A 55,995-nucleotide genomic window follows, 5' to 3' on the forward strand; every position below is an offset into this window, starting at 1 on the left:
GCCGGTCACCGCTTCCAGGGAGCTCGATGGTGGCCGTGGCGAAGCCGTCCGCCGCGGAGTGCCGAGCTCGGGCCACCAGCCGGGGGTACGCCTTGCGCAGTCCGAGCGGAGGGGGGCTGAGCAGGATCAGCGGCGCCGGCGCGGACGCGGAAGCGGATTCAGGCGTCCACAGGATGCCGGGGATCTCGCCGAGGGTGAATTCGCGCTCAAGGACAGCGTCGTCGAGGCGCTGTTCAGAAGTGAAGTGCATGGTCGTGCCTTTCGGGAGTGCACAGAACGGCGCTCCCGGACGACGACCTATCGCCCGACCGTGACCCCGGAGGAGAGCACCCACGTCGATACGTTCACGGGTACCACCTCCTTGTTCTCTCGCACGGCCTCCGGAAGATTAGCAGACGTTCGGTGGCACCGGACACGAACTGGTAGCCGGGCCACAGACCTGCCCGTGATCAGCACCGAACGACCGGAACAGCCCGCCGGGGAATCCAACGGGCCGTCACGAAGGGTCGAGGCTGGGGGGCCTCGTGCCTCAGCGGATGAGACCGATCGCCTCGATCTCGATCATCCACTCGGGATCGGCGAGTGAGGAGACCTCGACGAACGACTCCGCGGGATGCGGCTTGTCCGGGAAGTACTCCGCGCGCAGTCTGGCGAAGACGTCCTGCTGCGTGATGTCAGTGACGAACACCGTCGCCTTGACGGTGTCGGCGAGGCTGGAGCCCGCGTTGGTCAGCACCGTGGACAGGTTCGCGAGCGCCTGACGGGCCTGGGCCTCGAAGTCCCCCACGCCGACCGTGGCCCCTTGGGCGTCGATCGGAGCCTGTCCCGATGTGAAGACCAGGTTCCCGACCTGGATGCCAAGCGAGATGCCAGCCGACTCGTACCAGTCGGACTCCGCGGAAACACGCACACGTTCGACGGCAGGCTGTGTAACGGACATGGTGATGACACTCCCTCAAATGCTTGTCGGCGAAGCCGAGTGCCGCGATCGGCACCCGACATGACCCACACTCGACAGCCACGGGAGGGCGTGATCCATTCCTGGCGGGCCGACGCGGTCCCGCAGGGAAACGGTCGGTCGGACAGGACAGCCTGGCGGCGGTGCGCCGGCTTCACCTGCTGGGGCTCCCACCGCACCCTGCCGTGATCCCCGGGCCACCTCCCCCGCGGCCACGACGTCGGGGGCGCCTCAGCGGGGCTCCAGCACCTCCAGGGCGCCGGTCTGGGTGTCGTAGCTGCGAAGGGTCGTGAGCCGGGCCGACAGCGGTGGCGACGGCAGCAGCTCAAGGATCCGCCGGTCGGCGAAGGCACCGGCCCGCTGAGTCCGGCCGAGGGTGATGTGCGGGCTCCAGTTCCCAGGGTGGTGAAAGGGGTTGAGGGTCCGGGGCCGGCTGTCCGAGGCCACCGCCTCCCATACCCGTCGGTGCAAGCCGGCCAGGGCGGGGTCGAGTTCCAGCCCCCAGGCCAGCACCGAGGTGGGCCGCTCGAAGCGGACCACGCCGGTGAACCGAACCGGCATGGGCAGGGCGGCAGCCGCCTCGGCGAGCTCCCAGCGAATCGGGGCGGTCAGCTCCGGACAGGAGGCCAGCGTGAGATGCGGGCAGTTGGTCGGTGAGCGGAGGCGTGCCTGACTGGGCAGCCCCGCTTCCGCGAGCCGCCGCCAGGCCTCCCGGACCGCCAGGTCTGCCTCCTCGTCCAACAGGAGCTCGACCGTACGCACCGCCACAGCCTAGCGGCGATCACCTGGTGCTTCGGAGCCTGGTGATCTTCCACCCGTCCGTGCCGACCAGGGAAGGTTGGTGATCGGCGTCGATCACGTCACCAAGCGGGTGCTCGTGCCGGTGGCGGCCATGCTCCTGCCGGAGCGTGACCGCCACCCTCGTCGTTTCGATGATGTGCCTCGACGGGTGTGCGCCTGTCAGACCGTGGCGAGGCGGGCCAGCAGCGCCTGGCCGTCGGGGACACCGAGGCCGGTGCAGGCGTCCCAGCCGGACGTGGCCGCGAAGTCGCCGATGTCGCCCTGCGTGATGTCACGGAAGCCGGCCGGGCTCACCCCGGGTGTCGCGCCGTCGTACAGCACGGGCTGGAGCATGCCGAGCGGGCGGCCGAGTGCCTCGGCGAGACGGACGGTCAGCGCGGCCCAGAGGGGGGCCACGGCGCTGGTGCCGCCGATGACCTCGTCCTGACCGTGGATGAGTACCTGGTATCCGCTCCTCGGGGAGGCGTCGCCCGCCACGTCGGGCACGCCGCGCCGGCGGACCTGGCCGTCACCGTTGGGCACGCCGACGTTCGCCTGCCAGCTGGGCTGCTTGAACGCGCGGCTGACGCCGCCGCCGGAGGCGGACCCGTCGCCGTCGTTCCACACGATCTCGGAGGTGATGGTGCCGCTGACCGGGTCGGCGTCCAGGCGCGTACCGCCGCAGGCGAGGGCGCGAGGGCTCGAAGCGGGGAAGTCGGTGTGCGGCTTGCCCGTCGGGTCGCCGTCGCTGCTGCCGTTGTCACCGGCAGCCACACAGACGGTGACGCCCATGGCGGCGGCGTCGGCCAGCGTGGCGTCGAGGATCGCGCGGCCCTGGGCCGTCCACCGGTCCTCGCGCTGACCCCAGCTGATGCTCACTGCCGTGGGCGTGGGGTCGGCGAACACCGCGGTGCTGATGGCGTCGGCGAAGCCCTGGGCGCTGTTCTCCGCGAAGTACACGACTTGGCGGGCACCGGGCGCCAGCGCGCCGATCACCTCGATGTCGAGCATCACTTCGCCGTCGGCGGGGTCGCCCGGTGCGTTACTGCCGTTGCCCACCTCGACGACCTCCACCTGTGGCGTGGGGATGCCCAGCTTGGTGAAGTACGCGTCCAGGTCGCCTTCCGGGATCCCTCCGCCGAGTTCGATGACGCCGATCGTGTGACCGCTGCCGTCCGTACCGGGAGGGAAGCGGTAGATCTTGCCGAGGTCGACGGGCGAGTACGACGTGTGCGCGGCATGGGGCTGCATGCGCTGCATGTGCGGGCGGGCCTGCGGTCTGTTGTCCAGGCCTGTCACGCCGATCACCACGCCGTCCCACTCGGGCAGGATGCGCAGGTCGCCGGTCCGCTGCCGGTGCTCCACCATGCGCCCCTGGTCCGCCGGGTCGGGGGTCATGACGTTGGTCAGCGAGTCGGCCTGCACCACGGACCGCAGCTCACCGAGGGTTCCGGATATCTTGATCCGGCGTGAGGCAGGATCGATGTGCGTCACCGTCAGTCCGTGCTGCTCGGCTGTCCGCTTCACCATGTCGATGTCGGCCGGGTCGGCGCCGTAACGGGCGGCCAGTTCGTCCCGTGTGATGGTGTTCGGTCCTTCGACCAGGTCATCGGGGATCTCGCTGCGACGGCGCAGCACCAGCATGATCTCGATGCGTTCCGAATCGTTCACCGCTCCGGCCGGGCGCGCATCCGCGTGGGCGCTGCGCTCACTGCCCCGGAGGGGGACCATCTGCGTGTTGTCCATGGCGTCGAGCGTTACACCGGTGTGGGTGATTCGCACGCCGTGCGATTACCGAGCGTAGCGATGACCAGGACAGCGACCGCACTCTCCCTGCAGCGCGTCAGCCCGCGACTGCGGCCGTTCCACCAGGCCTCTTGAGCCGCTGTGCCCAATCTGCTCCGTGAGGATCTCTTCGGTACGCACGCGTCCGGCGGGCGACGCCACCGGCACACTGGGGGTGCCGCCCTCGCGACGTTCCAGCACGTCAACGCCCTACTCGATGCGCACCTCGCGATCACGGCAGATGCCCGATGAGCGCAACGCCGCTGCCACCCCGCTGCCCACGAGCAAGCTCGGCGGGCGCGGGACGCGGAGTAGATTTAAGAGCAGCGACTGACAGGAACGCGTGTGACACCGAAGATCGACTACCCGGGGGTGTTCGCCGCCCTTCCGAGCCCGTGCCTGGTGCTCGGCACGGACCTGGTGGTCGCTGACGCCAATCCGGCCTTCTGCGAGGTGACTGGACGGAGCCAGGCCGAGCTGCTCGGGCAGTACCTCTTCGACACCTTCCCGGACAACCCCGCCGACCCGGAGGCCGACGGGGTGGAGACGCTGAAAGCCTCACTGCACCGTGTCCTGTCCTCCGGCCAGACCGATCACATGGCTTTGCAGAAGTACGACATCCCGGTCCCCGGCAGCCCAGAGGTGTTCAAGGAGCGCTGGTGGACCGCGATCAACGTGCCCGTCCTCGGCCCGGACGGAAAGGTCGCCTGGATCATCCACCGGTCCGAGGACATGACGGACGTCGTCCGCTCCCGCCGCACGGCGCACCTGCCGTCGGTCAGGCCCGGCCGGGAAGCGGCCATGGAAGCCGAGCTGTACGCCCGGGCGCGACAACTGCAGCAGCTCAACGAGGAGCTGCGACAAGCCCACGCCCGTGAACGGCGCGTCGCCGTCGCCTTGCAAGAAGCCATGCTCCACTCCCCCGACCTGGCCCGGCACCCGAACATCGCCGTGCGCTACCTGCCCGCCACCGGATCACTGAACGTGTGCGGCGACTGGTACGACGCCGTCGACCTGCCCGCGGACCGCTTCACCGTCACGGTCGGCGACGTGGTCGGCCACGGGCTGATGGCCGCCACCGTCATGGGCAGGCTCCGCAGTGCGCTGAGCGCCGCCACCCGCACCGTCCACGGACCCGCCCAGGCACTGGAGGTCCTTGGGCTCTACGCCCGCTCGGTCGAAGGAGCACTGGCCGCCACCGCCGTCCAGGTCCTCGTCGACTGCCACAGCCAACTGCTCATCTACAGCAGCGCCGGCCACCCCCCGCCCGTACTGCTGCACCCGGACGGCACCTGCGAGCTGCTCGACCAGGCCACCGACCCACCGCTGGGCGCCCGCCCCGAACACGTCCCCCGCCCCCAGGCCACGGCGACCTACACTCCCGGCGACATCCTCATCCTCTACACCGACGGCCTGATCGAACGCCGCGATGAGGACATCGACGCCGGCCTGGCCCGCCTGACCACCACGCTCGCCACCTGCACCGAGTTCAGCGCGGAACACCTCGCCGACGCCCTCCTCGCCCGACTGGGCCTCGCCAGCGGCGCCAACGACGACATCGCCATCGTCGTCGTCCGCCTCGACGGAACGACCCGGCCGTACTGATACGCCGTTGCCATTCGGTGGTGTTCCAGTCGTAAGACGGTCGCCTCAGCCCGAGGCCAGCGAGCCTCGACGGCCTGTTCCGGTGGCTGTCGCGGTGCGCGGCCTCGGGGCCAGAGCTGCGCGCAGTGCGGGGGTGAGGATGCGGCGGGTCTCGGACGGGGTGAGGGCGGCGGGCGTGGGGAGGGGGTTGAGGTAGCGGGTGTAGATCAGGCCACCGAGGATCGTCACGACGGCCGTGGCGCGGGCAGTCGCGTCCCGGCCACCGAGAAATTCAACAAGCCGGACCAGCAGCTCGCGTTCCAGGTACTCGCGGATCACCTCGGCGGCCTCGTCGCCCTGGGCGGTGAGCTGCCGGAAGTCGGCGTCCTCCCACAGGCCCGTCACCGCGTCGATCAGGCGGTCGGGGAGGGTGGCCGGGTCGCCGCCGAGGACGTCGTCCACCGCCAGCGCGTTGGCGCACTGGAACTGCATCACGTCCGCGAACAGGCCCTTCTTCGAACCGAAGTGGTAGGCGATCAGCGCCGGATCGACGCCGGCGGCCCCGGCCACCGCGCGCATCGTGGTGCGCCGGTATCCGCGCTCCAGGAACAGCGCACGGGCCGCCGCGACGATCGACTCGCGGGTCGGCGGGTTGCCACGGGGGCGGCCTCGGGTGCGGGCGGGGGCAGGGGCGGCGTTATTCATCAGCGTTGAGCCTGCGTTTCGTGATCGGCACAGTCAAGGGCGTTCCGGGAACGACACGAAGGGATGACCTGACACCATGCGTATCGCAGTCTTCGGCGCCAACGGACCGACCGGCCGCCACCTCACCGACCAGGCCCTCGCCGCCGGCCACGAGGTCGTCGCCGTGACCCGCCGTCCCGGCTCCGTGCCCACCGAGCGGCCCGGCCTCGCCGTGGCCGTCGCCGACGCCACCGATCCGGCGGCCGTCGACGCCGCGATCGCCGGGACGGACGCCGTCCTGTCCGCGCTGGGTGCGCGCTTCAGCAAGGAGACCATCACGACGTACTCGGCGAGCGCCACGGCCATCACCGGGGCCATGACCCGCCACGGCATCAAGCGGCTCCTCGCCATCAGCTCCAGCATCGCCGACCCGAACTGGCGTCCCACCGGCGCTCACTTCTTCAACCATGTCCTCGACCCGCTGGTGAACCGACGCCTCGGCCGTACCCTCCACGAGGACATGCGCCGCATGGAGGCCGTGATCCGTCGGACGGACCTCGATTGGACCCTCGTGCGTCCCTCGGGCCTCTTCGAGCACCCGGTCGTCACGGACTACCACACCGCTGGGAGCAGCGCCGACGGTGTCTTCACCGCCCGCGCCGACCTCGCCGCGAGCATGCTGCGCGAGCTGGAGGAACGGCGGTACGTCCGTACGGCCATGGGCGTCATCACCACGGCTGTGAAGCCGAACATCGCCAAGCTGATCTGGAACGAGGGCGTGAAGAAGAAGTGAGCCGGGCGGCCCTCGAACTCCCGGCTGCTGCAAGGGCGTTCCTCAACAGCCCCCGCACGGCCACCTTCACCACCCTGCGTCCCGACGGCACCCCGCACGTCACCCCGGTCCGCTTCACCTTCGACGCGGACACCGGCCTGGCACGGGTGACCACCCGGGCGGGAGCCCGCAAGGCCCGCAACGTGGTCGCGGGCGGCCCGGCAGCCCGTACCGCGCTCTGTCAGGCGGACGGCTTGCGCTGGGTCACCCTCGAAGGCCGGGCCATTGTCACCGACGATCCCGCGCGCCTGGCTGAGGCGGTCCGCCGCTACACCGACCGCTACCGCGCGGCCCCGCCGGCCCGGTCGGACATCGTCGTCATCGAAATCACCGTCGACCGCCTCATGAGCCTCAACCTCTGATGAACTCCACCGCCATGAAAGTGAAGTGACACCGATGCCCACCCTCCCCGTCCTCGACTCCACCCTCCACTACCGCGAGTTGGGCGATCCCGACGGGCTGCCGTTCGTCTTCCTCCACGGCAATCCCACCTCCTCCCATCTGTGGCGGAACGTCCTGCCGGGGGTGACCGCGCCCGGCCGTCGCCTTCTGGCCCCCGACCTCATCGGCATGGGCGCCTCCGGCAAGCCCGACATCGCCTACTCCTTCGACGACCACGCCCGCTACCTCGACGCCTGGTTCGACGCCCTGGGCCTTGCCGAGGCCGTCCTCGTCGGCCACGACTGGGGCGGCGCGCTCGCCTTCGACCGAGCCGCCCGTCTACCGGGCCGTGTTCGCGGTCTCGCTTTCACCGAGACGATCATCAAGCCGCTGGTCGGCGACGAGTTCCCGGCGGCCGGGCGGGAGTTGTTCACCCTCCTGCGCACCCCCGGAGTGGGCGAGGAAATGGTCCTGGAGAAGTCGCTGTTCATCGAAGGACTACCGGACACGCTCGCCACCCCGCTCGACCCTGCCGACCTGGAGATCTACCGCCGTCCCTTCCCGACCCCGCACAGCCGCCGCGTGGTGCTGGCGTGGACGCGGATGATGCCGCTGGACGACGTGCCCGCTGACGTCGTGGCCCGCATCGAGCACTACGACGCTTGGCTGGCCGCCAGCCCCGAAGTCCCCAAGCTGCTCGTCGCGTTCGAGCCGGGCCCGGGCGCGATGACCGACCCAGGCGCCGTGGCCTGGTGCGAGGCGAACATCGCGGGCCTGGAGGTCTCCCGCCACGGCCTGGCCGGCCATCACTCCCCGGAGGACCGCCCCGAAGAACTGGCCGCGTCCATTCACGCCTGGGCCGACCGCCACGGGTTGGCACGCCAGTAGGCGTCCTCGACCAGAACGGTACCCGACCGTCCCGGGGTCGGCCGAGCCGTCGCCGACGGATGAACGCGCCGAGGTCAGGTGATGTCGGACTGCAGATTCCGCGAGCGGATCCGACATCCGCCCATTGCTGCAGCAATGGGCAAGGCGCCGCCTAGGCAATCCAGTCCTCAGTGCGCCGATGGCGATCCAGTCTCACGGTTGCGAACTCGTCCGTGGCCGCCGCTTCCACCACCACACCCAGCCTCCGGAGAGCCTGTGAGATCGGACTGCCGGCGGATCCGAAGGGCTGACCGTCCGGCGCATGAAGTGGTCCCAGTACCACAGCTCCATAAGCCCAGACGGCAGCGTGTTGCTCGCCGACGCCGCCGAAATACTCGGCTTCCACGTAGGCCACCGGTCCGGCCGCTGACCAGTCCGCAAGCCGCTTGTCGAACCCTCCTGGAAGCCGCCAGAACCCCAGAGGGCCCTCAGTGCCGTCCATTGCTGCGTCATATAGCTGGTCCGTCATCGGTATCAGTGACAGGCCCTGGCCCAGAGAGGCCAGACGAGCGGCAGGCAAGTCCCGCGAGACGCCACGGAGCAGCTCGTCTTTGGCGATGACTGCCTGCAGTTCATAACCCACCCCAACGCCCCCTCCATCGGCCGGAGGCCCCATCTTGCCGCACGAACGGACGTCGAACTGGCACGCATCAACCATGCCGGACGCCAGATACCGCACTACCGCCATGCCATGACTGCGAGGGGCCCGGCGCACCGTCGACAGGAGGGCCGCCTGCGCCCGCCGGGGACCGGGGACGGCGCCGCCGACGCATCCGGGTCGTGGGGGCGGCTTGCCGGCGGGAGCCGACGCATGGGCACCCGCCAGGGCCACTGAGGCCCCCGGACTGCCGTCAGCGTCCAGGGCCGCCGTCGGCACTGGAACCGCCGCTGCCGGTCTGCACCTTGCCACACCTATCGAAATTCGATAGATTCCCATCGCAACTCGATGGAAGGCTGGGTCATGGGAAAACTGGCAGTGGGTGCGCTGCGCGCCGTGCTCGTGGTGGTGCTCGCCGGCACCGTGTTCGTACAGGCATCGATGGTCTGGGCGCTGGCCACCGACCCGGAGGACGGGGCGCTCCCGCTGACCCCGCTGCGCGTGATCACCTTCCTCGGCATGGTGGCGGCGCAGGTCGCCTTCGTCTGCGTATGGCGGCTGGTGTCGATGGTGCGACGCGGAACCGTGTTCTCCCACGCCGCCTTCCGGTACGTGGACGGTGTGATCGGAGCGATCGTGGCGGCTGCCCTGCTGTGGTTCGCGGTGACGGGCATCAACGCGCCGGGCCAGCGGGACGACCCGGGCGTCACCGTCATCATGGGCGGAATTGGCGTGGCCATCCTCGGGGTCGCGCTCATCGTCCTCGTGCTGCGGATGCTCCTCGCCCAGGCCGTCGCACGCGACGTCGAAGCGTCGCGGATGCAGGCCGAGTTGGACGAGGTGATCTGATGCCGATCGTCGTCGACATCGACGTGATGCTGGCCAGGCGGAAGATGTCCGTGGGTGAGCTGGCGGAGCGCGTGGGGATCACGCCCGCCAACCTGGCCGTCCTGAAGAACGGCCGCGCCAAGGCGGTGCGCTTCACGACCCTCGCCGCGCTCTGCGAGGTGCTCAAGTGCCAGCCGGGCGACCTGCTGCGCTGGGAGGCCGAGGACGCCGCGGGCGGCTGAAGTCGCCGGGCGGGCGGCCCGCCTACCAGGGCAAAGGACCCGCCACGTCGAAGTACCCACCGGTGGGGCCGTCCGGGCCCAGCTGTGCCATGCGGACGATGATCTCGGCGCCCTCCTCGACCGTCTGGGTGCCTGTGTTCCCGTTCAGGTCCGTCGCGGTGAAGCCGGGCTCCACCGCGTTGATCCGCATCTGCGGGAAGGCCTTCGCGTACTGGACGGTGATCATGTTGACCGCCGTCTTCGACGCCGGATAGGCGACCCCCGGGTAGGCGGCTGCCGGGTGGGCCGGATCCGAGACGTGCGTGAGCGAGGCGAGGCCGCTGCTGACGTTGACCACCACCGGCGACGCGGATTTCCGCAGGAGCGGCAGGAACGCGTGGGTGACCCGCACCGTGCCGAAGACGTTGGTGGCGAAGACCTCCCGCATGGCGTCGGCGGTGAGGTCCGCCGCACCGGTCACCTCGTTGTTCGGGCCGCGCGCCTCGATGCCGGCGTTGTTGACCAGCACGTCGAGACCGCCTTCGGCCTCGATGGTCTTCACCGCGGCCGCGACGGACGCGTCGTCGGTGACGTCGAGCTGTACGGCCCTGGCTCCGACCCCCAGCCGCGCTGCGGCGTGGCGGCCGCGCTCCGGGTCCCGGCTGCCGACGTAGACCGTGTGACCCGCGGCGATGAGGCGGCGGGCCGTCTCGTAGCCGAGGCCCTTGTTCGCTCCGGTGATCAGTGTGTTCGTCATGCCTCCACCGTCCTTCCCGCCCGCTCGCGCAGCCAGGGGACCCGTCTTCCTGGGACCAGCGGTACCAGGCAGGCACCCGATGGGCGGGGCACACTGGGGGCATGGCGACGGCAGAGTTCGGCAAGGCGGTACGTCGCTGGCGCGACCGGATCACGCCCGAGGCCGCGGGGGTGCCGGCCGGGGGCCAGCGGCGTGCCGCCGGGCTGCGCCGCGAGGAGCTGGCCATGCTGGCCGGGATCTCCGTCGACTACGTCACCCGGCTTGAGCAGGGGCGGGCCACCAACCCCTCGGACCAGGTCGTGGAGGCCCTGTCCCGGGCGCTGCGGCTGTCGCAGGAGGAGCGCGCGCATCTCTTCCGGCTCGCCGGGCTCGCCACGCCGGGCCCCGAGACCGTGCCCGCGTACATCACGCCGAGCGTGCAGCGGCTGCTGGACCGGCTGACGGGGACGCCGGTGGCCGTCTTCGACGCCTGCTGGACCCTGATCGTGGCCAATGAGGCCTACTCGGCCCTGATGGGCGACCCGTCCGTCCGGCGCGGCAACGAGCGCAACGGGGTGTGGCGCCACTTCCTCGGTCCCGGGACCGGGGCCCATCGCCCACCGCAGGAGCAGCGCGACCATGAGGCCGCGCTCGTCGCCGATCTGCGTGCGGCCGCCGAACGCTACCCGGCCGACCGGCGGCTGCAGCGGCTGATAGCTGAACTGCGCGATGGAAGCGAGCGGTTCGCCGAGCTGTGGAACTCGGGCGCCGTGGGCCGCCACCGGGCCTCACGGAAGACGATCGACCATCCGCAGGTGGGGCCCGTCGTGCTGGACTGCGATGTCCTCACCGTGGAGGGCGGCGACCTGCGCATCATGGTGTACACGGCCGAACCGGGCACCGAGGACGCCGAGCGCCTCGCTCTGCTCACCGTCCTGGGGACCCAGGACTTCGTCGGTCCCGCGACCTGAACCCGGTCGGAGCGCACCGTCTCACCCCGGCCACCGGCCGGCCTTCGGCGCCGAGGACCCTGCGCGGGCAGGGCTGCTACGGGTCCTCCCCCATCCCGCCCGGGCCGGCGGTGAGCATCTGTGTCGTGGCCAGGTGGCGATAGAGGGGGTCCGTGGCGAGCAGTTCGGTGTGGGTGCCCACGGCCTGCACGCGGCCCGCCTTCAGGACGACGATGCGGTCGGCGGTGGTGACGGTCGACAGCCGGTGCGCCACCACCAGCACGGTGGTGTTGCGGGCGGCTTCCGCGACGGTCTCCCGCAGCGCCGCCTCGTTGTCGGCGTCCAGCTGCGATGTCGCCTCGTCCAGGAGGAGCAGCCGGGGGCGGCGCAGGAGGGCGCGGGCGATGGCCACGCGCTGGCGTTCACCTCCCGAGAGCCGGCTGCCCCGGTGGCCGACCAGGGTGTCCAGGCCCTGCGGAAGGCGGGCGACGACCGCTTCCAGCCGGGTCCGGCGCAGGACGTCGTGCAACTCGTCGTCCGGGGAGTCCGCGACGCCGAGGGTGAGGTTGTGGCGCAGGGAGCCGGACAGGACGGGTGCGTCCTGCTCGACGTAGCCGATCGCGGCACGCAGCTCGGCCAGTGGCCATCGCTGGACGTCGCGGCCGTCCAGGAGGATGCGCCCGGTGTCCGGGGTGTGGAAGCGTTCGAGCAGGGAGAAGAGGGTGGTCTTGCCCGCGCCCGAGGGACCGACGAGGGCGGTCACCCCTCCGGCGGGCACGGTGAAGGACACGTGCTGATGCACGGCCGGCAGTCGGGGCTGGTAGCGGAAGCCCACGTCCTCGAAACGCACTTCCGCCGGGGGTTGCCGAGGCGGCTTGCCGGTCCTCGCGGTACCTGTCCGCGACGGGGTGTCGACGGCCTCCACGTCCATGTGCTGGACCGCCACGATCCGCAGGGCCGCGGCACCGCCGATCTGGAACTGCCCCACTGCGTCGACGAGTTGGCTGATCCGCGGCGCCAGCGCGAACAGGTACAGCAGGAAGGCGACCAGGGTGGACACGTCGATCGCCCCGGAGGCGACCCGGGCTCCGCCCACGCCGAGCACCGCCAGGAAGGCTGCCTGCCCGGCCACGGCCGAAGCCGCCCCCGACACTGCCTGCCAGCCGGCGGCGCGCACGCCGGTGCGACGAGCGCTGCGCGCCATGTCCTCCAGAACCTCTGTCTCCTGCTGTTCGGCCCCGGCGGCCTTGACCGCGCGCACCGCCCCGAGGGTGCGCTCCAGAGCCGCGCCGATCTCACCGACCGACTCCTGTGCCTGGCGGGTGGCACGGCCGATGGCGGGCGCGGCGGCCGCCACGACCGCCCCCAGGAGCGCGACGACGAGGAGCGTGACGGCCAGCAGGACCAGGTCCAGCAGACCCATCAGCACCACCGTCATGACCAGGACGACAGCCCCGGTGACGGCGGGCGCCGTGGACTGGGTGGCGGCTTGGCGCAGCAGCATGGTGTCGGAGGTGGCGCGGGTGATCAGGTCGCCCGGTTCGTGCCGGTCCAGTTCGGGCACGGTCAACCGGAGCAGCCGCCTGGTGATCCGCCGCCGGGCCGAACACACGACATCCTCGGCGGTGCGGTACAGGACGTACTGGCCCAGCGCCGAGAGAGCGGCGGCGCCGAGGAGGAGCGCGGCCAGGACGAGGACCGGGACGATGGTGGTACGTCCGGTCTCAAGGGTGTCGATCAACCGCTTGGCGGCCAGGGGCTGGGCCAGCCCGAGTGCGCTGCCGGCCAGTCCGAGCAGCGCCCCGGCCAGGCAGGCCCGGCGGTGGGGCCGTAGCGAGGCCGCCAGGGCCCGGTAGCCGGAGGAGGGTGTGCGGGCGTCCCTGGGGTGGTCTGCGGGTGCGTCCGCGACGACGACGGTCGGTGAGCTGCCCGCTGACTCCGCCGCGACGGCCGAGGCGGTCCGGCGTGGCGGCCCGGCGCCAGGCCGGGTGGTGACGGGTGGGCGTCCGGCCATGGTCAGTCGACCGCGAAGAAACGCTGGAAGTAGTCCGCGGGGCAGTCCTCGCCGACAGGTTCGGACTCGGCCTCCACCCAGGCGTGTGCGGCGAACGGTGGCTGCTTGCGCACACCCACGCACCAGGTCGGCCACTGACCGCGCATCCGGCACAGCAGGACGGTCGCCAGCGACCTGGGCAGGCACCCCTTGCGCCCGCCGGCGGTCAGGCTGACCGCCAGGACGGTGTTCAGAGCGGCGGCGGTCTGCGCCGCGCTGGCGGGCCGTGCGCCGCGGCGCACCTGGCGCAGCACCGCGCGGATCCGGGCGGGCGGCAAGGTGGCCAGCAGGTGGGCGCACCCCACGGCGAGGCGGGCCGCCCACCGGGTGGCCAGCGGTACGGAACGAGGCCGGTAAGGAACCGCTTCGGGCGTCGACATGGCGTCAGTCGCCGTTGACGAGCCCGGCCGATCGCAGCTCCGTGAGGATGCGGTCGACGTCCTGCTGGGCGAGGTCGGCGCCGACGTCGTACCGCTCGGTCAGCGCCTGCACCGCCTCGTCCGGGCCCCGGCCCGCCAGCAGGATCTCCAGGACCAGGGCGGCGGTGGGGTTGAGGGTCCAGTAATCGCCGCTCTTCTCGTCCAGCAGGGCGAGGCCGTACTCGGTCTCGGCCATCAGGACTCCGCCGCGCAGTTTCACGTTCATCATCGCACTACCTTCCTGGCGGGAGACTTCGAGGGGGTCGTCGGGGCCTGAACGTGTCAGCCGTCTCGGTGGTGGGGCAGGGTCTCGCGCGAACGCAGCCACACCTCACAGCCGACGGTCGGGTGGAGGAGTACGTTCTCCAGCTCGGCCGACATCGGTCCGGAGCACCAGGTGCGCCACACGTCCGCGTCGATCAGGCCGAACTCGGCCAGCCGGGAGTCCTCGCACAGGGCCAGCAGCGCCTTGCGGTTGCGCCGCAGCCCGACCTCCTCCTCCATCGTGGCGTTGGCCTTGGTGGCGCGGGTGCGGCCGGCCTCGGGGACGACGCCCCGCATGGCCTCCACGATCAGCGGCTTGTACTGCCACGGAGTCACGCGTTCCGCCGGCCGTACCGCCAGTCCGGTTTCGATGACACGGTCGTCGTAGAAGGGGGAGGCGAAGAGGAGACCGCTCGGATTCGTCATCTGGTTCAGGTGTCTGGCGAACCGGGACACCGCCTGCATGGTGGCGAGTTCTCGGTGCTCCCCGTGGCCGGGGCCGAGGGGCTGCGCCACTGCGGCCTCCTGCCGGATGAGGGTGCGTACGGCGTCGACGGCGTCGGGGGTGGCCCAGGGCGGCATCCTGGCGGGCGAACACCACTGGAACAGCGGTTCCTCCAGGGGCGGCAACGGGCTGGTGAGGTCGGTGGCGATCTGTTCCAGCCACGCCCCGTAGGGGCGCCGGTCCAGCAGTTGCCGCAGGGCACGCCGCCGTGACCAGCGGTACTTGGCCAGGTATCCACGGGCGTGGCGCACGGCCGTGCGCGGGTGGCGCAGCAGCAGGTCGTGCACGCGTGCGGAGGCGCCGGCGAGCAGTTCGTCACCTCCGAAACCGCTCAGGTGGAGGGTGGAACCCCGCTCCGCCGCGACGGTGAGCAGAGTCATCCGCCGGTTGCGGTCCACCGCGTACAGCGAGGGGGCGTCCAGTACGTCGGTGAGGGCGTCGATGCCGTCGTAGGTGAGCGGGAACTCCTCGGCGGGCACGACGTGGTGCTCGATGCGCCCTGGTCCGCCGGTGGCCGACGACAGCTCTTCGACCGTACGGCGAGCCCAGTGGACGTCATCGCCGCGAGCGTCGTGGGTCGCCGCGGTGTAGGCGACGACGTCGGCGCCGGCGCGCACCGCGGTGCACACCACGGCCGTCGAGTCCAGGCCGCCCAGGTCGGCCGTGACGAGGTCCCGGCCGCGGACGCGAATGTCGACGGCGCTGCGCAGTGCGTCGCGCAGCATCGGCGCTGCCTCGGCCAACGGAACGTCGCGGCGCGGCAGCCTCCACCAGCGCTTCTGGCGGGCCCGGCCGTCGCGCTCCAGCACGAGGTAGTCGGTTCCGGGCAGGGCCTCCACTCCACGCCACACAGGTCGTGCGGACAGTGGGTGCAGCACGCCCAGACTGAGCATCTGGAGGGCGAGCCGCCCCTCGTCGAGGGAAGCCCCGATGAGGTCGGCCAGGACGTCGGCGCGGTCGGCCGCCAGATGGGCTGCGTGTGCCGTGCCGTGGAACAGGCTGCGGACGCCGGTCACCGTGCCCTGAGCGCGCACCCGGCCGTGCACGCTGGCCAGGAGGTGGTAACTGCCGTGCCAGGAGCGGGCGAAGTGGTCGAGGGAGGCGAGATCGGTGACGGTGGCCGCCGCCTTGGCCGCTTCCTCGCGGGTGACGGCGTGCTCGCCCCACACCGCCAGGCGCACCCCGCCGCACTCACCGACCGTGAGCTCACCTGGGCGCCAGCGGCCTATCAGCCACGGCCGGCCGGAGACATGCGTGTGGCTTCCGGTGGCGTGGGGAAGCGCCCTGGCCGCCGCAGCCGATGCCGCGTCGGTGTCGGGCAGCACCACGAGCCAGGTCGGGACCACGGCGAGCGACACAGGGCTGTTCATGGACGCGCGTACCTCCGGTCGTTGGCGTGCCCACCGGTCCACCGGTGCGGGAGGGTGGCGCGGCGGAGGACGGCCGGTGACCGCCTTCCGCCGCCGATCGGATCGGGTCAGATGAGCTGGTGACCGCCGAGGAGGTCCTTGGCGGTGCCGCCGGCCAGGCCCGTCGTCTTGCGGAAGCCGCCGTTCTTGGTGAGGGTCGGGCGCTCGTACGTCATGGCCACACTCCTTTCGTCCACGACGACATGAGTTGCCGTCGTTTCTGTCGTCTACAGAGGAACTCCGGCACAGGCGCCTGTTCGAATCGAGCCGCTTTCACCATGGTTCCGGAGCCACGGGCGGCTGATTCGACAAGTCACCCTATGAGCGTCGATCAGATCATCACAACAGTGCGCGGCGGGTGCATCAGAGCTCGGAAGAAGCGAATTATGCGTCTTCACGCGACCCCTTGCACCAGAAGGTGCCCCGACGAGGGCCATGCATCCGGGACTTGGGGGTAGACGAAGGGGTTCTCGCGCCACTGCGACCGGTTTCCGCAGGTCAGAGGTCATCGCTTGCGTGCATTCCCCCGAGGAGAACACCGGGCCGCGCCAGCATGAAATCGCACACCGGGACGAATTTCCCTGGAATTCAACTGTAGAAGAATCAATGACCGCCTGCTGTTTGCGCAGCACCGCGCGATTAGCGGCGACGGGTTCGAACAATCGACGCCGGGTCCGCCGTGGTGAGGGTGCAGACGCCGTCCGCACAATTGCGCTCCAGACGCCCCCGGGAGATGGTCTGCGCCAGGCCGACCATCCAACAGGTGGGGCAGCCGCGGAAGGCGATCAGCGCGAGCGGGGCCGCCAGCAGGGTGGCCGGGCCGGCGACGGGCACCAGGGCGATCGAGCCGATGATCAGCCCGAAGCCGATGACGCCGCGCGCCAGGTGGCGCGGGACGGACTTGCCGGCGAAGCCCGTCCCGGGCGCCGCGGGTTCTGCCGCGGCCTGGACCTTCGTACTCCGCGTGGACTTCACGCGCGTGACTCCCCTCCGGCTGATGGATCGGCTGCTCGGTCGGTCAGTGCCAGCGCATGGCGCAGTGCCGCGCGGGCTCTGTGCAGCCGCGACTTCATCGCCGCGTTGCTCAGACCGAGTGACCGGGCGACGGCACTGCCCGGCAGGCCCTGGACGTCCCTCATGATCAGGACCTGCCGCTGGTCACGGGGAAGGGCGCCGACCGCGGCCGCGATCCGCTCCACCTCCAACCTGCGCAGCACCGCTTCCTCGGCGGACTGCTCGGCGCACGCCTCCGGTTCGGCCGCCACCTCGTCGCTCCGGGAGAAGAGCAACCGCACCTGCCGCAGGCATTCGTTGCGCACGATCCGGAACATCCATGAGCCGAGCGCGCCGGTGGCCCGCAGGGTGCCGATCTTCCGGTACAGGATGATCAACGCCTCCTGCGCCGCGTCCTCCGCGTCCTGCGGCGATGCGCACAGCGACAGCGCGAACTTGCGCACATGCGGCTGCGATTCCAAGACGACAGTGGTGAGCGAGGCGACGTCGCCGTCCTGGGCGGCCTTGATCAGCCGCTCGTCGGGCCAGCGGAAGCGTCGTGTCATGTGTCCTACTCCTCCTCGCAAGGCGCCCGGCGCCAAGGCACTCGTCAGCCACGGCTCTTCTTCCAGCGCCTCACGAGGTGCGCGCTGCACACGGACACCAGCAGCACGCCGATCACTACGACGCCAACGACCACGATGTTCCTCCTGCCATCCGCCGGCCCACGCGGCCGGTACACGGATAAGAGGCGGGCCGGCCCGAAAAGGATTCACCTGGAGCAGCGGCGACGGGAGCTCGCGGAAACGGGGGTACCCCCGGCGTATCGGTGTCCTGTGCCGATACTCCGGGGGTACTCGATGGGGACGGGCGCCGCCCCCACTCGGTCAGTCGGTGAGCGACAGCAGCGGGAAGGCGTCCAGACCGGGACGGTGCCGGGTCAGCAGGTCGCGGACGTGTTCGGTCAGGCGCCAGTCGTAGCCCAGGGACTCGACGGCGCAGCGGACGCTCACGTACCGGGCACCGGGGTTGCCGGCGCTCTGGGCCTGGAGCCAGCCGTCCAGTTCGCCGACGAGGGTCTCGTCGTCGATGACGTCGCGCGCGCTGGGCCGGTGGACGGCCCGGCCGCGTTCGCGTTCGTACTCGCTGAACCCGTGCAGCTTCAGACTGACGTCTTCCGCGCCGGCCAGGGTGTCCGGGCGGGTGTCCAGCAGGCCCTGGGCGAGCCGGTTGTGGTCCAGGGCCTGTGCGAGTGGCAGGTCCCAGACGCGGCCGCTGCGGTCGGTGAGCGGGATCGGGCCCGCGTCCTGCCTGGTGAGGCAGGGGCCGCGCAGCCCGGCGGCGGCTGCGGCGAGCAGGGCGCTGGCCTCGGAGGGGTGCCAGCGCAGGATGTCCGCGGCCCACCCCGGGATGGCGGGGTCGAGCGCGGTGCCGTCGCCGGTGACGCGGGTCAGCAGGGTCGCTTCGGGGATCTCCCCGTCGAGACCGGGACCGGCGACGTGGACGGTGGTGTGGATGCCCGCCAGGTGGCAGGCCGCGAGCGCGAGCGCGTCGAGCAGGGGGCTGGCGAGGGTGGGTTCGTCGCCGTGGGCGAGGATGTCGCCGCCCATGTCCACGACGCTGATGTGGTCGGCGCCCATTGCTCGGGCGGTCCGCCCGATCTGGTCGGCGAGGCCTTCGACCCCGGTGTAGGGGTCGAGGAGCGCCAGCTTCGTCGGCAGGCGGCCCGCGAGGCGCGGCAGGGTGGATCCGCGCGGCTCGACCGGCTCGGCGGCCGGGGTCACCAGCGGCACCGGCAGGGTGTCGTGGTCGAGGCCGGTGAAGTCGTGCGGGGCGGCGGGGCCGGGGACCGGATCAACGGTGAGGCGCTCCCAGCCATAGGTGAGGACGACGGCGTCGGCCCGACCGCCCAGGCTCGCGTGGATCAGGGCGGCGCCGACCGGGTCACCGCCACCACCGGCCGCGATGAACAGCTCGGTCACGTAGCCGCCTGCGCGGTGCGGATGCCCGAGATGCCGATCGGCGTCCCCATGTGCTTGCGGGCTCGCTTGTTCTGCTCGTGCAGGCGCTCGTAGTACTCGCGGTCCAGCTGGACGACGGTGTCGGAGAAGAACATCCAGGACAGGATGTCGCGGTATTTGAAGCCCTCGGCGGTGAGCTGGACCCGGCGGCCGAGGCGGCGCAGGAGGCCGGTCTCCTCGGCGGCGTCCAGGATCGGCTCGAACAGATGGGCCTTGTCCTGGTAGCCGAAGCGGTCCAGTTCGGCGAGGTCCAGGTCGAAGGTGTCCAGGACGAGCCGCTTGCGGATGATCTCCTCGTCGTCGAGGACGAAGCCGGTGACGGGCTGCAGCGCGTGCGCCTCGGCCTTGGTGATGTAGTCGGCGACTTCGGACATGGACGGTTTGACGGAGCCCGCCATGTAGTCGAGGACGCCCGTGTAGGAGCGGGCACCGACGCCGAGTCCGAGCAGGGGCACGCCGTGGAAGGTGAGCACCTTCTGCCGGTAGCCGCCGCGGCCGAGCTTCTTGTAGCGGACGGAGCCTTCCTGGACGTAGCCGTGGTCGGTGAAGACCTGACGGGCGTAGTCGTAGCGCTCGTAGAGGTTCGGCGACTGTGCGTACTGGTAGGCGCCGGTCTTGGAGAACCAGGCGTCCGGGCGCACGGTGAGGAAGTACGTGCTGATCGTGGACGGGCTGAGTTTGACGAGTTCGTCGACGGACGTCCGCCAGGTCTCGTCGGTCTGGCCGGCGAAGCCCATGATGAGGTCGGTGGACAGGTCCGGCAGGCCCTTGTCGTGCACGATCTCGATGGCCTTGCGGATGACCTGCTCGCCCGCCTGGCCGCGTCCGGCCTCGCGGATCTCCTTGGGCACGAGGGACTGGATCCCGATGTTGGCCCGGGTCAGGCCCAGTTGCAGCAGGCCTTCGAGGGTGGCGGGTTCGTTGACGATGGAGTCCGGTGTGGCCTCGATCGCCACTTCCTCCACGGTGGAGCGCCAGTTGGGGTACACCTCGTCCAGCGTGCTGAACAACTGCTCGAAGTGGCGCAGGGACAGCAGGCTCGGGGTGCCGCCGCCGATGTAGACCGTGCGCAGCCGGCGGGCGCGGATGATGTCGGCGTGGTCGCGCAGCTGGGTGCACAGCGCGTTCATGTACGCCGTGTAGACGTCCGTGTCCTCGCTGATGACGGTGTACAGGTTGCAGAAGCCGCACTTGTAACGACAGAACGGCACGTGCAGATACAGGTTGAGCTCGGGCACCTGATAGAGGCTCAGGTCCTGCCTCCAGGCCTCCTCGACGGTCCAGGAACCGTCGAGCGGCCGGTAGGTGGAGCGCGACGGGTAGGAGTAGTTGTACGGCGGGATGACGCCCTGACGGATGTAGTCGGTTAACTGTGCGGCGTAGCCGGTCACGCGGACTTGCCCCTCTCGTACGGGTATGACGGTTGGGTCGTCCGAGAGTCAATCCGCGATCGCGGGCGGTGACCCAGGTCCGGTACCCACGAAACCCCGGGCCGCCGGGAGCGCTCTTTGCTGTGCGATGGTCCGAACTTCTCCGGAAGGGCCCCGTCCACGAAGGCAGAGTCCCTAGGATCTGGCCGCGGCCGAGCTGCTGGAGCTTCCTACAACCGTTGTCGCGAAATCGCCGTTCTGCTCTGGTTGTTACGTTCATGGCCCTGGCGCGGCGGGTGCGTGTCTACTGCGCGGCGTGAAGAGGATCCTGCTGATCGAAGCACTCGCCAACTCCGGTCCCTATGTGCTGGACGCCGCCCGTTCACTCGACGCGCACGTCTTCGTCGCCACCCACGAGGACGTCTACGAGAGCTACCCCGCCGCTCTGCGGGACAAGATCCACGGCACGGTGTTCACCGACCTCACCGACCCGGACCGGGCCCTGGCGGAGCTGGCCGCGTTCGCCCGGGCGACGGGGATCGACGCGGTGGCCGGCTGCTGGGAGTTCTTCACCCCGCTCGTCGCCCACCTGGCCCAGCGTCTGGGACTGCCCGGCAACGACCCCCTGCGGGCCCAGGCGTGCCGGAACAAGGCGGAGATGGCGCAGGCGTTCCGCGCGGGCCAGGTGCCGGCGCCCGCGACGATCGTCGTGGACTCGGCCGGGCAGGCGGAAGGTGCCCTCGGCCGCGCCGGCATCGGGTTCCCGGTCGTCGTCAAACCCGCCGAGCAGGGCGGCTCCTGGGGTGTCAGCGTGGTCGAGAGTCCCGGACAGCTCGCTGCCGCCGTACGGCACGCCCAGTCCTGGCCGATCGCCGCCCCGCACGGGCTGCCCATGGATCAGCGTGTCGTACTCCAGGAGTACGTCGACGGACCCGAGTTCAGCCTCGACACCGTCGTCTGGCGCGACGAGTACTTCCACATGCCCCTGGTGGAGAAGCACACCACCGGCGGCTCCTACCGGGCCGAGACCGGTCACACGTGCCCCGCCGCTCTGGGGCACGCCGACGTCCGCGCGGTGCGCGCGGCCACCGAACGGGCCCTGCAGGCGCTCGGCATCCGCAACGGCGTCGCCCACACCGAAGTCAAGCTCTCGCCCGGGGCGGGCCCCGTCGTCATCGAGGTGGGCGCCCGCCTGCCCGGTGACCACCTGGTGGACGTCGTGCGCCGCGCCTCCGGCATCGACGAGGCCCGGGCCTACTTGCAGGCCGTCCTCGACGAGAAGCCGGACGTGCCCGAGCCCCGGCAGGGGGCGTGCGCGATCCGGTTCCTCACTCCCCCGCGCGCGGGCACCTTCCGCGGGGTGACCGTCCCCGGCCGGCACGACGGCCTGGTCGACCAGCACCTCACCACCCCGCCCGGGGCCGTCGTCGGCGGTGCCCACGACAACTCGGCCCGCATCGGTCACCTGGTCTTCACCGCCCCCACGCCCGGCCAGGTCAACGCCGACGCCGCTCGCATACTCGCCCGCACCCGCGTAGAAGTGAGCTGACATGCAGCGCATCGCCTTCCTCCGGTCCGCCGACATCCGGCGGGCCGACCCGTACATCCACGGCATCGCCCCCGTGCTGGCGCGGTTAGGTGCCGAAGCACGCCTCTTCCACACCCACCGCCATGACTGCGGCCCCGAGCAGTTCCCGGGCACGAGCGAGCGACTCGACCCGGCCGCGACCCCGGACGACTTCGTCGAGCGCGTGCGGGCCTGGGGCGCCGACGCCGCCGTGGCGATCTCCCTGCCGGACGAGAACGCCCTGCGCGACGCCGTCGTCAAGACCAAGCTCGAAGCCCTCGGCATCCGCACCGTCATGACGCCCCTGGCCGCCACGCGCGTCCTGTGCGACAAGTGGGAGACCAAACGGGTCCTGCACGCGCACGGCCTCACCACCCCGCCCGCCGTGCTGGTGGACAGTGACCTCCTCAACGACCGGGCGCTGCCCGTCCCGGCCTATCCGGACGCCGTCCGCCTCGCCGCCCAGGACCTCGGCTATCCCCTCATGGCGAAGCCGCTGTGGGACTCCACCAGCATGGGCATCGAGTTCGTCCCCGATGCTGCCGCCCTCGACGGCTACCTGGACGCCCGGCCCACGGCGCACGCGCTCCTGGAGAAGTGCGTGAGCGGACGGTTGTGTTCGGTCGACATCGTCGGCGCCGGCGGTCACTACACCGTCATGCCGCTCATCTGGACCGGCACCGCGGGAGGCCCACCCGCGTTCACCTTCGAGGACCTGCGGTACATCGACCCCACCCAGGACGACGACTTCCGGCCCACCGCGCAAGCCCTGGTGGAGCTGTGCACGGACCTCGGCGTCGAGGGGTCCGTCAACGTCGACATGATCCACGCCGACGGCGTCTACCACGTCCTGGAGATCAACCCCAGGATCGGCGGCGCCACCACGCTGTCCATCGCCGGCAGCGGACTCAACACCTTCGTCGCCCTCCTCGACATCCTGCGGGGCACCTGGCCGACCCGGACCGGCGCTGCGGCCGAGCGCTTCGCGATCGAGTGCCTCACGGCGAACCCGACCCCCGCGCTGCTCGCCGAACTCCGTGCCCGTATCGACCTCGTCACCTGCCACGACCTGATCATCGACGGGCACGACCACGGCGGCATCCTCACGTTCACCGTGGACCCGGGCGACGAGCAACGCACGCTGAAGGGTCTCACCGAGCTGTGCGCGCAGACCGGCTTCATCGCGCCACCCATGCTCGACAAGATCCACCGCCTGCTGACCCGCGCGGGCCGGTGAGCATCCTCACCGGCAGGCGTTCGGTCCGCCGTCGCTCCGACGGCCGACGGCGCCGCGGACCGCACGGCGCTCCGCCGGGCCACGGCTCTCGCCGCGGGCTGCGGGACCGGGCCGGGCTGCCCGTGCTCACCGGGGCGGGCCGCTTCGTCGCCGCGCACGCGGTCGACAGCCTCGGTACCGGGCTCATGTTCGCCTTCACCGTCGTCTACCTCACCCACGCCACCCGCCTCTCCCTCGCGGAGATCGGCGCGGCCCTCACCCTGGGCAACCTGCTCGCGCTGCCCACCCCCGCGCTGGGCGGGACACTGATGGACCGCTTCGGTCCGAAAGCGGTCGTCGCGGTCGCCAACCTCGTGTGTGCCGCCGGGTTCGCGGCATTCCTCGTGGTCGGATCCGCATGGCAGATCAGCCTCGCCTACTTCGTCGTCCAGGCCGGTGTCAACCTGTACTGGACGGCCGCCCGCAACCTGGTGCCGCTGGCCGGCGTGCCCGGCGAGGAGCGCCTGTGGTTCGGGTTCATCTCGTCTCTGCGCAACCTCGGCATCGGCGCCGGCGCCGCCGTCTCCGCCGTCGCCCTGGCCCTGTTCGGTGCGGACAGCGCGTACATGCTCATCGCCGCCAACGCGGGCACGTTCCTGTGCGCGGCGCTGCTGTTCATCACCTGGAAGCCGGCCAGAGGCCCGGACATGCCGAACCCATCGGAGGGGCGTGGCGGGCCGGCCGGACGGGCGAGCTGGGGCGCCCTCCTGCGGGACGGCCGCTACCTCCTGCTCGTCACCGCCAATCTGGCCTTCGTCCTCGCGCAGATGGTGCCGCCGGTCCTGCTCGCCGTCTACGTCACCGAAACCCTGCGCGCGGGCACCTGGATCCCCGGCACCCTCCTGGTGGTCAACACCGCCGCCGTCGCCGTCCTCACCCCCGCCGTCACCCGCCGCTCGGCACGGCACCGCCCGCACCGTGCGATCGCGGGCGGGTTCCTCGTCGGCGCCGCCTCTTTCGCCCTCTTCGCCGCGCCCCTCGCCTGGCAGGGAGCGCCCGGCTGGGCCGTGGCCACCGTCCTGACGGCGGCGATGCTGCTGTTCACCCTGTCGGAGATCCTCAGCTCTCCCGCGCTCAACGAACTCTCCGTGACGTTGGCCCCCACCGAGGCCAACGGCCGTCACCAGGCGGCCTTCCAGCTGTCCTGGTCCATCGGCGGTGCCGCGGCGCCCGCCGTCCTCACCACGCTGCTGAGCCGGCAGCCCGCGCTGCCCTGGCTGTTCCTCGCCTCCCTCAGCGTGCTCGCCGTCCCCGCAGCCCACGCCCTCGCCCCAGCCGACCGGGAGGAACCTCAGCCGTGATCCTCACCCACGTGGACGACATCAGGGACGTTCCCGCCGGCGAGTGGGACGCCCTGGCCGTGCAGGCGGGCCTCTACCTCTCCCACCGGTGGCTCGCGGCCCAGCAGCACGATCCCACCGCCCGCGTCCGCTACGCCCTGGTCCACGACGACGACCGTCTGATCGCCGCCGCGCCGCTGTACGTGGTCGACACCGAACCCAACGCCCTGTATCGCGTGCACGAGCTCGTCCCCGACCGCACACCGGTCAGGACCCTGCTCGCCGGAGCCCGCCGCGGCTACCTCAACGCCCCTCTCCTCCACCCGCGCCTCACCCCCGACCTACGCCGCGAGGCACTGAGCCGGCTCGTGGTGGCCGCCGCATCCCTCGCCTCGTCCCACGAGGCACAGCCGTGGTGGCTGTACGTCAGCGACGCGGCGGCCTCCGAACTGGCCGAGGTCTGCGGCACCAAGCCCGTACAGCTGGGCCAGGACGCCCACATCCCGCTGTCCGGCAGCACGTTCGACGACTATCTCGCCGGCCTGCCCTCCAAGCGGCGGGTCGCCATCCGCCGCGAACGCCGGGCCTTCGCCGAGGCCGGGTACGAGCTGCGCACCCTGCGGCTCTCCGAGTGCGCCGACGCCGCCGGCGCCCTCCTCGCCCAGCTGCAGGAGCGCCACGGCCACCCGGCCGCACCCGACGTCATGGCCCGGCTGCTGCGCGACCAGGCCGACGGCATGGCCGACAGCGGAATCGTCCACGCCGCGTATGCCGAGGGGCGCATGGTCGCGTTCAGCCTCTTCTACCGTCACGCGGGCACCGTCTGGCTCCGCGCCACGGGCTACGACTACGCCCGGCTGCGAGGAGCGCACGAGTACTTCAACCTCGTCTACTACCTCCCCATCGAGGACGCCTACGCCCATGGCGCCACCACCGTCCACCTCGGTATGGAGTCCCTCCGCGCCAAAACCCTCCGGGGAGCGGTCACTTCACCGCTGTGGGCGATCGAGGGGGCTTGAGCGTGAAATCGGTCCGCCTCGACTCGGCAAAGGGCACGCTCCGACACGCCCGTCCGAATGCGGTGGATCGTCGGCGCGGTGGACGATGATCACACTGCGGCCACCGCCCCGCGTCTCGGAGAAGACGGCCGCCCGCGACGTTCGCGCCCGGCTTCGGCGGACCGCGCCGCGTGGGTGCGCGATCCGCTCCCGGCGCCGGGCCGGGCGAGCCCGCTGCCCTCCCACCTCGCCGGAGTCACCATGGCCCCACCCTCGGACTCACGCCGACAGCGCCGCGCCGGAACGTCGATGCTGCCGGTCCTGATTCCCATCGCGGTCCTGATCCTGGTGGCGGTGTCCGTGGGGTCGTGGCTGCAGTTCACCGAGCGGCAGGCGGTCGACACGGTCCGCACGGTCGGGTCCGCGGCCGCCGATCGGGTGGACGTGGAGGCCACCGTCCAACACGTCGACGCCGCGGCCAGGGAGCTGCTGCTGAGGGTCCGGGTCACCCCGCGCGGGAGACTGGGCGAGGAGCAGGGCAGCGCACCGGTTGCCGATCTCAACCTCCAGACGTCCGCGGCGGCCCTCGGCGACCTGACGTTCAAGGCGCACCAGCGGATCGCGACCCGGGACCTGCAGGTCGCCATCTCGGGCGGATCGATCAGCGACTACCCGTTCGACACCTACGAGACCGACCTCGGGTTCGGGGCGCTGCTGGGCGGCAGGCAGGTGCCGGTGCGGATGATGTTCTCCAACAACGACACGCTCTTCTCGGTCTCCGCGACACCCGCGCCGTCCCGGCACGGGACCGCCGTCGTGGTGCTGGACCTGTCCCGATCGGGCAGCCTGCTCGTCTTCGCGGTCTTCATGATGGTGGTGATGTGGGCGCTGGCGGCGGCCGTGCTCATCGGCGCCTGGTACCTCACGAGCCGGAGCAAGGGCTTGGTCTGGCCCGCGCTCGCGTGGATGGCGGCCACCCTGTTCGCGCTCTCGGCGTTCCGCAACAACGCCCCCGGCATGCCCCCGATCGGGTCCGCGATGGACTGGATCGCCTTCCTGTGGGCCGAGTCCATCATCGCCCTCTGCGTGATCGCCGTCGTCGTCACCGGCGTCCGCACCGCCCTCCGCACGGACGACACCCACCAGCCCTAGGGGCTAGTACTCACCCTGCGCGCCCCGCGCGGTGGCACGGCCCTGCGCATCGCGGTGTGCGGCTGGGGCCTGACGGTCGGCCTGACCCGGATCTACCTGGGCGTGCACTGGTTCACCGACGTCATCGGCGGCTGGCTGTTCGCCGTCGGCTGGCTGGGGGCATGCCTCTGCGCGGCCGCCCACCTGCTGCCGGCGTCCTTCCTCGCTGGTTCGTCCGGCCCCGGTCACCGGAATGGGCGCTTGTGCAGTTCGATGGCCAGCGGTGTGGCGGTGAACATCGAGGAGTAGGTGCCCACGACGAGGCCGATGAGGAGGGCGAGGGCGAAGTCGGTCAGGGTGTCGCCGCCGAGGACGGCCAGTGCGGTGAGGATGAAAGCGGCGCCCATGCCGGTGTTCACGGTGCGGGGCAGGGTCTGCAGCAGCGCCTGGTTGGCGACGGCGGCGAAGGGCTTCTTGCGGCCGGGGCGCTGGAGTTCTCGGATCCGGTCGAAGACGACGACGGAGTCGTTGACCGAGTAGCCGATGACCGTCAGCAGCGCGGCCAGGAAGACGCCGTCGACGGGCTTGCCGAGCCAGGCGAAGATGCCGACGAGGATCACGACGTCGTGGGCGAGGGCGGCGACGGCGGAGGTCCCCAGGAGCCAGCGGAAGCGTGCGGCGAGATAGACGAGCTGGGCGGCCAGGGCGACCAGGAGGGCGATGAGCGCGCCTTGGCGCAGTTCCCTGCCGAGGCTCGGCCCGATGGCTTCGTCGCGGATCTTGTCGGCTCGGCGTGCCAGATCGTCGACGGTGTCGGTGATGGTGGCTGCCTGGGCGTTGGTCAGGTGGTGGGTGCGGACGGTGAGCTGGTTCTCGCCGGAGGTCTGGACGACGGCCCGGGGGAATCCGGCGTCGGCGAGCGCGGTGCGGGCCCGGTCGGGATCGACGGGGGTGGCGGTGGTGTATTCGATGAGGCGGCCACCGGTGAATTCGACGCCGAAGTCGAGGCCGCGCACGGCGATCCCGGTGGCGGCGAGGACGAGGGCGGCGGCGGAGGCGGCCAGCCACCGGCGCGGGTGGCGCATCAGGTTCGGGTCGCTGCGGGTGAGGCGGGCTCGGACGGTACCGGGGTGGGTGATGCCGGTGAGGTGGGGGCGGCGACGCAGACCGGGGCGGGCGACGGCGTAGTCGGCCAGGGCGCGGGTGATGACCAGTGCGCTGATCATGGAGGCGAGGACGCCGATGCCCAGCGTGACGCCGAACCCGCGCACGGGTCCGGAGGCGAGGAAGAACAGCAGGCCGGCAGCGATGAGGGTGGTGATGTTGGAGTCGGCGATCGCGCTGAACGCCCTGCGGAATCCGGCGGTCAGGGACGAGCGTGGGGTGGTTCGGTGGCGGGAGGCGTATTCCTCGCGGGCGCGTTCGAAGACGAGCACGTTGGCGTCGACCGCCATACCGATGGCCAGGACGAATCCGGCGAGGCCGGGCAGGGTCAGGGTGGCGCCGAGGGCGACCAGGGCGGCGTAGGAGATGAGGCCGTAACAGGCCAGGGCGACGACGGCCAGGGCTCCCATGATCCGGTAGACGGCGACGATGAACAGAGAGGTCACAGCGGTGCCGATGGCAGCGGCCCAGGCACTGGCCGTGATGGCCTGCGCGCCCAGGGTGGGACCGACGGTGCGCTGCTCGATGATCTCGACCGGCACCGGCAGGGCGCCGCCGTTGATGAGCAGGGCGAGTTCCTTGGCTTCGCTGTGGTCGAAGGTCCCGGTGATCTGGGTGGAGCCGCCGCTGATGCCGGACCGGCAGGTGACGGACTGGGCGACCTGCGGCGAGGAGATGATCTTGTCGTCGAGGACGATGGCGACCCGGCGGCGCGGATCTCCGGCCGGGTGGCACGCCGCGTCGCCGGTCAGGCGGGCCCAGCCCTTTTCGCCGCTTCCCTTGAAGTCCACGGTGACGTGCCATCCCGCACCGCCCTGCTGGTCGAAGCCGGCGGCTGCCTTCTCGACGTCCTTGCCGGTCAGTGAGGCCGCCTTGAGGCGCAGTTGCCGGCCGGACTCGTCGGCGAGCACCTGCTCGTGGGGGCGTTCGGGCAGCTCGGCGTCGGTCGCCGTGCCGAGTACCTGGTGGAAGGTGAGCTGGGCGGTGCGGCCCAGCACATCGGCCGCCTTCCGCGGATCCTGCAGACCGGGCAGTTCGACGACGATCCGGTCGCTGCCGGAACGCGCGATGACGGGCTCGGCGACCCCGAGCGCGTCGATTCGGCCGCGCAGCACCTCCACCGTGCGGTCCGTCGCCTCGGTGTCGGCGTCGGCAGCGTCGGTGGGGCGGGTTTCCAGCACGATCTGGGTGCCGCCCCGCAGATCGAGTCCGAGGTGGACGGGCACGGTGAGGGCGACGTACAGGGACAGGGCAACGGCAGCGAGGGCGATCAGCCCTCTGATGTGCGGGGATCGGTTCACGACGGGCCTCCGGCAGGCACACCGCGGCCAGGGCAGTGGCCGCGGTCGAGAAGGGGGAAGGGATTCAGATGCCGGAGAGCGAGGGTGGTGCCCGGCCACCATGACGGTGTGCCGGTTGCTCCGACGCGGGGGGATCTACCGCCGAGGCCAGGGGTTGCCCGGGCGGGCGCGGGCCGATCGCTGTGCCGGGTGACGCACCCGGCGTGAGGACCGGCGGAGCATGACGTTCGCCGGTGGCGTCCCGATGGCTTCGCACGGCAGCGGTGGACACACCCGGTTCCGCGTCGTCCGCGTAAGGCCCGCTGGGACGCGCGGGACTGTGCGCCGGCTCCGCCCCGGCGGCGAGCACCGTGCCGCCCGGTACCTGCGCGTGCTCACCGCCGAGGACGGACGGGCCGAGCAGGGCGATGAGCAAGGCCAGCAGGACAGCCGGCAGCACGGCCGACACCGCTGCCGTGCCCGGGCCACGCGTGCGCGGAACGGTGTGCGCGACGTCAGCCATCCCCCGTCCCCCCCTTGTGAGCAGGCTCAGGCTTCGATGAGGCCGGCGCGGATCGCATAGCGGGTGAGTTCCAGCCGGTCACGCAGGCCGAGCTTGCGCAGCAGGTTCTCCCGGTGCCGGTGGACGGTCTTGATGCTGATGAAGAGCATCTCCGCGATCTCTTTGGAGGAATGGCCCTCGGCGACGAGTTTGAGGACCTCCTCCTCGCGCGCGGTCAGCACCTGCTCGGGCGGCTCCTCGCCTTCGCGGACCCGGTCGAGGTAGTTGCGGATGAGCGCGGTGACCGCGCCGGGATACAGGAAGGGCTCGTCGCGCATGGCGGCCCGGCATGCCGCCACCAGGTCGCGGTCCGCCACGGACTTCAGCACATATCCACTGGCGCCGGCCTTCAGGGCCTGGAAGAAGTACTGCTCGTTGTCGTGCATCGTCAGCATCAGCACCCGCAGTCCGGGCTTAGACGCGAGGAGTTCCCGGGTGGCCTGCAGGCCGGTCATCCGGGGCATGGCGATGTCCAGCACCGCCAGGTCGACCTCATGGGTGCGGGCCAGCTCGATGGCCTCCGCGCCGTCCCCCGCCTCGGCGACGACCTCAAGGTCCGGCTCCCGGTCGAGGATGAGCCGCACCCCGCGACGTACCAGAGCGTGGTCGTCGGCGAGGAGGATGCGGATCACGGATGTGTGGGGCGTGGTCATGGCTGCTTCCTGGGGAGGGGCACGGTCAGCCGCACCGTGGTACCGGACTGCGGCTGGGAGGTGACATCCAGCGCGGCCCCGATCAGCAGGGCCCGCTCGCGCATTCCGCGGATTCCGGCCCCTTCGCGTGCGACGCCGGTTCCATGGCCGTCGTCGACGACGGCCAGCACCACCGCGTTGTCGGTGTGGTGCAGACTCACTTCGACGTGGCCGGCTTCGGCATGACGGGCGACGTTGGTCAGGGCTTCCTGAGCGACGCGGTACAGCACGAGTTCCGTCTCATGGTCGAACGCGGGCAGGCCGGTGTCGAAGCGGCGCACCACGCGCAGTCCGACATGGGCGGCGAACTCGCTGGTCAGCGAGGTCAGGGCGCTGATCAGACCGAGGTCCTCCAGCGCGCCCGGCCGTAGTCGGCGCACCAGGCGGCGCACCTCGTCCAGGCTCCCCCTGGTGATCTCCTGCGTTTGCCGGAGCTCACCGCGCAGGGGCTCGTCCGCCTCGCCGGCGGCCCGCTCCAGCGCCAGCAGGATCGCGGTCATGCTCTGGCCGACCTCGTCGTGCAGTTCCTGCGCGATGCGTCGCCGCTCCGCTTCCTGTGCGAACAGGGCGCGGGCGCTGCTGGTGGCCCGTTCATGCTCAAGGCGCTCCAGCATGGCGTTGAAGGTGCGGACCAGTTCGGCGGTCTCGCCGCGGCCGCCCTCCGGCAGCCGCTGGCCGGGGCGCAGCAGATCCACGGTGGCCATCAGCCGGGTGAGCCGGTCGAGCGGGGCCAGGCCGATCCGCAGCAAGGCGGCGTTGGCGACCAGCATGACGACCAGGCCGGCCACGAGGATGACCGCCTCGGTCAGCACCACGGGCACGGACACGGTCACCGGAGCCCACAGCAGCAGCGCGGTGGCACTGCCCAGCACGACCGCGTTGAGCGCGAAGATCCGCCAGAACAGGGACACCGGGATGACGCCTCTCTCTAGGTGACACGGCTTTGTCTCTACTGTCGGTCACCGCGCACCCCGAGCGTGAGCTGCGGCCACTGGTACGGACCGGCCTGCCGTCCAGGCTGCCCGCTGCCGGTTCCCTCGTCGATGGGCTCCAATGCCCATTTGCGGGAGCCGGCCCGCCCACGCCGCGATGGGTCCTGGAACATGCCGCAGATGGGTATCGCGCCCGATGGGTTTCGCGGGGCGTCGCGGCCAGAGTGGAGGCATGAACCGGCCCCCGTGACTCCCCCCTCCTCTCGCCCCCGACAGCCGCCTGCCCGGCGCGATCCCCTCCTGCTCGAAAGAAGGAACGGCCATGTCGCTCGACACGCCCCAGACCGAATCCCGTAGTGAGCGGCTGACGGCGCACGAGGCCCTCCAGCGCCTCGAACACGAACGTGCCTCCCGGCTCACCCAGCTGCGGGCCATCGGCGAGGCCGGACGTGACGCGGAGGAACAGGTGCTGTCCGCGCAGAAGGACACCATCCAGCGAGTCCTCACCGAGGTCGAGGCCGCCATCACCCGCGTCCGGGACGGCAGTTACGGCGTCTGCCAGAACTGCTCCAAGCCCATCCCGGTCGAGCGCCTGGAAATCCTGCCCTACGCGCCGCTCTGCGTCCCGTGCCAGCGCAGCATCCCGTGACCAACACCCGTCCGCCCGCCCTCTCCCGCCCTGCCCAGGGGTGATGTGATGAACCGTCAGATCATCGGCGATCGCCACACGACTCTGTCGTTGGAGGACTTCGCCGCACTGCGCGAGAACCTGCACGAGCAACGCCTGTTCCGTCAGGAACAGCTTCAGCAGCTCTCAGCGGCCGCCACGACCCGCGCCGACGCGTTGCTCGACCGGCAGGCCGCTTCCCAGATCGAGGTCCGCGTCAAGCTCGCCGCCTCCGCCCGCATGGTGCTGGCCGACGTCGAAGCCGCCCTGAAGCGGATGGACGAGGGCCACTACGGCACCTGTCATCTGTGCCGCGGGCCCATCGCCCGCGAGCGACTGATGATCGTGCCGCAGGCCCGCTACTGCGCCCGCTGCCAGCAGGTCAGGGAGGCCGGCCGGTGACCACCGCACCCGGTCCCCGTCCCGCGACCACCCGGCACCGCTCGTGGCCCTGGTGCCGGCAGTGCACCGGCATCGCCCTCGACCTGGGCAGCGCCCGCACCCGGGCCTGGATGTCCGGCAGGCGCATGATCCTCGACGTGCCGACGGTCACGTTCCCCGGCGACGGCGCCACACATCCCATCCAGCGCGGCACCATCGTCGACACCCCCGGAACCGCCCGGATGCTCGACCGGCTGCTCGGCCACCGCCTGCCCCGCGCCGGCCGCCCTCTGCTCATCCTGACCACGCCCGCGCTGGGCGGCATCGCCTACCGGACCGCGGCCCGCACCGCGGTCGAGGTGCTGCGCCCGCGCACCGTACTGACCGTCCCCACCGCGCGCGCGGTGGCCACGGCGGCAGACGCCGACCTGGCCCACCCCCTGCTCGTCGTGGACATCGGCGCCCACCTCACCGAGGTCACCCTCCTCACCCACGGCACGGTGACCGACGCCCGCTCCTGCGCCCTGGGCACCGGCGACCTGGACAGGCTCACCCCGCCCGCACGGATCGCCGAGGCAGTCGTCGTCATGCTGACCACCATGCTGGACCAGGACCGCACCTCCCAGACGCTCGCCGCCCTCCATCGCGGTGTGCTCCTGGCCGGCGGGGGCGCACTGCGAGCCGACATCACGCGCCCGCTCACCGACCGGCTCCATGCTCCCGTCCAGCCCGTCCCGGCCCCGCACACCGCAGCGGTCCGCGGCGCCGCGAGTCTGCTGCGAGCCGCCCACGCCCACCCCTCCACCACCACGATCACGTACCGGGACGAGCTCTCAGGCGGCCGGCAGCAGTCCGAGTTGCTGGAGCATGGAGAGCTGATCGACCACATGCCAGTGTTCGGCGAGCCGGTTGCCGTCGAGCCGGTAGATGTCGATCCCGGCGACAGTGCAGGTGCGACCGGTCGGAGGGATGCCGAGGAAGGTGCCGGAATGCGTCGCGTTGTTGGTCCAGCGGACGACGACACGGTCGCCCTCGGCGATGATGTCGTCAAGGGTGAACGTGGGTGACAGTCCTTCCACGAGCATGGTGACACGGCCTTTGAGTCCTTCACGGCCCTGACCCTGTCCGGGCAGAGGGTCGTGTTCTTCGTAGTCCGGCAGTGCCAGCTCGTCGATGACCTCCAGGCGCCGTCCGTTGAGGACTTCCTCATAGAAACGACGCACCAGCGCTTTGTTGGCCTCGGTGGACACGTGATGCCTCCTCACAAGGGCGGTTCGGTTCACCTTGACACGCGTGGCCGCCCCGCAGGCAGCACCGCACCGTCAAAGGCATCCGGCCGGCCCAAGGGGGTCCCGCGCGTCGCGATGAGTCCTGGGGCGTCCGGCGGTCGTACAGTCGAACCCGTTGCCGAGGAGGACGTCTGATGCGCACCGTGACCTATTCGATGAGCGCCTCACTGGACGGCTACATCGTCGGGCCGGACGGCGGCTTCAACTGGACGGAGCCCGACGAGGAGGTCTTCCGGTTCTGGATCGACGAGATCCGAGACGTCGGCGTCCACCTGCTGGGGCGACGGCTGTACGAGACGATGCTGTACTGGGAGACCGCCGACCAGGATCCAACGCTCGACGACTCCATGCGCGAATGGACCGCGCTCTGGAAGCCGCTGCCCAAGGTCGTGTTCTCCACCACGCTGTCGGCGGTGCAGGGCAATGCCCGCCTGGCCTCCGATGGCCTGGCGGAGGAGATCGAGCGGTTGCGGGCCGAGCCGGGGCAGGGTGACATCGCGATCGGCGGCGCGACCCTCGCCGCCGAGGCGGCCGCGCTGGATCTGATCGACGAGTACCGGGTCATGGTCTACCCGGTACTGGTGGGCGGTGGCACACCCTACTTTCCCCGGAACGAGCGCCGGGTGGATCTCGAACTCGTCGAGACCCGCGCCTTCAGTTCACAAGTCGTCTACCTCCGCTACCGCGTGACGCGCTGAGCCACGTTCCAGGCACGCTCCTCCTGCCGGACGGCGCATTCTCAACCCCGCCGCCCGCTTTCCTGGGAGCTGGTCGCCGCCCAGCTGGCGAGGAGCTTGAGACGGTCCTCGTCGGGGGTGCCCGGCTCGGCCGTGTAGATGGTCAGCGAGTGGACCTCGCGGGGTGAAATGGGCAGGTCCAGCGGCTGGTAGACGAGTTCCAGGGGCCCGGCGTCCGGATGCCGGAACCGCTTGACCCCGCCATGGTGGATGCGCACCTCATGGGCGGCCCAACGGGTGCGGAACTCGCCGCTCATCGTGCACAGCTCACCGATCAGTTCGCGCAACGCCTTGTCGTGCGGATAGCGGCCGGCCTCGGCGCGCAGCAGGGCGACGGTGGCGCCGAGGTCCCCGTCCCAGTCGATGACGAAGTCGGGTGCCCCGCGGTCGAGGAACCAGTACCGGGCGAAGTTCGGACGGCCGCGCTCGTCGGTGGTCTCGCTGTCGAACAACGGCGCGAACAAGGCGCGGGCCAGTGCGTTGGTGGCGACGATGTCGAGGCGGCCGTTGGTGACGAAGGCCGCCGACAGCGTCATGGAGTCGAGCAGCCATTGCACGCGGGGCGGCAGGTCGACCGCCTTGCGGCGGCGCGGCGTGCGGCTGGGCGGCTGAGCGGCCCGGGCCAGATCGAACAGGTAGGTGCGTTCGTCGTCGTCGAGCCGCAGCGCGCGGGCGACCGCGTCCAGGACGTCTTCGGACACTCCGCCGATGTGGCCCTTCTCCAGCCGCGTGTACCACTCGGTGCTCACGCCGGCGAGGACGGCGACCTCCTCACGCCGCAGCCCCGGAACCCGACGCCGGCCGCTGGTGGGCAGCCCGACCTGCTCCGGGGTGATCTTGGCACGCCGGGTGGCGAGGAAGTCACGGATGTCGGCGCGGTGGTCCGGGAGGGGTTCCATGCCGTCCACGCTACGGCCGTCGCCCCCGGGAAGGGGGGTCGAGCCTGTACCCCCCATAAACCCACCCTCCCGCGTCCCCGGCGGAGGCGGTTTCGTGGGCTGCGCCCCCGATCTCGATCCGCTGCGGAGACGAAGCATGACGACGCGAGGAGAAACCCTCGGCCGAGGACAAGCCGTCCTCCAGACCCCCGACGACCTGCGGGGCAGTGACCACGGGCAGCCCTCCGCCCGGCTTCCGCTCGTCGTGTACGTCCTGTCCCTGGGCACGTTCCTGATGGGCACGACCGAGTTCGTGGTGGCGGGGCTGCTGCCGGAGATCGCCGACGATGTGCAGGTCGGCGTGGCCCAGGCCGGTCTGCTGATCACTGTCTTCGCGGTCGGGATGATCGTCGGCGCTCCGCTGATGGCGATGCTGACGCTGCGGCTGCCCCGGAGACTGACGCTGATCCTGGCGCTGGGCATCTTCGCCGTCGGGCACGTCGTCGTCGCCGTCGGCTCCGGCTTCGCCGTGCTGCTGGCTGCCCGGTTCCTGACCGCGTTGGCGACCGGCGCGTTCTGGGCGGTGGCCAACGTGGTGGCCGCCCGCGCCGTCGGCCCCGCCGCGAGCTCCCGAGCCCTGGGCGTCGTGGGCGCCGGTGCCATGCTCGCCAATGTCGTCGGTGTGCCGCTGGGCGCCTTCGCCGGGCAGCTCATGGGCTGGCGGGGCCCGTTCTGGGCCCTCGCGGCCCTCGGGGCAGCCGCCATGGTGCTCATCGCCCGTCACGTCCCGCACGACGGATCCGGCCGTACGGCGGTGTCGATCCGTTCCGAGCTGTCCGCTCTGCGCTCAGGGCGCCTGTGGCTGACGCTCGCGGCCTGTGCGACCACCACGGGCGGCGTGCTGTCGACGTACTCCTACATCTCCCCGCTGCTGACCGACCGGGCCGGGCTGGCCTCCGGCCTGGTGCCGCTGGTCCTGGTCGGCTTCGGCGCCGGTGCCCTGGCGGGCTTCCTCGTGGGGGGCCGGCTGGGAGACCACCGCCCCCACGCGACGACGATTTCCGCCGCCGCGACGACCACCGTCCTGCTGCTGGCGCTGTGCCTGCTGTCCGGATCCGCCACGCTCACGACGGTGCTGGTCGCCCTGCTGGGGCTGTTCGGGCTCGGCGCCAACCCGGTCCTGATCTCCCTGGGTGTCCGCTTCGCGGGCCAGGCCCCCACGCTGGGCTCGGCCCTCACCGTCTCGGCGTTCAATCTCGGCACGGCCGTCGGCTCCTGGGTCGCCGGCCTCGCTCTCGATTCACCGCTGGGCGCCACCGGTCCGGCCGCCGTGGGCACCGCCGTCTCCGCCCTCACGCTGATCCCCACGATCGCCATCGCACTCACCCGGCGCGGCCACCGGACGGCGGGGACGCCGAGCTCTTGAGCGGACACCTGCCGCCCGCGGCGGCGCAGACGTCCTGGCCGACGCCCGCAGCCGCCGTCCCGGCACGCGCTACCGGGTCGTCGCCGGCGGCTCCGGGTACTGGGTGCTGCGCCGGATGGGCGGGGCGTTCGAGGAACACCGGGCGAACAGCGGGGCCTAGTGCGGCCACACCTCGGGGCCGCCGCCGCGCCACTCGATGTCGTCGGACCGGATGACGTCGAGGTCGTCGATGCCTTCGAGCCCTGCCTCCTGGAGCAGGGCGACGACGTCGCGGAGCCGGTAGGCGCGGCCGAGGAGGGTGCCGTCCGCTCGCACGCGCCGGCCGCCTTGGTTGTCTGGTGGATACACGATGATCGTGATCATGGTGCCAGCCTCCCGCCAGGCCCCGGCGGGCGCACGGTGTGATGGGCCGGCAGCGTGGCGGCGTTGCCACGCCCCGCCGAGGTGTGTCCGTCTCGGCGGGGCACCCTTGGCAGGTCAGAAGCCGGCGGCCGGGTCCTTGCTCAGGTCCCAGGCTCCGACCGTGTAAGCGGCGGAGCCGGCCCCCATGGCGCCCATCTGCACGCGCCAGGGTCCGTCGCCGACGGGATAGAAGCGCAGGGTGAGGGCGCGGCCGGAGGCGGTGAAGACCTCCGCGACCGAGTGGTCGAGCACCACCCGGAACGTCGCGGTGGGCCCCTCCGCCAGAAGGCGCCAGCTGCCGCCCTTGGCACGCGAGTCGAGGGAGGCATGGTCGCGGTCGACGACCAGTTCGCCGGTGACCGGGTGGTGGACGATGTCGAGGTACTCGGTCCCGTCCGGCGAGGTGAGCAGCCGCAGACGTCCGCCGCGCTCCAAGGAGACGGTCAGATCGGCGGCCCGTGCTATCTCGCCGAGGTCCGCCGGCTGCCCGGCGCTCGCCTTTCCGCCGGCGGAGATCCGTCGTTCGCCGCGCAGTGCGAGCAGCTCACGAGCGGGCCGCTGGATCAGCTCGCCCTGCGGGCCGGGGGTCAGTTCGCGGGGCAGGGAGAGCATTCCGGCCCAGCCGGCCTCGTCGGTCCAGGCGCTGGGGGCGCCGACGCGTTCCTCGTCCCGGGCCTCCCAGATCCAGGCCCACACCAGCCGGCGCCCGTCGGGGGCGCTCAGCAGGGCGGGGGCGTAGAAGTCGGGCCCGTGGTCGAGGAGCCGGGGTGTCGCCGCGGCCTGGAACGCGCCGTCCTGTTCGCGGCCCGGCCAGTAGATCGCGCAGCTCGCCCCCTCCTCCGGATCCCAGGCGCTGGCGAGAACCGCACCGGTACCGTCCGCGAAGGAGGCGTACTGGGCGCACTCCCAGCCTTCCTCGGTGTTGCGGCCACCGGGAAGCGGGTGCGGCGTGCGGGCCAGGAACACCCCCTCGTACGACCAGTCGTCGAGGTCGTCGGCGGTGTACTCCAGCGCCGCCGCGCGCCCGTCGGCCAGGGCCGCGCCGACCAGCATCCGCCAGCGGTCGCCGTCCCGCCACACGTACGGGTCGCGGAACATCGTCGTGCCCTCGGGTGCCTCCGGGATCAGCAGCCGGTCGCGTTTGGTGAACGTCCTACCGCCGTCACAGGACACCGCCGAGGTGACCGGCTGGTGCCGGCGGTCGGGATGGCGGGCGGAGTAGAAGGCGGTGAGGCGGCCGTCGTACGAGACCGCGTTGCCCGACCAGATCCCGCCCTGGTCGTCGCCGCCGGGGGTGGGGGCCAGGGCCACCGGCAGGAGCTCCCAGTGGACGAGGTCCGGGCTGCGGAAGTGACCCCAGTGCATGTCGGCGTGACGGGCGCTGTGCGGGTTGTACTGGAAGTACACGTGGTAGTGGCCGTCGTGGAAGACCAGGCCGTTGGGGTCGTTGATCCAGTGCGCCGGCGGGCGGAGGTGGACCTCCGGGAAGTGCGTGTCGAGCGCCGGCGGCGCTTGGGTGTCAGCCATGGGCGCGCTCGTCGTAGCGGCGGCGGACCTCGGCGGCCTGCTTGATGTTGGCCTCGGACTCCTGCAGCGAGCGTTCGCCCCGCAGGCGGGTGCGCTCGGCGAGGTGGTCCATGTGGCGTTCGAAGCGGGCCCGGTACCGCTCGCGCATGACGGCGATCTCCTCGGCGACCGCGCCGGAACGCGCGGCCGGCACCGGCATGGGCTGTCCGGCCGGGCGTACGGGCAGGCGCTGCTCCAGCGGCGGGATCGTGGCCTTCGGGGAGGGCAGGGTCTGGTACCAGTACGCGGTCGAGGCCCAGTCGTCGGCGAGGTGGTTGCCGTGGCCGTGCTCGATCGAGACCTTGATGCGTTCCTCGAAGCGGATCGGGTCGGCGACGTGGAAGCGGTAGTTGACCGAGTAGCCCGGGACGTCGGCCTCGTGAAGGATCGCGCCGTGGTAGAGGTAGGCGTTCTTCTGCATCCCCCAGGCGTGGTTGAAGTAGTCCTCGGTGCCGGTGCCGTGCAGGGAGGGCGGCCAGCTGGTGGAGCCGTCGGGCAGGAAGTCGTCGTCGATCCAGATCATGTCGTTGCCCTCGCCCCACCAACTGCCCTGCCGGTGGTGGACGGACAGGTTGCAGCCGACGTAGTGGCCCTTGCCCTCGGTGTCGAGGATGACGTAGTTGTCCTCGCCGGTGAGATCGACGATGTTGACCTCGGGGCTGTTGGTCTGGATGTCGGGCGCCCAGCCGTTGCAGGGGTTGCTGCGGCTCCAGCGGGCGTGGAAGTACAGCGTGTCCTGCGGCAGTTCGTCGGGGAACAGCTCGTAGTCGATGTAGAAGTACTGCTGGATGGGCAGGTCGTTCTCGTTGACCAGCTCGATACGGGCGCGCTTGTTGAACGGCATCGGCGCCCAGCAGTTCAGGGCCGCGCTGCCACCGAAGATCAGCGATTCCTCCGGCTTGGCGGAGACGGTGAACAGGGCCGACTGGTAGCTGTTGGGCATGCAGTGGCCGATGCCGAAGAAGTCGCCGAGCGGGACCAGGACGGCGGGCTCCTCCTCGTCGTCCCAGGTGATCCGGATGAGGACCTTGCGGTAGTAATCGGCGTCCGGTTCCTCCCAGTTGACGCCGAGCGCGTTGTGGATCTCCATCACGGGGGCCACGGTGTCGGCCTCCAGCGGGTCGATCAGGCCGGGGCCGAGGGTGCGGCGGCAGAACTGGGTCATCCAGATGTGGGTGATCCGTCCGGGGCCTTCGAGGTCCGCCAGGACCCGGCTGGAGTGGGCGGGGGTCGTCCAGTAGTCCTGGTTACGGCCGCGCTGGTCCCAGCTGGAGACGCGGGCGGTGCGGGCCCGGGTGGGACGGGTGAGGTGTTCGAGGGCGTGCGAGGGCATGGGAGACTGACCCCTTCAGTGATGGTTCGCTGAACTCGGGCGGCGGGAGACTGGACCTCTCCTGCCGCCCCCTTGCTGTGGTGGAGGTGGCTCAGGCCGGGCAGCCGCAGGACTCCCGGTAGGTGATCTCCGGCTCCAGGCGGACGGTGCGGGGCCGGGAGGTGAGGGTGCCGTCGATGCGGCTGAGCAGCAGCTGCATCGCCGTGGCCCCGATCTCGTGGGCCGGCTGGGCGACCGCGGTGATGCCGGGGCGGAACAGATCGGTGTGCGGGAAGCCGTCGAAGGTGGCGAAGGCGAAGTCCTCGGGCGTTCTCAGGCCCAGTCCCTTGGCCGCGGCCAGCACGCCCACCGCGGTCTCGGTACTGGCGGCGACCACCGCCGAGGGCCGGTGGTGTTGCAGGACTCCCGTCATGAGCCGGCGGGTGTCGTCCGCCCGCCCGCTGCCGGTGACGATCAGGGTGTCGTCGGCCTCGATGCCCGCCTCGTCGAGTGCGTCGAGGTAGCCGCGCCGCCGCTCGGAGATGGTGGAGACACCGGTGTCGCCGGCGGCCAGCGCGATCCGCCGGTGACCGTGCCGTTCCACCAGGTGCAGTACCAGCTCCCGCATGGGCGCGGTGTTCTCGACGCCCACCTGATCGGCCTTGACCCCGTTGAGGCGGTCGATCAGGACGACCGGTGTGCCCCGGTCGATGACCGCGGTGATCGCCTCCCGGTGGGACCGGGCCACCGGAGCGATGAGCAGGCCGTCGACCCGGCGCTCGGCGAGGACCTCCAGCGCCCGGGCCTCCAGCTCCGGGTCCTCACCCGAGTTGGCCAGCAGCACGGTCAGGCCGGCGCCCATCGCCTCGCGTTCGACCCCGCGGGCCATCGCCGCGAAGGCCGGCTCGGCCATGTCCGTCAGGATCAGACCGATGGAGTCCGTGCGTGAGCGGCGCAGCGCGCGGGCGAGGCTGTCGCGCCGGTAGCCCGTGGCCCTGACCGCCTCCTCGACCCGGATGCGGGTCTCGTCGCGGACCGGCCGTGTGCCGTTGATGACGTGGGACACGGTGGACGTGGATACGCCGGCCATCCGTGCAACGTCGGAGATCGTGGCCACTGCCGCTCGCCGCCTCCTCGTCTCGTCGGGCCAGAGCCATGATCCAGCCCGTAACTGCATAGCGCCAAACGGTCCGCCGATCCATGCGGCCGACCGAATCGCCGTCCACTCGTCTCGGCGCTTCCCAGCTCATCGAAACGATTGCGCAGACCTTCGCACGCCCCGCCGACGGCCGTCAATAGCCGTGACCAGCAAGGGCGCTTCGCCCTCCGGAAACTTCTCCGACACACGGTATTGACAGCCCAAGCGTCCCGAGTACCTTTCATCGAAACGTTTGCGTCAGGCCGTACGCCGGTCCTCACGCCGCACGGCCGAGCGGCACCGGACACCTCCCGGACCCGAAGGCCCGTACCCCGTCACCGCCCTGCCTCGGAGCCCCTCCCCCACGCCGGTTCCGCCTCACCCTGTTTTTCCCGGAAGGCAACAGCACCATGGCGATCTCCTCTCAGCCCGAGTCCTCCCCGTCGGGACGGCGCTCCGGCATCTCGCGCCGGCTCCTGATCACCGCCGCCGCGAGCACCCTGCTGGCCGCCACCGCGGCCTGCGGCTCCGCGGTGAACACGACGACCGGCTCGTCGCCGGACGGTCTGATCACCCTGTCCATGCACAACCCGGACAGCAAGACCCAGGACCCGGCGACCTGGCACCTCGTCCAGGCGTTCAACGCCCAGCACCCCGACATGAGGATCAAGCTGGAGGGCCAGCTGGTCGACCAGCACGAACAGCGGATGACCATCGCCGCGCAGAGCGGCACGCTGCCGGAGATCTTCTGGGTCTACGACTCCCTCGCGAAGACCATGGCGAAGAACGGCGACCTGCTGAACCTCACGACGATCCTCGCCGAGAACGACCTGCAGGCGAAGTTCACCCCGAGCATGCTGGCCGCCTTCCAGTCGGGCAACGTCCAGTACGGCGTCCCGTACCAGGCGCTGGTCACCGGCTTCTACTACAACAAGGACATCCTCCGCGCACACGGCCTCGCCGTGCCCAGGACGTTCGAGGACCTGCTCGCCGCGGTGAAGAAGCTCAAGGCCGCGGGCGTGGTGCCGATCGCTCAGGGAGCGAACACCTCCTCGTTCAGCGTCTGGGCCTTCCTCACCATGCTCGACCGCTTCGGCTACGAGGAGAAGTACCAGGACATCCTGTCCGGCAGGGCCCGTTACGACAACGCCGACTTCGTGCGCCTGTACCAGCACGTGGAGGAACTCGCCAAGGCCGGCGCCTTCCCCGCCAACATGAACACCCAGACCTACCCCCAGGCCGTCGCCTCGTACACGGCCGGCAAGGCGGCCTTCCTCGACGCGGGCGTCTGGGAGGCGCACAAGATCCAGGACAGCAAGGTGGGCAGGAGCACCGGCTTCTGGGCCGGCCCGACCTTCTCCGACGGCGTCGGCGAGCAGAACCTCGTCATGAACGTCCCCTCGGCGCCGTTCGTGGTGAGCGCCAAGGTGAAGGAGGACAAGAAGAAGTACGCCGCGGTGAAGGCGTTCCTCCAGTTCTACTACAGCGACGCGGGCCAGAAGATCCTCGTCGACAACGGCCAGCCGCCGGTCACCACGTACAAGCCCCAGGTCGACGCCGCCAAGGACCCGGTCTTCGCCGCCGTTCTCGCCGAAGCGGCCCGCCCCGGCTGGAAGAGCCCCAAGGCCCAGCCCGACCTGGTGGTCTCCGCTGCCACCGCCAGCGCCATGTACGACAGCTTCTACGGGGTCATGGGCGGCAGCCTGAGCCCGCAGGAGGCCGCGGCGAAGGTCCAGAAGTCCATCAAGTAGCCGTCCGCACCAGCCTTCTTCGGCCTGCCTCGAACAACAGGAACGGCATGAACTGGCTCACCACGCGCCGGCACTTCACCCTCATGGTCGCGCCGGCCCTCCTCATCTACACCGTGTACATGATCTACCCGATCCTGTACTCGCTCTACTACAGCTTCACCTCCTACGACGGCGTCTCCGCCACCGCGTTCACCGGGCTGAGCAACTACCGGCAGATGGCGCAGGACGACGTCTTCTGGACCTCCCTGCGCAACACCGGAATCATCCTCGGCATCGCCCTGTTCCTGCTGGTCCCCCTGGGCTTCCTGCTCGCCGTACTGCTCAGCGGCCGGATCAGGGGCAGCGGCGCGCTGCGGGCGCTCGTCTTCGCCCCGGCCATCATCGCGCCGATCCTCGTCGGCCTGATCTGGATCTTCATCCTGGACCCGAAGATCGGCCTGGTGAACGCCTTCCTGCTGGCCATCGGCGTACCGGCGGACCCGCAGTGGATCGGCGGTCCCACGCTCAGCCCGTACTCGATCGGCTTCGTCTACCTCTGGCAGCAGATCGGCTTCGTGCTGACCATCTTCTACGCCGGGCTTCGCATGCTGCCGCGCGACGTGATGGAAGCCAGCAGCCTCGACGGCGCCAGCCGCTGGCAGCAGCTGCGGCACATTCAGATCCCGATGCTGCGCGAGACGTTCGGCATCGTCACCGCCCTCGTCGTCACCGGCGTCTTCAAGGTCTTCGAACTCGTCTACGCCCTCACCGGCGGCGGTCCCGTCCACCTCTCCGAGGTCATGGTCAGCTACATGTACCACATCACCTTCACGACCCAGCAGTACGGCTACGGCATGGCCCTGGCCGTGGTGGTGTTCGTGGTGGGCGCCCTCGCCTCCGCGGCCACGTTCCTCGGCAACCGCCGCAAGGGGGACGTCCGTTGAGCATCGACACCGAGGTCAAGACGTCGCTCGTGCCGCCGGCCGCTGCCGACGGCACCCCGCACAGGCGGCGACGCCGCGGTCGCGGCAGGATCATCGTCTCGTCGGTGGCGTACCTGATCACCTTCGTGATCCTGTTTCCGCTGCTGTGGATCGTGCTGCTGTCGTTCCAGACCAACGACAACATCCTCAACCACCCGTTCTCGCTGACGCACCTGACCCTGGCCAACTACCAGCAGGCCCTGAACACCCTGAACCTGCTGGTGATGTACAAGAACACGCTGGTCCTGGCCGTCGTCTCGGTCACGGTCGGGCTGTTCATCTCCTACCTGGCGGCCTTCGCGCTCACCCGCATGGTCTTCCGCAGGGGCGGCCGCCGCACGCAGAACACCCTTCGGTACTACTTCCTGGCCGGCCTGGCCATCCCCGTCTACATCCTGCTGTTCCCGGTGTACCGGATCGACATCGCCTTCGGGCTGTTCGGCACCTACGCGGCGCTGATCCTGCCGTACATCGCCGTCTCGATCCCCTTCAACATCCTGCTGCTGACCGGCTTCCTGCGGGACTTCCCCGACGACATCGAACAGGCGGCGGTGATGGACGGTGCCGGGCTGTGGCGCATGGCCTGGAAGGTCGTCTTCCCGCTCATGCGGCCGGTCGTCGCCACGCTCGCCATCCTCAACGTCATCTACGTCTGGAACGAGTTCCCCTTCGCGGTCACGCTCATCAACAACCCGGAGCTGACCACCGCGTCCCTCGCCGTCTCCCAGTTCCAGGGCATCTACAGCGTCAACTACGGCGCGATGATGGCGTCCGCCACCCTCGTCCTGCTGCCGCAGCTGGTGATCTACGCGGCCTTCCAGAAGCAGGTCATCGCGGGCATGACCGCGGGCGCCGTCCGCTGACCCTCCCGCACACACCCCAACTCCATGAGGAGCCGCCATGGATTCCGGCCGACCGCCCACACCCTCCCGGCGCACGCTGCTCAGGGGCGCCGCGCTCTCGGCGCTCACCACGGCGGCGTTCCTGAACGCGGCCGGACCCCGGCCGGCCCAGGCCGCCGTACCGGCCCGTCCCAAGCCCCCCGAGCCCGCCGGCACGTCGCATCGGTCCTACCGGGCGATCGTCGGCGTTCTGTGACCAGAAGTCTTCGACCGGAAGGAACATCCCCGTGGCGGACACCGTCTACGACGTCACCACCTTCGCGGCCAGCGTGTCGCCCCACACCGACATCGGCCGGGTGATCAACGAGATCATCGCGGACATCAAGTCCAGGCAGACCACCCAGAACACCAGACCCGGCGCCGTCATCTACATCCCGCCGGGCCACTACGACCTGCTCTCCCGGGTCACCGTCGACATCAGCTTCCTGACGATCAAGGGCTCCGGACACGGCTTCCTGTCCGAGGCCATCCGCGACGGGTCCGCCACCGGCTCGTGGTTCGAGGTGCAGCCCGGCTCCAGTCACATCCGGGTGCTGAACACCGACGGCAACAGCGAAGCGTTCCTGGTGCAGCGCGCCGGACGGCCGGAGGACGTGGGCCGGCTCAGCGGCGTCGTCTTCCAGGACTTCTGCATCGACGGTGTGTCGGCCGTCAAGCCGTACACGCCCGGCAACTCCAAGACCGGCATCTCGGTGCAGTCGGACAACGACTCGTTCCGCATCGAGGGAATGGGCTTCGTCTACCTCGAACACGCCATGACCGTGAGGGGGGCGGACGCCTGCAGCTTCACCAACAACTTCGTCGCCGAGTGCGGCAGCAGCATCGAACTGACCGGCGCCTCCCAGTCCGTCAAGATCACCAACAACTACCTCATCAGCGCCTGGGCCGGCTTCTCGATCTACGCGGAGAAGGCCGAGGGCATCAACATCTCCGGCAACACCATCCTGTGGGCCTGCAACATCACCCTCACCGAAGCGAACCGCTCGACCATCTCCGCCAACAAGCTGCTGAGCAACTTCCCCGGCATGATCTCGCTGCTGAACGGCAGCTCGGGCAACCTGATCTCCGGCAACCACTTCCGGCGGGTGTACGGGGACGGCACCAGCACCCGCTTCGACGACCTCTACGGCCTGGTCCACCTCAGCGGCGACGACAACGCCGTGATCGCCAACCAGTTCTCCTACTCCGTGCCCCCGCAGAACATCAGCCCGGCCGGCTCCGACCCGACGATCATCCTCGTCGCCGGCGGCGCCCGTAACTACCTGGCCACCAACAACATCAGCGCCAACGTCGGCGTCAAGGTCGTCCTCGACGCCTCCTCCACCGAGACGAAGCTCCTCTACACCGCACAGAACTCCCAAGTGCGGGCGTACACCGAGAACTACGCGCTCGTGGCCACCCCCTGAGCACAGCCACCGGAGAACGGCGGGTGCCGCAGCCGGAGTCGGCCACGGCACCCGCCGCGCGGCGCGGACCGCCGCGGGCAGCGCCGCCACCTCACCCACATTCTCTTGCCCGAGAGCACGGAGAACACCATGAAAAGAACGTCCCCTGGACTGACTCGGCGCGGCTTCCTCGATATCGCAGGCGCCACCGGGCTGGCCGCCGCGGCCACCGCCTGCGGTGCCGGCGGGAGCTCGTCCGGCGGCGCGTCCGGCTCACTGACCGTGCTGTGCGAATCGGGCGGCCACGCCGAGCTGACCAAGATCGCCGCAGCGTTCGAGAAGCAGTCGGGTCACTCGGTCACCTTCGTCGAACTGCCCTACGACGGCCTGTACAACCGGCTGCACAGCGAACTCTCCAACGGATCCGTGTCCTTCGACCTGGCCGCGGTCGACGCGATCTGGCTGCCGGCTTTCGCCGACGCCCTGCTGCCGCTGGACGACCTGTTCACAGCGGACACGAAGGCCGATCTCTTCCCCTCCCTGGTGGAGGGAGCCCAGGTCAACGGCAGGTTCGTGGGCATGCCGGCATGGACCAACGCAGAGATCCTCTTCTACCGCAAGGACCTCTTCGAGAACGCCGCCGAGAAGTCCGCTTTCCGGAGGAAGTACGGCTATCCGCTCGCGCCGCCCAGCAACTGGCGGCAGTTCCAGGACGTGGCGAGCTTCTTCACCCGGGGCACGAAGCTCTACGGCACCGACGTCAAGGGCGCCGTGGAGACCGAGTGGCTCGCCCATGTGCTGCAGGCCGGATCCCCCGGGGTCGTGCTCGACGACTCCGGCAAGGTGATCATCGACAACGCCCAGCACCTCGCCGCGCTGAAGTTCTACTCCGACCTCGACAACCGCCTCAAGGTGAGTCCACCCGGCGCCGCCCAGCTGGACTGGGCCGGTGCGCAGAACCTGTTCCACCAGGGCAGGACCGCGATGATGCGGTTCTGGGCGCACGCATACCCGCTGATCCCGAAGGACTCCCCCGTCCACGGCAAGGTCGGTGTCGCCCCGATGATCGCGGGCAGTGCCGGGATCGGTGCCATACCGGGACCCTTCTACCTGTCCGTCCCCGGCGCGGGCAGGAACAACAGCCTGGCCAAGCAGTTCGTCAGGTTCGCCTACGACAACAACCAGCTGGCCATCCAGTCCTCCCTGGGACTGGCGGCCCGCAAGTCCGCGTACGCCTCCTACGCGAGCAGGCCCGGCTACGAGCACTTCGAGGCTCTGCTGACCACCCTGGACGGCCCCGTCACCAGGTCGCGTCCGGTTGGCCCCAAGTGGCAACAGATCGTGGACACGGTCCTGGTCCCCATGCTCCAGAAATCCCTGACCGGGAGGGCGGACTACGCCGCACTGCTCGCCCAGGCGCGTCAGGAGGTGGAGAAGCTTGTCCAGTAGCACCCGGCAGCTCGTCCACCAGGCGGTCTCGCCGCCGGTACCGACAGTCAGTCGGTGGGGCAGACGGCCGATGCCGGACAAGCGGTTCGCCGTGGTGCTCATCCTGCCGGCGGCGGCGTTTCTCGCCGTGTTCGTCGTCTGGCCGCTGGTCAAGCTCGTCCTCGACAGCTTCTACGACATCGCGCCCCTGGCCGGCACACGGCGCTTCGTCGGGCTCGGCAACTACACCGACGCGCTGACCTCGCCGGACTTCCTCGATGCCGCGCTGCGCACCCTGCTCTACACCGTCGTCGTCGTGACGCTGGAGTTCGCCCTCGGGCTCGGTGCCGCCCTGCTGTTCAACGCCCTCGGGCAGCGGTCCCGGGTGCTGCGCACGGTGTTCCTCTATCCGCTGATGATCGCACCCGTGGTCGCCGGCCTGCTGTGGCGCTTCCTTCTCATCGACAACTTCGGGCTGGTCAACGCGCTGCTCGTCAGCATGGGCATACTGAACAGCACTGCGGACATCGGCTGGTTGTCCGACCCGGACATCGTGCTGGCCTCGGTCTCGATTCCCGACATCTGGCTCACCACCTCCTTCATGACCCTGGTGCTGTTCGCGGGCCTGCAGAACATCCCCGGCGACATCCTGGAGGCGGCCAGACTCGACGGTGCCGGCGCCCGCCAGCAACTGTTCCGGATCGTCCTGCCGCTGCTGCGGCCGGTCATCGCCGTCGCGCTGATCGTCCGCGGCATCGACGCAGCCCGCGCCTTCGACACCATCGTCATCCAGACGAACGGCGGGCCCGAGTCGGCCTCCACCACCCTCAGCCTGCTGATCTACCGGACGACCGTGCGCTTCGGGGAGCCCGGCCCGGCCTCCGCCATGGGCACCCTCTATCTGCTCGCCATGCTCACCGCCGCCTTCATGACGATGCGCATGATCTGGCGGCCCGGACGGGGGCAGACATGACAGTGGTGCTGAACATGCTCGCCACCAGGCGTTCGCTGCTGTGGGCGCTGCTGCTCCTGGTGGTCGCGCTGTACGCCTTCCCCTTCCTGTACCTGGTGCTCACCTCGTTCAAAGCGCCCTCGGACGCCCTCGCGGTACCGCCGACCGTCCTGCCGAAGGTGTGGAGCCATGCGAACTTCACCTCGGCACTGAACACCCCGGGGACGGTCCCCGCCTTCGTCAACAGTGTCACCACCGCCGTCCTCAGCACCGTCGTCTCACTCGTGCTGGCCGTGCCCGCCGCCTACGCCGTCACCCGATTCGGAACGCCGAGCGGCCGGGTGTTCATCGTGGTGGCCCTGGTGACCAGGATGGTTCCCCCCGTCGCCGTCGGCGTACCGCTCACCGGGATGATGAAGTCCCTGAACCTGACCGACACACCGCTCGGCACGGCCATCGCGCACACGACGATCTCGCTTCCCCTGTCCATCTGGCTGCTGACCAGTTTCTTCGAGGCCGTTCCCGCTGAACTGGAGGACGCGGCCAAGGTCGACGGCTGCGGCCGGCTGGGCGCACTGACGCGGGTGGTCCTGCCGGTCGTCCGGAGCGGCGTCGCGGTGACGGCGGTCTTCGCCTTCCTCGCCTCGTGGAACGAGTTCCTCTTCGCCCTGCTGCTCACGGCGGTCAGGGCACAGACCGTGCCGATCCTCATCGCCGACTTCCAGACGCAGTACGGCCTTCAATGGGGTCCCATGACGGCGATGGCCACCCTCTACTCGATCCCGGTCATCCTGCTCACGCTCGTCCTGCAGCGGCGGATCGTGGCCGGCCTCACCCTGGGCGCGGTCAAGGGCTGACCCGCCCCGCACCGGTATCACACCTCCGAAAGGACGCCTGTTCCATGTCCGTCCCCTCCGTCTCCCTCGGCGACGACCTGATCGGCCGCGCCGCCAGGCGCCGACGCTCCCGCTCCGCCCGCGTCGCCAGCTGGGACCACACCGGCCTCAACGAGGACGCCTTCATCGTGATGCCGGGTGAGACCGCCGTCCTCGCCGACCTGGAAGGCCCCGGTGCGATCACTCACCTGTGGTTCGTCCAGGGCTGCCGCGTCATCCTCGGCCCCGGTCTGTTCGACGCCCGCCAAGCGGGTACCGCCATGGTCGAGTTCAACAACGCACTCGGCTACAACTGGGAGGTCAACGACCCCGACTACTACCGCAAGGTCGTCATCAGGATGTACTGGGACGACCAGGAGCACCCGTCCGTCGTCGCCCCGCTCGGTGACTTCTTCGGCGTCGGCAACTCGATGCCGGCGAGCTTCCAGTCGATGCCGTTCACGGTGTCCGTCAAGGAGGATTCGGAGCGCGTGTACGGCGGCCCCGCGGCCTTCAACTGCTTCCTGCGGATGCCGTTCAACCGGCGTGCCCGCATCGAGGTCGAGAACCAGGGCGAGCACCCGTACGTGCAGTACTTCTACATCGACTACGAACTGTTCGCCGAGGACCTCCCGGACGACACCCTGTACTTCCACGCCCACTGGCGGCGCAACGACCCCTGCAACGGCTGGGGTCCCGACCTGCAGGTCAACAGCCTGGAGACGCAGGTCCCCAACCTGGACGGCAAGGACAACTACGTCATCCTCGACACCGAGGGCGCCGGCAACTACATCGGCTGCGTCCACACCGTCAACCACTTCACCGGCACCTGGTGGGGCGAGGGCGACGACATGATCTGGATCGACGAGGACTTCGCACCGGACGGCACCACCAGCTGGCCACCGTCCATGCACGGCACGGGCGGCGAGGACTACTTCAGCCACGGCTGGGGCATGCAGAAGATCAACTACCCCTTCCAGGGCACGATCATCCACGAGGAGGACGTGCCCGGCCTCCAGGTCCACTACCGCTTCCACCTCGCCGACCCCGTCCGTTTCAACGAGCGCATCCGCGTCACCATGGAGCACGGCCACGGCAACCACCTCGCCGACGACTGGTCGACGACCGCGTACTGGTACCAGACCCTCCCCGGCCCCCGACTCGACATCCTCCCGGTCGAGCAGCGCCTGCCCCGCAAGGCCGAAGGCCCCGGCATGAAGGACCTCCCGACGGTCGACCGCACCAGGCTCGACCCGCTGCGCCGCAGGATGTACGAGCAGCGTGACACCCGCAGGGCCGAGTTCACCGCCCAGCGCAACGCCTGGTTCGAGCGCCGGGCCGCCGAGTCCCGCGAACGCGCCTCGGCGAACAGAGCGTTCGCCGCGCAAGTGCGTGCGAAGTTCCTCGCCCGGGCGGCCGCGGCGGTGGACCGTCCCCGGGGGTGATGCGCTCATCGGTGTCCGGCGTGGATTGCGCCGCCCGTCACTTGACGGCGCCGGCTGTGACGCCGCGGGTCAGGGAGCGCTGGAAGACGAGGAAGAAGGCGACCATGGGGATGACGCCGAGGAGGGCGGCGGCGCTCATGGAGGTCGGGTCGCTGGTGTACTGGCCCTGCATGGAGGCCAGTCCCAGCGGGACGGTCTGGTTGTCGTTGGAGATGAGCAGGACGAGGGGGTAGAGGAACTCGTTCCAGCTCCAGACGAAGAAGAAGACGCACATCACCGAGAGGGTCGGCCAGCTCATCGGCAGGACGATGCGCCAGAGGATCGTCCAGCGGCCGGCGCCGTCGAGGGAGGCGGCCTCGATGAGCTCGCGCGGGAAGCTGTGGTAGACGGAGGAGAGCAGGTAGGTGCCGAAGGCGCTGTAGGTGATGCCGACGAGAAGGGTGTAGCCCAGCTTCCCGTCGTAGAGGCCCAGTTCCTTGAAGAGGTAGTAGACCGGGTAGACCAGGCCCTCCTGCGGGAGCACGTTCACACCGAGGAAGAAGACCAGGAGGGCCGTGCGCCGGCGGATGCGGCCGATGCCCAGGGCGTAGGCGTTGAACAGGGCCAGGACGACGGCGATGACGACCACGCCGAGGCTGGTTTCGACGCTGTTCAGGAGCTTCTGTGTGAAGTCGGCGCGCTGCCAGACGCCTTCGATGACGCCCCAGTTCCAGCTCGTGGGCAGGGACAGCGAGCCGTGGGCACGGAAGTCGGCGCTCGTCTTGAACGAGTTGAGCAGGATGACGACGAACGGGGCGAGGAAGGCGAGGGCGAAGGCGCCGACGGCGACGAGTACGGCCCAGGACAGCGGCGTGCGGCGAGAGGCGGCCGCGCGGCGGCCTCGGGCGTCGGGCGGGATCTCCTTGCGGACCGGGGTGCTGACGGACGTGGTCCGGGGGGTGGTGGTGTCGGTGCTCATCGTCATCCGTCCTGGCGGGCCTGGCGGGTCAGCGTGGTGGCGGCGATGACCAGCACGAGGAGGGTCATGGTGCTGGAGATCGCGGACCCGTAGCCGACGTCGGCGCGCTCGAAGAAGTTCTGGTAGGCGAAGTAGGAGGGGACCAGGGTGGCGTTGCCGGGGCCGCCGCCGGTCAGGACGTAGATCTGGGCGAAGACCTTCAGACCGGCGATGGTGGTGGTGACCAGGACGACGTAGATCTCGGGGCGCAGCAGGGGGACGGTGATGCGGGTGAAGCGGGTCCACCAGGAGGCGCCGTCGAGGTCGGCCGCCTCGTACAGCTCGGGGTCGATGCGCTGGAGCCCGGAGAGGAACAGCACCAGCGGGTAGCCCAGCTGCATCCAGACCAGCACGCCCAGGACGACCCAGAGGGCGAGAGCGGGGTTGCCGAGCCAGTTCTGGGCCAGGGACTTCAGGCCGACCTTGTCCAGGAGGCTGTTGGCGGCGCCTTCGGGGGCGAGGATCCAGCCCCACATCAGGCCGGTGACGGCGACCGGGATGACCTGGGGCAGGTAGAGGCCCGAGCGCAGGAGGGTGACGACCCGGTCGCCGTGCTTCTTGCCGACGTAGTCGAAGAGCAGGGCCGAGAGGAACAGGCCGAGGAGCGTCGGGGCCACCGCCATCCCGACGATGACGAAGCCGATGTTGCGGAAGGACGCCCAGAAGTCGGAGTCCTGGAACAGGCGGGTGTAGTTGTCCAGCCCGGTGAAGTCGGCCGGGCCGATTCCCGTCCACCGGGTGAAGCTGTAGGCGAAGGTCATCACCAGGGGGACGGCGAGGAAGAGCAGGCTCAGCAGCAGGCCCGGCAGGAGGAAGACGGCGTAGCCGGTGCTGCGTGGACGGCGTTGGCTTTTCACGGTGGCTCCTTGGGGGCGGGGCGCGGCGGGGCAGCGGCGCTGCCGGGAGAAGGCGCCGCCGCCCCGGGACGGGTCGGCCCCTGAACGCGGGCCTGGCGGGTGAGTCCTCAGTGCCGGGTGGAGAAGTACTTGTCGTACGGGGCGGCGAGCTGGTCCAGGACGGACGTGGTGCCGGCGCCGTTCATGAGGTTCTGGGTGGCGGAGACGAAGGTGTCGTAGTAGCCGGGGACCGGCCAGTCGGGGTAGAAGGCCAGGCCGTCGTTCTGCTGGTACTGGTCGAAGGCGTCGATCAGCTGCCGGGACTTGACGTTGGTGATCTGACCGGGCTTGACGGTGAGCGGGACGTTGCCGTTCTCACCGATCAGCTTCTGGATCTTGTCCGACATGGTGATGCCGATGAAGTCCTCGGCCAGTTTCTTGTTCTTGGCCCTGGTGGGGACGACCCACTGGTTGCCGCCGGCACCGAGGGTCGTCCTGCTGCCCGGGTAAGGGGCGACGGACCACTTGAAGTTCTTGATGTCGGTGGTCAGGCCGCCGAACCACCAGTTGCCGCTGACCATGATGGGGCGCTTCTGCGAGACGAACTGCTCGCTCATGTCGTTGCCCTTGAGGCCGACGTCCTTCTTGTCGAAGTAGCCCTTGGACAGCCACTCCTTGTACTTGTCGACCGCCCAGGTCCATTCCGGCCCGTGGAAGTCGATCTTGTCCTTGTAGAGCTGGTAGCCGTCGACCCAGGTCTTGTTAGCCTTCGTCAGCGCCAGCAGGTACAGCCAGTGGGAGGCGGGGTACTCGTTGCCCGCGTTGGCGAGCGGGGTGACGCCGGCCGCCTTGAAGGCGGCCAGGGCGGCCTCGAAGCTCGCGAAGTCGGTCGGCTTGGCCACCTTGTACTTCGTGAAGAGGTCGTCGTCGTAGTAGGCGAGGACGAACTCGCCGTAGTTGGGCACGCCGTACCACTTGTCGCCGCCCATCTCCCCCTTCGCGTCGTAGCGGGCGGTGACGGACGCGCTCTCGCTGATCTTCCTGTCCCAGCCGTGCGCCTTGACGACGGAGGTCAGATCGGTGAGCAGGCCCTGCTTGGCGAGCAGACCGGTGGTGGCGTTGCCCTTGTTGTACTCCAGCACGTCGGGGGCCGTGTCGGAGTTCAGGACCATCCCGGCGTTCTGCTGGATCTGCTCGAACGTCTTCTGCTCGAAGATCACCTTCACGCCCGGGTGGGTCCGCTTGAACTCGGCGACGGCCGCCGCCCATGCCTTGCCGAGCGCGCCGTTCGGGTCCTCGTAGTGCCACAGGCGCAGGGTCCGGCCGTCCTCGGCGGCGGTGCCGGAGCCGCCGCAGGCGGTGGCCAGCGGCGTTATCAGGGCGAGGGAGGCCACGGCCGTCAGTAGGCGGCGCCGGGCGGTCCCGGCCGGGAAGACGGAGCTGTTGGTCATGGTGGGTTCCTTGCGGGCGAGGAGGAGACAAGGACGGGCATGGCACAGTCAGGGGATGGTGCGGCGGTGGACGCGTGCTTCCCACGGCTGCAGGGTGTGCCGGGTGGCCGGCGGGTCGCTCGCCGGCACGTTGGCGATGAGCGTTTCCGTGTCCTGCCAGCCGTCGGTGACGGCGAGAGGGACGGGGACGGGCCGGCCGGTGAAGTTGGCCAGGACGAGCAGCTCGGTCCCGGTGGCGGCGTCCCGGCGGAGGAAGGCGTAGATCTGCTCGTCGTCGGGGAGCAGCATCCGGAAGTCGCCGTCGGTGATGGCCGGTTCGCTGTGGCGCAGGGCGATCAGGCGCCGGTAGTAGTGGAAGACCGAGTCGGGATCGGCCAGCTGGGCCTTGGCGTTGACGTGCGTGTAGTCGGGGTTGACCTCGATCCACGGGTGTCCGGTGGTGAATCCGGCGTGGTCGGTGGCGTCCCACTGCATGGGCGTGCGGGCGTTGTCGCGGCCGCGGGCCCGCAGCCCGGCCAGGATGCGGTCCTCGTCGACGCCCAGGGCGAGCTGCTCGCGGTAGTGGTTGAGGGACTCGATGTCGCGGAAGTCGTCGATCGTCGCGAACGGGGCGTTGGCCATGCCCAGTTCCTCGCCCTGGTAGACGTACGGGGTGCCGCGGTGCAGATGCAGCACGGTGGCCAGCATGGTCGCCGAGCGGGTGCGCAGGACGGGGTCGCTGTCGTCGCCGAAGCGGGAGACCACGCGCGGCTGGTCGTGGTTGTTCCAGTACAGGCTGTTCCAGCCCGTCTCGGCCAGGCCGGTCTGCCAGCGCCCGAGGCTGGCCTTGAGGTCGGTCAGCTTCAGCGGGCGGGCGTCGAACTTGCTCGGCCCGTGGTCGAGTGCGACGTGCTCGAACTGGAAGACCATGTCGAGCTCGCGCCGGTCCGGGTCGGTGAAAAGCTTGGCCTCGTCGATGGTGACGCCGGGCATCTCACCGACGTTCAGCAGCTTGCGCGGGTGCGCGGCGAACACCTCGCGGTGCATTTCGGCGATGTATTCATGGACGCGCGGGCCGCAGACGTAGAAGGGGCTGCCGTCGCCGTAGCGGCCACCCTCGGGCACGATCCCGTCGGGCAGGGCCGGGTCCTTGGAGATGAGGTTGACGACGTCCATGCGGAACCCGTCCACGCCCCGCTCCAGCCACCAGCGCATCATGGCGTGGACGGCCTGCCTCACCGTCGGGTTGTCCCAGTTCAGGTCGGGCTGCTTGCGCGAGAAGATGTGCAGGTAGTACTCGCCACTGGCCTCGTCGTACGTCCATGCCGGCCCCGAGAACCACGAGCCCCAGTTGTTCGGCTCGGCCCCCGGGGTGCCCGGCTGCATGCCCTCGCGCGGCGGGCGCCAGATGTACCAGTCGCGCTGGGGGCCGTCGGGGCCGCCGTCGCGGGACGCGGTGAACCAGGGGTGTTCGTCCGAGGTGTGGTTGACCACCAGGTCCATCACCAGTTTCATGCCGCGCTCGTGGACGGCGGCCAGCAGCCGGTCGAAGTCGTCCAGCGTGCCGAACAACGGGTCGATGTCCTGGTAGTCGCTGATGTCGTAGCCGTTGTCGGCGTGGGGCGACGGGTAGACCGGCGACAGCCACAGCACGTCCACGCCGAGCTGGGAGAGGTGGTCCAGGCGCTCGGTGATCCCCTGGAGATCGCCGATGCCGTCCGTGTCGGAGTCGGCGAAGGAGCGCGGGTAGATCTGGTAGACCACCGCGTTCTTCCACCAGGCGGCGGTGTCGTCGGGCGGGTTCAGGGGCACGGCTGATCCTCGTGTCGGGGATGGAGGGAGATGAGGGAACGGGAAGCTGGGGGGAGGCGGGATCAGGAGATGGCGGAGCCGACGGCCTCACGGATGACGAGGCAGGCCGCGCCGCGCGCCCACAGGTCATGGGTGACGGGGTCGACGTGGATCTCGCAGTCGCGCGCGGCGTCGGAGAAGGCGTACGCCTGCAGTGCCTCCTGCATGGCCGGGCCGAACAGGTCGTGGGCCACGGCTCCCTCCC

Annotated in this window: 56 protein-coding genes and 1 pseudogene (2 of these 57 running past the window's edge); 27 read left to right on the forward strand and 30 right to left on the reverse strand. The window is 70.3% G+C overall.

What is annotated here, in order from left to right; genetic code table 11:
• The 4 genes from C3489_RS05750 to C3489_RS05765 all read right to left on the reverse strand — a co-directional run.
• A protein-coding gene (locus tag C3489_RS05750; RefSeq protein ID WP_103780535.1) for an alpha/beta hydrolase crosses the window boundary here: on the reverse strand, positions 1-250 show its 5' end (the start). The gene continues 491 nt to the left of window position 1, outside the view; 250 of the gene's 741 nt are visible here — the first part of the coding sequence; the start codon lies at positions 248-250; its stop codon lies beyond the left edge, outside the window.
• Positions 251-529: 279 nt separating this feature from the next.
• Positions 530-910 (reverse strand): RidA family protein, encoded by a 381-nt coding sequence (locus C3489_RS05755; protein WP_258054576.1) that lies wholly within the window; start codon positions 908-910, stop codon positions 530-532.
• 279 nt (positions 911-1,189) lie between these two features.
• Positions 1,190-1,720 (reverse strand): 2'-5' RNA ligase family protein, encoded by a 531-nt coding sequence (locus C3489_RS05760; RefSeq protein WP_103780731.1) that lies wholly within the window; start codon positions 1,718-1,720, stop codon positions 1,190-1,192.
• A gap of 198 nt (positions 1,721-1,918) precedes the next feature.
• Positions 1,919-3,484 carry a S53 family peptidase gene (locus tag C3489_RS05765; protein ID WP_103780538.1) on the reverse strand — a complete coding sequence of 522 codons (1,566 nt, stop codon included), beginning with the start codon at positions 3,482-3,484 and terminating at the stop codon, positions 1,919-1,921.
• A 384-nt stretch (positions 3,485-3,868) separates the two neighbouring features.
• On the opposite strand from C3489_RS05765, the gene C3489_RS05770 reads away from it, so the two are divergent.
• Complete coding sequence (locus tag C3489_RS05770; protein WP_103780540.1) at positions 3,869-5,128, forward strand: SpoIIE family protein phosphatase; 1,260 nt, start codon at positions 3,869-3,871, stop codon at positions 5,126-5,128.
• Between the two features lie 45 nt (positions 5,129-5,173).
• Here the strand turns inward: C3489_RS05770 and C3489_RS05775 are convergent, their stop codons facing one another.
• On the reverse strand, positions 5,174-5,812 hold the full coding sequence (locus C3489_RS05775) for a TetR/AcrR family transcriptional regulator (protein ID WP_103780542.1): 639 nt from the start codon (positions 5,810-5,812) through the stop codon (positions 5,174-5,176).
• 76 nt (positions 5,813-5,888) lie between these two features.
• On the opposite strand from C3489_RS05775, the gene C3489_RS05780 reads away from it, so the two are divergent.
• From C3489_RS05780 to C3489_RS05790, 3 genes are read left to right on the forward strand one after another with little or no spacing between them, the layout of a single operon-like run.
• Complete coding sequence (locus C3489_RS05780; RefSeq protein WP_103780544.1) at positions 5,889-6,584, forward strand: NAD(P)-dependent oxidoreductase; 696 nt, start codon at positions 5,889-5,891, stop codon at positions 6,582-6,584.
• Positions 6,581-6,985: a pyridoxamine 5'-phosphate oxidase family protein gene (locus tag C3489_RS05785; RefSeq protein ID WP_103780546.1), complete on the forward strand. Its 405-nt coding sequence runs from the start codon at positions 6,581-6,583 to the stop codon at positions 6,983-6,985. Before C3489_RS05780 ends, C3489_RS05785 begins: the two co-directional genes overlap by 4 nt.
• 34 nt (positions 6,986-7,019) lie before the next feature.
• On the forward strand, positions 7,020-7,892 hold the full coding sequence (locus C3489_RS05790; RefSeq protein WP_103780547.1) for a haloalkane dehalogenase: 873 nt from the start codon (positions 7,020-7,022) through the stop codon (positions 7,890-7,892).
• A 151-nt stretch (positions 7,893-8,043) separates the two neighbouring features.
• On the opposite strand, the gene C3489_RS05795 is transcribed toward C3489_RS05790, so the two are convergent.
• Positions 8,044-8,619 (reverse strand): hypothetical protein, encoded by a 576-nt coding sequence (locus C3489_RS05795; protein ID WP_219821927.1) that lies wholly within the window; start codon positions 8,617-8,619, stop codon positions 8,044-8,046.
• 273 nt (positions 8,620-8,892) lie between these two features.
• On the opposite strand from C3489_RS05795, the gene C3489_RS05800 reads away from it, so the two are divergent.
• Both C3489_RS05800 and C3489_RS05805 read left to right on the forward strand, forming a co-directional pair.
• Positions 8,893-9,378: a DUF2975 domain-containing protein gene (locus C3489_RS05800; RefSeq protein WP_103780549.1), complete on the forward strand. Its 486-nt coding sequence runs from the start codon at positions 8,893-8,895 to the stop codon at positions 9,376-9,378.
• A complete protein-coding gene (locus C3489_RS05805; protein ID WP_103780551.1) occupies positions 9,378-9,599 on the forward strand; it encodes a helix-turn-helix transcriptional regulator in 222 nt (73 codons plus the stop codon). Before C3489_RS05800 ends, C3489_RS05805 begins: the two co-directional genes overlap by 1 nt.
• A gap of 22 nt (positions 9,600-9,621) precedes the next feature.
• Here C3489_RS05805 and C3489_RS05810 read toward each other — a convergent pair whose 3' ends face one another.
• Positions 9,622-10,335: an SDR family oxidoreductase gene (locus C3489_RS05810; RefSeq protein WP_103780553.1), complete on the reverse strand. Its 714-nt coding sequence runs from the start codon at positions 10,333-10,335 to the stop codon at positions 9,622-9,624.
• Between the two features lie 101 nt (positions 10,336-10,436).
• Between C3489_RS05810 and C3489_RS05815 the strand changes: the two genes are divergently transcribed.
• Positions 10,437-11,285 carry a helix-turn-helix transcriptional regulator gene (locus C3489_RS05815; protein WP_103780555.1) on the forward strand — a complete coding sequence of 283 codons (849 nt, stop codon included), beginning with the start codon at positions 10,437-10,439 and terminating at the stop codon, positions 11,283-11,285.
• A gap of 76 nt (positions 11,286-11,361) precedes the next feature.
• On the opposite strand, the gene C3489_RS05820 is transcribed toward C3489_RS05815, so the two are convergent.
• The 9 genes from C3489_RS05820 to C3489_RS05855 all read right to left on the reverse strand — a co-directional run bounded on the left by C3489_RS05820 (position 11,362) and on the right by C3489_RS05855 (position 20,319).
• Positions 11,362-13,278 (reverse strand): ABC transporter ATP-binding protein, encoded by a 1,917-nt coding sequence (locus tag C3489_RS05820; RefSeq protein ID WP_103780557.1) that lies wholly within the window; start codon positions 13,276-13,278, stop codon positions 11,362-11,364.
• A gap of 2 nt (positions 13,279-13,280) precedes the next feature.
• Positions 13,281-13,697 carry a lasso peptide biosynthesis B2 protein gene (locus tag C3489_RS05825; protein WP_103780559.1) on the reverse strand — a complete coding sequence of 139 codons (417 nt, stop codon included), beginning with the start codon at positions 13,695-13,697 and terminating at the stop codon, positions 13,281-13,283.
• A gap of 4 nt (positions 13,698-13,701) precedes the next feature.
• The gene (locus tag C3489_RS05830; protein WP_258054577.1) at positions 13,702-13,965 is read right to left on the reverse strand and encodes a lasso peptide biosynthesis PqqD family chaperone; all 264 of its coding nucleotides are present in this window, start codon (positions 13,963-13,965) and stop codon (positions 13,702-13,704) included.
• Positions 13,966-14,018: 53 nt separating this feature from the next.
• Positions 14,019-15,875, reverse strand: coding sequence for an asparagine synthase C-terminal domain-containing protein (locus C3489_RS05835; protein WP_103780561.1), 1,857 nt, complete (start codon positions 15,873-15,875; stop codon positions 14,019-14,021).
• A gap of 107 nt (positions 15,876-15,982) precedes the next feature.
• On the reverse strand, positions 15,983-16,090 hold the full coding sequence (locus C3489_RS39000) for a keywimysin-related RiPP (RefSeq protein ID WP_219821928.1): 108 nt from the start codon (positions 16,088-16,090) through the stop codon (positions 15,983-15,985).
• Between the two features lie 463 nt (positions 16,091-16,553).
• A complete protein-coding gene (locus tag C3489_RS05840) occupies positions 16,554-16,889 on the reverse strand; it encodes a hypothetical protein (protein WP_181139512.1) in 336 nt (111 codons plus the stop codon).
• On the reverse strand, positions 16,886-17,473 hold the full coding sequence (locus C3489_RS05845; protein ID WP_103780565.1) for an RNA polymerase sigma factor: 588 nt from the start codon (positions 17,471-17,473) through the stop codon (positions 16,886-16,888). Before C3489_RS05845 ends, C3489_RS05840 begins: the two co-directional genes overlap by 4 nt.
• A gap of 321 nt (positions 17,474-17,794) precedes the next feature.
• Complete coding sequence (locus tag C3489_RS05850; protein ID WP_103780567.1) at positions 17,795-18,889, reverse strand: DUF1152 domain-containing protein; 1,095 nt, start codon at positions 18,887-18,889, stop codon at positions 17,795-17,797.
• Positions 18,886-20,319, reverse strand: coding sequence for a coproporphyrinogen-III oxidase family protein (locus C3489_RS05855; RefSeq protein ID WP_103780568.1), 1,434 nt, complete (start codon positions 20,317-20,319; stop codon positions 18,886-18,888). Before C3489_RS05855 ends, C3489_RS05850 begins: the two co-directional genes overlap by 4 nt.
• 295 nt (positions 20,320-20,614) lie before the next feature.
• Here C3489_RS05855 and C3489_RS05860 point away from each other — a divergent pair, with 295 nt between their 5' ends.
• The 6 genes from C3489_RS05860 to C3489_RS05885 all read left to right on the forward strand — a co-directional run bounded on the left by C3489_RS05860 (position 20,615) and on the right by C3489_RS05885 (position 26,859).
• Positions 20,615-21,847 (forward strand): ATP-grasp domain-containing protein, encoded by a 1,233-nt coding sequence (locus tag C3489_RS05860; RefSeq protein WP_258054578.1) that lies wholly within the window; start codon positions 20,615-20,617, stop codon positions 21,845-21,847.
• 1 nt (position 21,848) lies between these two features.
• Positions 21,849-23,102: an acetyl-CoA carboxylase biotin carboxylase subunit family protein gene (locus tag C3489_RS05865; protein WP_103780570.1), complete on the forward strand. Its 1,254-nt coding sequence runs from the start codon at positions 21,849-21,851 to the stop codon at positions 23,100-23,102.
• Complete coding sequence (locus C3489_RS05870) at positions 23,099-24,442, forward strand: MFS transporter (protein WP_258054579.1); 1,344 nt, start codon at positions 23,099-23,101, stop codon at positions 24,440-24,442. The genes C3489_RS05865 and C3489_RS05870 overlap by 4 nt, the downstream gene beginning before the upstream one ends.
• Entirely contained in the window at positions 24,439-25,440 is a 1,002-nt protein-coding gene (locus tag C3489_RS05875; protein ID WP_103780572.1) for a GNAT family N-acetyltransferase, read from the forward strand. Before C3489_RS05870 ends, C3489_RS05875 begins: the two co-directional genes overlap by 4 nt.
• A gap of 240 nt (positions 25,441-25,680) precedes the next feature.
• Positions 25,681-26,571, forward strand: coding sequence for a DUF4436 family protein (locus C3489_RS05880; protein WP_103780574.1), 891 nt, complete (start codon positions 25,681-25,683; stop codon positions 26,569-26,571).
• A gap of 54 nt (positions 26,572-26,625) precedes the next feature.
• Complete coding sequence (locus C3489_RS05885) at positions 26,626-26,859, forward strand: phosphatase PAP2 family protein (protein WP_374936720.1); 234 nt, start codon at positions 26,626-26,628, stop codon at positions 26,857-26,859.
• Here the strand turns inward: C3489_RS05885 and secD are convergent.
• The 3 genes from secD to C3489_RS05900 form a co-directional block, all read right to left on the reverse strand.
• Complete coding sequence (gene secD, locus C3489_RS05890) at positions 26,796-29,015, reverse strand: protein translocase subunit SecD (protein ID WP_103780575.1); 2,220 nt, start codon at positions 29,013-29,015, stop codon at positions 26,796-26,798. The two genes, C3489_RS05885 and secD, sit on opposite strands and share 64 nt — an antisense overlap.
• Positions 29,016-29,543: 528 nt before the next feature.
• Positions 29,544-30,209 carry a response regulator transcription factor gene (locus C3489_RS05895; protein WP_103780577.1) on the reverse strand — a complete coding sequence of 222 codons (666 nt, stop codon included), beginning with the start codon at positions 30,207-30,209 and terminating at the stop codon, positions 29,544-29,546.
• Positions 30,206-31,159, reverse strand: coding sequence for a sensor histidine kinase (locus C3489_RS05900; protein WP_103780579.1), 954 nt, complete (start codon positions 31,157-31,159; stop codon positions 30,206-30,208). The genes C3489_RS05895 and C3489_RS05900 overlap by 4 nt, the downstream gene beginning before the upstream one ends.
• Before the next feature lie 343 nt (positions 31,160-31,502).
• On the opposite strand from C3489_RS05900, the gene C3489_RS05905 reads away from it, so the two are divergent.
• The 3 genes and pseudogenes from C3489_RS05905 to C3489_RS05915 all read left to right on the forward strand — a co-directional run.
• A complete protein-coding gene (locus C3489_RS05905) occupies positions 31,503-31,829 on the forward strand; it encodes a TraR/DksA C4-type zinc finger protein (protein ID WP_103780581.1) in 327 nt (108 codons plus the stop codon).
• A gap of 48 nt (positions 31,830-31,877) precedes the next feature.
• Positions 31,878-32,249 carry a TraR/DksA C4-type zinc finger protein gene (locus tag C3489_RS05910; protein WP_181139513.1) on the forward strand — a complete coding sequence of 124 codons (372 nt, stop codon included), beginning with the start codon at positions 31,878-31,880 and terminating at the stop codon, positions 32,247-32,249.
• Positions 32,246-33,037 (forward strand): annotated as a pseudogene (locus C3489_RS05915) (rod shape-determining protein); the annotation flags it as partial. The gene C3489_RS05910 and the pseudogene C3489_RS05915, both read left to right, overlap by 4 nt.
• A 24-nt stretch (positions 33,038-33,061) precedes the next feature.
• Here C3489_RS05915 and C3489_RS39955 read toward each other — a convergent pair.
• Positions 33,062-33,511, reverse strand: coding sequence for an ester cyclase (locus tag C3489_RS39955; RefSeq protein WP_103780585.1), 450 nt, complete (start codon positions 33,509-33,511; stop codon positions 33,062-33,064).
• A 140-nt stretch (positions 33,512-33,651) separates the two neighbouring features.
• Between C3489_RS39955 and C3489_RS05925 the strand changes: the two genes are divergently transcribed.
• Positions 33,652-34,215, forward strand: coding sequence for a dihydrofolate reductase family protein (locus tag C3489_RS05925; RefSeq protein WP_103780587.1), 564 nt, complete (start codon positions 33,652-33,654; stop codon positions 34,213-34,215).
• A 41-nt stretch (positions 34,216-34,256) separates the two neighbouring features.
• Here the strand turns inward: C3489_RS05925 and C3489_RS05930 are convergent, their stop codons facing one another.
• Positions 34,257-35,153, reverse strand: coding sequence for a helix-turn-helix transcriptional regulator (locus tag C3489_RS05930; RefSeq protein WP_103780589.1), 897 nt, complete (start codon positions 35,151-35,153; stop codon positions 34,257-34,259).
• A 136-nt stretch (positions 35,154-35,289) separates the two neighbouring features.
• Between C3489_RS05930 and C3489_RS05935 the strand changes: the two genes are divergently transcribed.
• Entirely contained in the window at positions 35,290-36,558 is a 1,269-nt protein-coding gene (locus C3489_RS05935) for an MFS transporter (protein WP_103780591.1), read from the forward strand.
• A 156-nt stretch (positions 36,559-36,714) separates the two neighbouring features.
• Here the strand turns inward: C3489_RS05935 and C3489_RS05940 are convergent, their stop codons facing one another.
• The 4 genes from C3489_RS05940 to C3489_RS05955 all read right to left on the reverse strand — a co-directional run bounded on the left by C3489_RS05940 (position 36,715) and on the right by C3489_RS05955 (position 41,015).
• Positions 36,715-36,921 carry a hypothetical protein gene (locus C3489_RS05940; protein ID WP_103780593.1) on the reverse strand — a complete coding sequence of 69 codons (207 nt, stop codon included), beginning with the start codon at positions 36,919-36,921 and terminating at the stop codon, positions 36,715-36,717.
• Between the two features lie 114 nt (positions 36,922-37,035).
• Positions 37,036-38,487, reverse strand: coding sequence for a glycoside hydrolase family 32 protein (locus tag C3489_RS05945; protein ID WP_103780595.1), 1,452 nt, complete (start codon positions 38,485-38,487; stop codon positions 37,036-37,038).
• On the reverse strand, positions 38,480-39,859 hold the full coding sequence (locus tag C3489_RS05950; RefSeq protein WP_103780597.1) for a glycoside hydrolase family 172 protein: 1,380 nt from the start codon (positions 39,857-39,859) through the stop codon (positions 38,480-38,482). Before C3489_RS05950 ends, C3489_RS05945 begins: the two co-directional genes overlap by 8 nt.
• Positions 39,860-39,950: 91 nt before the next feature.
• On the reverse strand, positions 39,951-41,015 hold the full coding sequence (locus C3489_RS05955; protein ID WP_258054580.1) for a LacI family DNA-binding transcriptional regulator: 1,065 nt from the start codon (positions 41,013-41,015) through the stop codon (positions 39,951-39,953).
• Positions 41,016-41,386: 371 nt separating this feature from the next.
• On the opposite strand from C3489_RS05955, the gene C3489_RS05960 reads away from it, so the two are divergent.
• The 9 genes from C3489_RS05960 (at position 41,387) to C3489_RS06000 (ending at position 50,676) form a co-directional block, all read left to right on the forward strand.
• Entirely contained in the window at positions 41,387-42,727 is a 1,341-nt protein-coding gene (locus C3489_RS05960) for an ABC transporter substrate-binding protein (RefSeq protein WP_103780601.1), read from the forward strand.
• Between the two features lie 47 nt (positions 42,728-42,774).
• The gene (locus C3489_RS05965; protein WP_103780603.1) at positions 42,775-43,650 is read left to right on the forward strand and encodes a carbohydrate ABC transporter permease; all 876 of its coding nucleotides are present in this window, start codon (positions 42,775-42,777) and stop codon (positions 43,648-43,650) included.
• Positions 43,647-44,552: a carbohydrate ABC transporter permease gene (locus C3489_RS05970; protein WP_103780605.1), complete on the forward strand. Its 906-nt coding sequence runs from the start codon at positions 43,647-43,649 to the stop codon at positions 44,550-44,552. Before C3489_RS05965 ends, C3489_RS05970 begins: the two co-directional genes overlap by 4 nt.
• Before the next feature lie 37 nt (positions 44,553-44,589).
• Entirely contained in the window at positions 44,590-44,787 is a 198-nt protein-coding gene (locus C3489_RS05975) for a hypothetical protein (protein WP_103780607.1), read from the forward strand.
• A 31-nt stretch (positions 44,788-44,818) separates the two neighbouring features.
• A complete protein-coding gene (locus C3489_RS05980; RefSeq protein WP_103780609.1) occupies positions 44,819-45,997 on the forward strand; it encodes a NosD domain-containing protein in 1,179 nt (392 codons plus the stop codon).
• A 129-nt stretch (positions 45,998-46,126) separates the two neighbouring features.
• Complete coding sequence (locus C3489_RS05985) at positions 46,127-47,425, forward strand: extracellular solute-binding protein (protein WP_103780611.1); 1,299 nt, start codon at positions 46,127-46,129, stop codon at positions 47,423-47,425.
• A 70-nt stretch (positions 47,426-47,495) separates the two neighbouring features.
• On the forward strand, positions 47,496-48,377 hold the full coding sequence (locus C3489_RS05990; RefSeq protein ID WP_103780612.1) for a carbohydrate ABC transporter permease: 882 nt from the start codon (positions 47,496-47,498) through the stop codon (positions 48,375-48,377).
• Complete coding sequence (locus C3489_RS05995; protein ID WP_219821929.1) at positions 48,374-49,213, forward strand: carbohydrate ABC transporter permease; 840 nt, start codon at positions 48,374-48,376, stop codon at positions 49,211-49,213. Before C3489_RS05990 ends, C3489_RS05995 begins: the two co-directional genes overlap by 4 nt.
• A gap of 44 nt (positions 49,214-49,257) precedes the next feature.
• Complete coding sequence (locus C3489_RS06000) at positions 49,258-50,676, forward strand: glycoside hydrolase family 172 protein (protein ID WP_103780614.1); 1,419 nt, start codon at positions 49,258-49,260, stop codon at positions 50,674-50,676.
• Between the two features lie 37 nt (positions 50,677-50,713).
• On the opposite strand, the gene C3489_RS06005 is transcribed toward C3489_RS06000, so the two are convergent.
• The 5 genes from C3489_RS06005 to C3489_RS06025 all read right to left on the reverse strand — a co-directional run.
• Entirely contained in the window at positions 50,714-51,634 is a 921-nt protein-coding gene (locus C3489_RS06005) for a carbohydrate ABC transporter permease (RefSeq protein WP_103780615.1), read from the reverse strand.
• Positions 51,635-51,636: 2 nt separating this feature from the next.
• Positions 51,637-52,530, reverse strand: a complete 894-nt coding sequence (locus C3489_RS06010; protein ID WP_103780617.1) for a carbohydrate ABC transporter permease — start codon at positions 52,528-52,530, stop codon at positions 51,637-51,639.
• A 107-nt stretch (positions 52,531-52,637) separates the two neighbouring features.
• Complete coding sequence (locus tag C3489_RS06015) at positions 52,638-53,960, reverse strand: ABC transporter substrate-binding protein (protein WP_103780618.1); 1,323 nt, start codon at positions 53,958-53,960, stop codon at positions 52,638-52,640.
• 48 nt (positions 53,961-54,008) lie between these two features.
• Positions 54,009-55,751, reverse strand: a complete 1,743-nt coding sequence (locus tag C3489_RS06020; protein WP_103780620.1) for an alpha-glucosidase — start codon at positions 55,749-55,751, stop codon at positions 54,009-54,011.
• A gap of 62 nt (positions 55,752-55,813) precedes the next feature.
• A protein-coding gene (locus C3489_RS06025; RefSeq protein WP_103780622.1) for an ROK family transcriptional regulator crosses the window boundary here: on the reverse strand, positions 55,814-55,995 show its final stretch. It continues 1,006 nt past the right edge of the window; 182 of the gene's 1,188 nt are visible here — the last part of the coding sequence; its start codon lies beyond the right edge, outside the window — the gene reads right to left on this strand; its stop codon occupies positions 55,814-55,816.

The sequence above is a fragment of the Streptomyces sp. Ru71 genome (assembly GCF_002920535.1).
Lineage (GTDB): Bacteria > Actinomycetota > Actinomycetes > Streptomycetales > Streptomycetaceae > Streptomyces.

What these genes read in the sequence shown, in the direction of transcription:
- C3489_RS05765 (WP_103780538.1), bottom strand. Translation starts at nt 3,484, where the DNA reads ATGGACAACACGCAGATGGTCCCCCTCCGGGGCAGTGAGCGCAGCGCC.
- C3489_RS05775 (WP_103780542.1), bottom strand. Translation starts at nt 5,812, where the DNA reads ATGAATAACGCCGCCCCTGCCCCCGCCCGCACCCGAGGCCGCCCCCGT.
- C3489_RS05780 (WP_103780544.1), top strand. Translation starts at nt 5,889, where the DNA reads ATGCGTATCGCAGTCTTCGGCGCCAACGGACCGACCGGCCGCCACCTC.
- C3489_RS05790 (WP_103780547.1), top strand. Translation starts at nt 7,020, where the DNA reads ATGCCCACCCTCCCCGTCCTCGACTCCACCCTCCACTACCGCGAGTTG.
- C3489_RS05795 (WP_219821927.1), bottom strand. Translation starts at nt 8,619, where the DNA reads ATGGCGGTAGTGCGGTATCTGGCGTCCGGCATGGTTGATGCGTGCCAG.
- C3489_RS05800 (WP_103780549.1), top strand. Translation starts at nt 8,893, where the DNA reads ATGGGAAAACTGGCAGTGGGTGCGCTGCGCGCCGTGCTCGTGGTGGTG.
- C3489_RS05805 (WP_103780551.1), top strand. Translation starts at nt 9,378, where the DNA reads ATGCCGATCGTCGTCGACATCGACGTGATGCTGGCCAGGCGGAAGATG.
- C3489_RS05810 (WP_103780553.1), bottom strand. Translation starts at nt 10,335, where the DNA reads ATGACGAACACACTGATCACCGGAGCGAACAAGGGCCTCGGCTACGAG.
- C3489_RS05815 (WP_103780555.1), top strand. Translation starts at nt 10,437, where the DNA reads ATGGCGACGGCAGAGTTCGGCAAGGCGGTACGTCGCTGGCGCGACCGG.
- C3489_RS05820 (WP_103780557.1), bottom strand. Translation starts at nt 13,278, where the DNA reads ATGGCCGGACGCCCACCCGTCACCACCCGGCCTGGCGCCGGGCCGCCA.
- C3489_RS05825 (WP_103780559.1), bottom strand. Translation starts at nt 13,697, where the DNA reads ATGTCGACGCCCGAAGCGGTTCCTTACCGGCCTCGTTCCGTACCGCTG.
- C3489_RS05830 (WP_258054577.1), bottom strand. Translation starts at nt 13,965, where the DNA reads ATGATGAACGTGAAACTGCGCGGCGGAGTCCTGATGGCCGAGACCGAG.
- C3489_RS05835 (WP_103780561.1), bottom strand. Translation starts at nt 15,875, where the DNA reads ATGAACAGCCCTGTGTCGCTCGCCGTGGTCCCGACCTGGCTCGTGGTG.
- C3489_RS39000 (WP_219821928.1), bottom strand. Translation starts at nt 16,090, where the DNA reads ATGACGTACGAGCGCCCGACCCTCACCAAGAACGGCGGCTTCCGCAAG.
- C3489_RS05845 (WP_103780565.1), bottom strand. Translation starts at nt 17,473, where the DNA reads ATGACACGACGCTTCCGCTGGCCCGACGAGCGGCTGATCAAGGCCGCC.
- C3489_RS05865 (WP_103780570.1), top strand. Translation starts at nt 21,849, where the DNA reads ATGCAGCGCATCGCCTTCCTCCGGTCCGCCGACATCCGGCGGGCCGAC.
- C3489_RS05880 (WP_103780574.1), top strand. Translation starts at nt 25,681, where the DNA reads ATGGCCCCACCCTCGGACTCACGCCGACAGCGCCGCGCCGGAACGTCG.
- C3489_RS05895 (WP_103780577.1), bottom strand. Translation starts at nt 30,209, where the DNA reads ATGACCACGCCCCACACATCCGTGATCCGCATCCTCCTCGCCGACGAC.
- C3489_RS05905 (WP_103780581.1), top strand. Translation starts at nt 31,503, where the DNA reads ATGTCGCTCGACACGCCCCAGACCGAATCCCGTAGTGAGCGGCTGACG.
- C3489_RS05910 (WP_181139513.1), top strand. Translation starts at nt 31,878, where the DNA reads ATGAACCGTCAGATCATCGGCGATCGCCACACGACTCTGTCGTTGGAG.
- C3489_RS05925 (WP_103780587.1), top strand. Translation starts at nt 33,652, where the DNA reads ATGCGCACCGTGACCTATTCGATGAGCGCCTCACTGGACGGCTACATC.
- C3489_RS05930 (WP_103780589.1), bottom strand. Translation starts at nt 35,153, where the DNA reads ATGGAACCCCTCCCGGACCACCGCGCCGACATCCGTGACTTCCTCGCC.
- C3489_RS05935 (WP_103780591.1), top strand. Translation starts at nt 35,290, where the DNA reads ATGACGACGCGAGGAGAAACCCTCGGCCGAGGACAAGCCGTCCTCCAG.
- C3489_RS05940 (WP_103780593.1), bottom strand. Translation starts at nt 36,921, where the DNA reads ATGATCACGATCATCGTGTATCCACCAGACAACCAAGGCGGCCGGCGC.
- C3489_RS05945 (WP_103780595.1), bottom strand. Translation starts at nt 38,487, where the DNA reads ATGGCTGACACCCAAGCGCCGCCGGCGCTCGACACGCACTTCCCGGAG.
- C3489_RS05950 (WP_103780597.1), bottom strand. Translation starts at nt 39,859, where the DNA reads ATGCCCTCGCACGCCCTCGAACACCTCACCCGTCCCACCCGGGCCCGC.
- C3489_RS05955 (WP_258054580.1), bottom strand. Translation starts at nt 41,015, where the DNA reads ATGCAGTTACGGGCTGGATCATGGCTCTGGCCCGACGAGACGAGGAGG.
- C3489_RS05960 (WP_103780601.1), top strand. Translation starts at nt 41,387, where the DNA reads ATGGCGATCTCCTCTCAGCCCGAGTCCTCCCCGTCGGGACGGCGCTCC.
- C3489_RS05965 (WP_103780603.1), top strand. Translation starts at nt 42,775, where the DNA reads ATGAACTGGCTCACCACGCGCCGGCACTTCACCCTCATGGTCGCGCCG.
- C3489_RS05975 (WP_103780607.1), top strand. Translation starts at nt 44,590, where the DNA reads ATGGATTCCGGCCGACCGCCCACACCCTCCCGGCGCACGCTGCTCAGG.
- C3489_RS05985 (WP_103780611.1), top strand. Translation starts at nt 46,127, where the DNA reads ATGAAAAGAACGTCCCCTGGACTGACTCGGCGCGGCTTCCTCGATATC.
- C3489_RS05990 (WP_103780612.1), top strand. Translation starts at nt 47,496, where the DNA reads ATGCCGGACAAGCGGTTCGCCGTGGTGCTCATCCTGCCGGCGGCGGCG.
- C3489_RS05995 (WP_219821929.1), top strand. Translation starts at nt 48,374, where the DNA reads ATGACAGTGGTGCTGAACATGCTCGCCACCAGGCGTTCGCTGCTGTGG.
- C3489_RS06000 (WP_103780614.1), top strand. Translation starts at nt 49,258, where the DNA reads ATGTCCGTCCCCTCCGTCTCCCTCGGCGACGACCTGATCGGCCGCGCC.
- C3489_RS06005 (WP_103780615.1), bottom strand. Translation starts at nt 51,634, where the DNA reads ATGAGCACCGACACCACCACCCCCCGGACCACGTCCGTCAGCACCCCG.
- C3489_RS06015 (WP_103780618.1), bottom strand. Translation starts at nt 53,960, where the DNA reads ATGACCAACAGCTCCGTCTTCCCGGCCGGGACCGCCCGGCGCCGCCTA.